At 37.5% G+C, this 57,671-nt stretch carries 45 protein-coding genes; 41 read left to right on the top strand and 4 right to left on the bottom strand.

The window, feature by feature from the left end; translation table 11 throughout:
* Window positions 1-27: 27 nt before the first annotated feature.
* A complete protein-coding gene (locus O3793_RS01805; protein ID WP_371445178.1) occupies window positions 28-1,407 on the top strand; it encodes an MATE family efflux transporter in 1,380 nt (459 codons plus the stop codon).
* Between the two features lie 29 nt (window positions 1,408-1,436).
* Window positions 1,437-2,819 carry a deoxyguanosinetriphosphate triphosphohydrolase gene (locus O3793_RS01800; protein ID WP_371445176.1) on the top strand — a complete coding sequence of 461 codons (1,383 nt, stop codon included), beginning with the start codon at window positions 1,437-1,439 and terminating at the stop codon, window positions 2,817-2,819.
* 98 nt (window positions 2,820-2,917) lie between these two features.
* On the opposite strand, the gene O3793_RS01795 is transcribed toward O3793_RS01800, so the two are convergent.
* Window positions 2,918-3,217 (bottom strand): DUF1827 family protein, encoded by a 300-nt coding sequence (locus O3793_RS01795; RefSeq protein WP_371445174.1) that lies wholly within the window; start codon window positions 3,215-3,217, stop codon window positions 2,918-2,920.
* Between the two features lie 296 nt (window positions 3,218-3,513).
* Between O3793_RS01795 and O3793_RS01790 the strand changes: the two genes are divergently transcribed.
* The 18 genes from O3793_RS01790 to O3793_RS01705 all read left to right on the top strand — a co-directional run bounded on the left by O3793_RS01790 (window position 3,514) and on the right by O3793_RS01705 (window position 24,398).
* The gene (locus tag O3793_RS01790; RefSeq protein WP_039849104.1) at window positions 3,514-3,780 is read left to right on the top strand and encodes a phosphocarrier protein HPr; all 267 of its coding nucleotides are present in this window, start codon (window positions 3,514-3,516) and stop codon (window positions 3,778-3,780) included.
* 1 nt (window position 3,781) lies between these two features.
* Complete coding sequence (ptsP, locus tag O3793_RS01785; RefSeq protein WP_371445172.1) at window positions 3,782-5,509, top strand: phosphoenolpyruvate--protein phosphotransferase; 1,728 nt, start codon at window positions 3,782-3,784, stop codon at window positions 5,507-5,509.
* Between the two features lie 161 nt (window positions 5,510-5,670).
* Complete coding sequence (dltD, locus tag O3793_RS01780) at window positions 5,671-6,843, top strand: D-alanyl-lipoteichoic acid biosynthesis protein DltD (RefSeq protein WP_371445170.1); 1,173 nt, start codon at window positions 5,671-5,673, stop codon at window positions 6,841-6,843.
* A gap of 224 nt (window positions 6,844-7,067) precedes the next feature.
* On the top strand, window positions 7,068-7,655 hold the full coding sequence (locus O3793_RS01775; protein WP_371445167.1) for an ECF transporter S component: 588 nt from the start codon (window positions 7,068-7,070) through the stop codon (window positions 7,653-7,655).
* A gap of 3 nt (window positions 7,656-7,658) precedes the next feature.
* Window positions 7,659-8,876: a bifunctional phosphopantothenoylcysteine decarboxylase/phosphopantothenate--cysteine ligase CoaBC gene (gene coaBC, locus O3793_RS01770; protein WP_371445165.1), complete on the top strand. Its 1,218-nt coding sequence runs from the start codon at window positions 7,659-7,661 to the stop codon at window positions 8,874-8,876.
* Between the two features lie 165 nt (window positions 8,877-9,041).
* Window positions 9,042-9,734 (top strand): sugar transferase, encoded by a 693-nt coding sequence (locus O3793_RS01765; RefSeq protein ID WP_371445163.1) that lies wholly within the window; start codon window positions 9,042-9,044, stop codon window positions 9,732-9,734.
* Between the two features lie 15 nt (window positions 9,735-9,749).
* Window positions 9,750-10,967, top strand: a complete 1,218-nt coding sequence (locus tag O3793_RS01760; protein WP_371445161.1) for a DegT/DnrJ/EryC1/StrS family aminotransferase — start codon at window positions 9,750-9,752, stop codon at window positions 10,965-10,967.
* 18 nt (window positions 10,968-10,985) lie between these two features.
* Entirely contained in the window at window positions 10,986-12,791 is a 1,806-nt protein-coding gene (locus O3793_RS01755) for a polysaccharide biosynthesis protein (protein WP_371445159.1), read from the top strand.
* Between the two features lie 59 nt (window positions 12,792-12,850).
* Window positions 12,851-13,867, top strand: a complete 1,017-nt coding sequence (locus O3793_RS01750) for a glycosyltransferase (protein WP_371445158.1) — start codon at window positions 12,851-12,853, stop codon at window positions 13,865-13,867.
* Window positions 13,868-13,944: 77 nt separating this feature from the next.
* Window positions 13,945-15,282, top strand: a complete 1,338-nt coding sequence (locus tag O3793_RS01745) for an LCP family protein (RefSeq protein WP_371445156.1) — start codon at window positions 13,945-13,947, stop codon at window positions 15,280-15,282.
* 18 nt (window positions 15,283-15,300) lie between these two features.
* Window positions 15,301-16,341 (top strand): LCP family protein, encoded by a 1,041-nt coding sequence (locus O3793_RS01740; protein WP_371445154.1) that lies wholly within the window; start codon window positions 15,301-15,303, stop codon window positions 16,339-16,341.
* Window positions 16,342-16,365: 24 nt separating this feature from the next.
* Complete coding sequence (locus O3793_RS01735) at window positions 16,366-17,073, top strand: 2-C-methyl-D-erythritol 4-phosphate cytidylyltransferase (protein WP_048714024.1); 708 nt, start codon at window positions 16,366-16,368, stop codon at window positions 17,071-17,073.
* Window position 17,074: 1 nt separating this feature from the next.
* A complete protein-coding gene (locus tag O3793_RS01730; protein WP_371445153.1) occupies window positions 17,075-18,103 on the top strand; it encodes a zinc-binding dehydrogenase in 1,029 nt (342 codons plus the stop codon).
* A 14-nt stretch (window positions 18,104-18,117) separates the two neighbouring features.
* Entirely contained in the window at window positions 18,118-18,957 is an 840-nt protein-coding gene (locus O3793_RS01725; protein WP_371445151.1) for a phosphorylcholine transferase LicD, read from the top strand.
* On the top strand, window positions 18,938-19,909 hold the full coding sequence (locus O3793_RS01720; protein ID WP_371445395.1) for a glycosyltransferase family 2 protein: 972 nt from the start codon (window positions 18,938-18,940) through the stop codon (window positions 19,907-19,909). Before O3793_RS01725 ends, O3793_RS01720 begins: the two co-directional genes overlap by 20 nt.
* An 18-nt stretch (window positions 19,910-19,927) precedes the next feature.
* Window positions 19,928-22,084 (top strand): LicD family protein, encoded by a 2,157-nt coding sequence (locus O3793_RS01715; RefSeq protein WP_371445149.1) that lies wholly within the window; start codon window positions 19,928-19,930, stop codon window positions 22,082-22,084.
* 14 nt (window positions 22,085-22,098) lie between these two features.
* Window positions 22,099-23,583, top strand: coding sequence for an oligosaccharide flippase family protein (locus O3793_RS01710; protein WP_371445147.1), 1,485 nt, complete (start codon window positions 22,099-22,101; stop codon window positions 23,581-23,583).
* Complete coding sequence (locus tag O3793_RS01705; protein WP_371445145.1) at window positions 23,580-24,398, top strand: phosphorylcholine transferase LicD; 819 nt, start codon at window positions 23,580-23,582, stop codon at window positions 24,396-24,398. The genes O3793_RS01710 and O3793_RS01705 overlap by 4 nt, the downstream gene beginning before the upstream one ends.
* 70 nt (window positions 24,399-24,468) lie before the next feature.
* Here O3793_RS01705 and O3793_RS01700 read toward each other — a convergent pair whose 3' ends face one another.
* A complete protein-coding gene (locus O3793_RS01700; protein ID WP_160312863.1) occupies window positions 24,469-24,597 on the bottom strand; it encodes a DUF4044 domain-containing protein in 129 nt (42 codons plus the stop codon).
* Window positions 24,598-24,805: 208 nt separating this feature from the next.
* Between O3793_RS01700 and gndA the strand changes: the two genes are divergently transcribed.
* The 7 genes from gndA to O3793_RS01665 all read left to right on the top strand — a co-directional run bounded on the left by gndA (window position 24,806) and on the right by O3793_RS01665 (window position 35,616).
* Window positions 24,806-26,239 (top strand): NADP-dependent phosphogluconate dehydrogenase, encoded by a 1,434-nt coding sequence (gene gndA, locus O3793_RS01695; RefSeq protein WP_048783103.1) that lies wholly within the window; start codon window positions 24,806-24,808, stop codon window positions 26,237-26,239.
* A 122-nt stretch (window positions 26,240-26,361) separates the two neighbouring features.
* Complete coding sequence (locus O3793_RS01690) at window positions 26,362-27,567, top strand: excalibur calcium-binding domain-containing protein (RefSeq protein WP_371445143.1); 1,206 nt, start codon at window positions 26,362-26,364, stop codon at window positions 27,565-27,567.
* 197 nt (window positions 27,568-27,764) lie between these two features.
* Window positions 27,765-28,460, top strand: a complete 696-nt coding sequence (locus tag O3793_RS01685) for a response regulator transcription factor (RefSeq protein WP_371445141.1) — start codon at window positions 27,765-27,767, stop codon at window positions 28,458-28,460.
* A gap of 61 nt (window positions 28,461-28,521) precedes the next feature.
* A complete protein-coding gene (locus tag O3793_RS01680) occupies window positions 28,522-29,919 on the top strand; it encodes an ATP-binding protein (protein ID WP_371445139.1) in 1,398 nt (465 codons plus the stop codon).
* Between the two features lie 103 nt (window positions 29,920-30,022).
* Window positions 30,023-32,572 carry an MBL fold metallo-hydrolase gene (locus O3793_RS01675; protein WP_371445137.1) on the top strand — a complete coding sequence of 850 codons (2,550 nt, stop codon included), beginning with the start codon at window positions 30,023-30,025 and terminating at the stop codon, window positions 32,570-32,572.
* Between the two features lie 173 nt (window positions 32,573-32,745).
* Complete coding sequence (gene zwf, locus O3793_RS01670) at window positions 32,746-34,206, top strand: glucose-6-phosphate dehydrogenase (RefSeq protein WP_371445135.1); 1,461 nt, start codon at window positions 32,746-32,748, stop codon at window positions 34,204-34,206.
* A gap of 618 nt (window positions 34,207-34,824) precedes the next feature.
* Window positions 34,825-35,616, top strand: coding sequence for a DUF1189 family protein (locus tag O3793_RS01665; RefSeq protein WP_371445133.1), 792 nt, complete (start codon window positions 34,825-34,827; stop codon window positions 35,614-35,616).
* A gap of 431 nt (window positions 35,617-36,047) precedes the next feature.
* On the opposite strand, the gene O3793_RS01660 is transcribed toward O3793_RS01665, so the two are convergent.
* A complete protein-coding gene (locus O3793_RS01660; protein ID WP_371445131.1) occupies window positions 36,048-37,352 on the bottom strand; it encodes a DEAD/DEAH box helicase in 1,305 nt (434 codons plus the stop codon).
* 174 nt (window positions 37,353-37,526) lie between these two features.
* On the opposite strand from O3793_RS01660, the gene O3793_RS01655 reads away from it, so the two are divergent.
* A complete protein-coding gene (locus tag O3793_RS01655; RefSeq protein WP_048713210.1) occupies window positions 37,527-38,135 on the top strand; it encodes a superoxide dismutase in 609 nt (202 codons plus the stop codon).
* Window positions 38,136-38,162: 27 nt separating this feature from the next.
* Here O3793_RS01655 and O3793_RS01650 read toward each other — a convergent pair whose 3' ends face one another.
* On the bottom strand, window positions 38,163-40,751 hold the full coding sequence (locus tag O3793_RS01650; RefSeq protein ID WP_371445128.1) for a YfhO family protein: 2,589 nt from the start codon (window positions 40,749-40,751) through the stop codon (window positions 38,163-38,165).
* A gap of 177 nt (window positions 40,752-40,928) precedes the next feature.
* On the opposite strand from O3793_RS01650, the gene O3793_RS01645 reads away from it, so the two are divergent.
* From O3793_RS01645 to O3793_RS01585, 13 genes are all read left to right on the top strand, one after another.
* Window positions 40,929-43,061 carry a peptidoglycan D,D-transpeptidase FtsI family protein gene (locus O3793_RS01645; protein WP_371445126.1) on the top strand — a complete coding sequence of 711 codons (2,133 nt, stop codon included), beginning with the start codon at window positions 40,929-40,931 and terminating at the stop codon, window positions 43,059-43,061.
* Between the two features lie 112 nt (window positions 43,062-43,173).
* A complete protein-coding gene (locus O3793_RS01640) occupies window positions 43,174-43,716 on the top strand; it encodes an NUDIX hydrolase (RefSeq protein WP_175814825.1) in 543 nt (180 codons plus the stop codon).
* A gap of 3 nt (window positions 43,717-43,719) precedes the next feature.
* Window positions 43,720-44,001 (top strand): hypothetical protein, encoded by a 282-nt coding sequence (locus O3793_RS01635; RefSeq protein WP_371445124.1) that lies wholly within the window; start codon window positions 43,720-43,722, stop codon window positions 43,999-44,001.
* 59 nt (window positions 44,002-44,060) lie between these two features.
* On the top strand, window positions 44,061-45,650 hold the full coding sequence (locus tag O3793_RS01630) for a hypothetical protein (protein WP_371445122.1): 1,590 nt from the start codon (window positions 44,061-44,063) through the stop codon (window positions 45,648-45,650).
* Between the two features lie 10 nt (window positions 45,651-45,660).
* Complete coding sequence (locus tag O3793_RS01625) at window positions 45,661-46,695, top strand: acyltransferase family protein (protein WP_371445120.1); 1,035 nt, start codon at window positions 45,661-45,663, stop codon at window positions 46,693-46,695.
* Window positions 46,682-47,647: a glycosyltransferase family 2 protein gene (locus O3793_RS01620; protein WP_371445118.1), complete on the top strand. Its 966-nt coding sequence runs from the start codon at window positions 46,682-46,684 to the stop codon at window positions 47,645-47,647. The genes O3793_RS01625 and O3793_RS01620 overlap by 14 nt, the downstream gene beginning before the upstream one ends.
* Before the next feature lie 310 nt (window positions 47,648-47,957).
* Window positions 47,958-49,013, top strand: coding sequence for a phenylalanine--tRNA ligase subunit alpha (gene pheS / locus O3793_RS01615; RefSeq protein ID WP_371445116.1), 1,056 nt, complete (start codon window positions 47,958-47,960; stop codon window positions 49,011-49,013).
* Between the two features lie 13 nt (window positions 49,014-49,026).
* Complete coding sequence (gene pheT / locus O3793_RS01610; protein WP_371445114.1) at window positions 49,027-51,447, top strand: phenylalanine--tRNA ligase subunit beta; 2,421 nt, start codon at window positions 49,027-49,029, stop codon at window positions 51,445-51,447.
* Between the two features lie 701 nt (window positions 51,448-52,148).
* Window positions 52,149-52,985 (top strand): ABC transporter permease, encoded by an 837-nt coding sequence (locus O3793_RS01605; protein WP_371445113.1) that lies wholly within the window; start codon window positions 52,149-52,151, stop codon window positions 52,983-52,985.
* Window positions 52,978-53,757, top strand: a complete 780-nt coding sequence (locus O3793_RS01600; protein ID WP_371445111.1) for an ABC transporter permease — start codon at window positions 52,978-52,980, stop codon at window positions 53,755-53,757. Before O3793_RS01605 ends, O3793_RS01600 begins: the two co-directional genes overlap by 8 nt.
* Before the next feature lie 10 nt (window positions 53,758-53,767).
* Window positions 53,768-54,790: an ABC transporter ATP-binding protein gene (locus O3793_RS01595; RefSeq protein WP_371445109.1), complete on the top strand. Its 1,023-nt coding sequence runs from the start codon at window positions 53,768-53,770 to the stop codon at window positions 54,788-54,790.
* Between the two features lie 27 nt (window positions 54,791-54,817).
* Window positions 54,818-55,903, top strand: a complete 1,086-nt coding sequence (locus O3793_RS01590; RefSeq protein ID WP_371445107.1) for a polyamine ABC transporter substrate-binding protein — start codon at window positions 54,818-54,820, stop codon at window positions 55,901-55,903.
* A gap of 158 nt (window positions 55,904-56,061) precedes the next feature.
* Window positions 56,062-57,396 carry an amidohydrolase gene (locus O3793_RS01585; RefSeq protein WP_371445106.1) on the top strand — a complete coding sequence of 445 codons (1,335 nt, stop codon included), beginning with the start codon at window positions 56,062-56,064 and terminating at the stop codon, window positions 57,394-57,396.
* Window positions 57,397-57,671: the final 275 nt, after the last annotated feature.

Genomic DNA, 57,671 nt, shown 5'->3' with positions numbered 1-57,671 from the left:
TATAATTTATTGAGAAGGAGCGTTTAAATGATAGTTGAAGAAAAACAAAATCCATTAGGTATAGAAAAGATTGGAACTCTTCTTAGAAAGATGGCGATTCCTGCTATTATCGCTAATGTGGTGAACGCACTCTATAATATCGTTGACCAAATTTTTATTGGACAAGGGGTAGGGTATCTTGGGAATGCAGCTACAAATATTGCTTTTCCAATTACAACCATCTGTATGGCGATTGGTTTAATGGTAGGAATTGGTGCCGCGTCAAACTTTAACTTGGCGCTGGGCCGAAAAGAGGACAAGCATGCTCGTGAAGTTGCTGGGACTGCAGTGGTGTTGTTGGTGACAGCTGGGTTAATGATTATGAGTGTGGTTCTATTGTTCTTACAACCATTATTGAACTTATTTGGTGCTACTGATCAGATTTTAGGGTACGCCAGTGAGTATGCAGGAATTACAGCTTTTGGGATTCCGTTCTTCATGATTTCGATTGGTTTTAATCCATTAGTTCGTGCAGATGGTAGGGCCACTTACTCGATGATGGCCATTATTGTGGGAGCTTTACTCAACACAATCCTAGATCCATTATTTATCTTTGGGTTTAATATGGGGATTGCAGGAGCTGCGTGGGCAACAGTGATTAGTCAAATTGTTTCAGCAATCGTATTACTCGCGTATATACCAAGATTTAAATCCGTTCGCTTTGAGCGTAGCGACTTTAAGTTGTCGTTTGAAGATGTAAAAGTGATTGCATCTCTTGGGTTAACATCGTTCATTTTCCAAATTTCTGCGACTATCGTGCAAATTACATCGAATAACTTGCTTCGTACATACGGAGCACAATCCATTTACGGTAGTGATATCCCGATTGCGGTTGGGGGAGTCGTGAGCAAAATCTTCGTTATATTCATTGCAGTTGTAATTGGATTGAATCAAGGAGCACAACCGATTTTAGGGTTTAACTATGGCGCGAAGAAATATTCACGTGTGCATGAAACGATGAATTTACTACTGAAAGTAACCCTCATCTTATCGACGGTTTTATGGATTCTATTTGAAGGCTTTCCGCTTCAACTCATTCAAGTGTTTGGAAGTGGGGATGCTCTTTATTATGAATTTGGAGTGAGATATGCAAGAGCATTCTTATTCTTTACGTTTATTAATGGGACTACCATAATTGTGACAACCTTCTTCCCAGCAATCGGGAAAGCAAAATTAGGAGCGATTCTTTCTTTAACGCGACAAATATTTGTTTTGTTGCCAGTGATGATTCTTCTTGCAACCAGTTTTGGAGTAGACGGATTGATTTTCGCAGGTCCAATTTCCGACTTTATCTGCTTTATCATTTGTATTACTGTTTATATCCGTCAAATGCGCAAAATTCCAAAGACGGACGAACTTCTGGTATAATAGTTTGAAATACGGAAGGGGTAGGATTTATGGAATGGTCTAAATTACTTTCAACAAAACGTCTTTCTGGTAAAGAAGCAACACATCGCAACGAGTTCGACGACGATTACAAACGAATTGTGACAAGTCCTTCGTTTCGAAGATTACAGGATAAGACACAAGTGTTTCCTCTGGAACGTCTTGATTTTATTCATACGCGACTAACGCACTCGTTAGAAGTGGCGATGGTGGCACGTTCTCTAGCGAAGGAAATTGTTATTTTATTGCAAGAGGAAGTACAGAAGAGCCCGGACAGCAGTAAACAAGAGATGATTGACCGTCAAGAAGATGTATTGAAAATTGTTGAATGTGCCAGTCTCGTTCATGACCTTGGGAACCCTCCTTATGGCCATTTTGGGGAAGACATCATTCGACAATGGTTTAAGAAAAATCTGCCAAGCCTCTTGAAAGAGAGAAGTGATGTGGCAGAAGAATTTCTAGCGAGTCCTTATGTCTATGATTTTTATCGCTTTGAAGGAAATGCACAATCACTTCGTATTGTATCGAAGTTGCATGATTTCAAAGGTGAATTTGATGGGCTAGATTTAACTGCCGCAACGCTGAATACGATTCTAAAATATACGTATCCTTCTTCTCATAAGAAAACAGAAGAGATTGCTTCTAAAAAAGTAGGGTATTTCTTTGCCGAAGAAAAAGCTTTTAAAACAGTAACGGAAATTACAGGAGCTGGAACGAGTCGTCATCCATTGACTTACATCCTAGAAGCTGCAGACGATATTGCGTATCTAGTGGCGGATATGGAAGATGCGATTGGAAAGGGCGTGATTTCGTTTAGAGATGTGCGAGAGTTCTTACTAGAGAATTTGAGTACGGATGCCTATAATGCTCCGCATTCCGTTCATACACGAGAAGTGTTAACAACCATCGACGAGAAAGTCTTCAGTGTTAACCGTTTCTTTGTGGATCTACGTGATAAATTAATCGATGGCGCACGTCATACTTTTGTGAATAACTATGATGAGATTATGGCAGGAACATTTAACCAAGACTTGTTCCAAAATTCTTGGGCAGAAGATTTATATGTGATTCTTCGTAAATTGTCAGAGGAACGCATTTATGACAATAAAGGAATCTTGAGATTAGAAATCGCCGGATACACAACGCTCACTTATTTATTAGATAGCTTTGTGCCATCTCTCGTGTCGTATGATACGAATCGTCAATTAGACTATGTAGAGTTGAAGAAGATTGGCATTATTTCTGAAAGCCAAAAACGTTCTTATCATTATTTTGCAGAAGGAAAGAGTGAAGTTGAAAAATTATACTTACGCCTTCTATTAGCGACGGACTTCATATCAGGGATGACGGATAGTTATTCGCACCGACTCTATTTAGATATGGTAGGAATTTAATTCAAAGTAGAAAATTATCATATATGATAATTTTCTACTTTCTTAATTAAAAAGACCGCCAACGAAATTTATTCGTTGGCGGTTTCAATTTATCTATATTAATTGAACGTAGGTCGTTTCTTCTCAACAGGAATACTGATTTCAACAAAGTTATCAGCATGAATAATATCTAGACCTTCTGGTTCCATATGGAATAGGCGATGAACGACGAATTCAATTTCAACATCTTTAATACGTCTTTTTCTGTTTAAGATTACAATATCACGGTGAGTGGCAGCGTCAGCATAGAAAACAGTTGTTTGACCAAGTGAATATACCTTGATGAAGTACGCATCTGTATTTGCTAACTGTTCATTGACAAGTTGCGAGTGAGAATTAGTAATATCGATAAGTTTCATAGACACAGCCTCCTTCTGAAAAAATTCCTTGAAACCATTATACATTTTTTTTGCTTCATTTTCACCTACAAATTTAAGAAAAGTTATTAAATTTTAAAGAATTTTCATTCCAGAGATTTTTTTGTAAGTGTGATAGGGATTGTGATGAAAGTGCTTTTAAAAAATGTATTTAAATAGTTGTTAAATCTCTCAAAAAATGGTAATCTTATTAATTGAAAGGGTTGTATTTTTGAGGCTTACATGCTCTCGAACGTACATTTCTTAACAAAAATTTACTTTCAAAGGAGACTTTCAATATGGAAAAGAAAGAATATCATGTAATCGCAGAAACAGGGATCCACGCTCGCCCAGCAACTTTATTAGTTCAAACAGCAAGCAAATATAGTTCAGATATCCAATTAGAATACAAAGGAAAATCTGTTAACTTAAAATCAATCATGGGCGTTATGTCATTAGGTGTTGGCCAAGGTGCTGACGTAGTGATCACTGCTGAAGGTGCTGACGAAGCAGAAGCATTAGCAGGAATTGACGAAACAATGAAAAAAGAAGGATTAGCTGAATAATATGAAACCAACATTACAAGGGATTGCTGCTAGTGATGGCATCGCAATTGCCAAAGTATATACTTTGACTGAACCAGATTTAACAGTCACAAAAGTAACTGTTGAAGATTCAGAAAAAGAAGTTTCACGCTTGGATGATGCATTAGCAGCGTCAATAAAAGATGTCGAATTAATCAAAGAGACTGCTTTGAAAAACTTAGGTGAAGAAGAAGCGCAAGTATTCGATGCTCACTTAATGGTTTTAAGCGATCCAGAATTAATTGGACAAGTAAAAGATAGCATTACATCTAACAAAGTGAATGCGGAATCTGCATTAAAAGAAGTAACAGATATGTTTATTTCTATTTTTGCAGGAATGGAAGATAACCCTTATATGCAAGAACGTGCTGCGGATATTCGTGACGTATCAAAACGTATCTTAGCACATCTTTTAGGCGTTAAAATTCCTAGCCCAGCAACTATCAAAGATGAAGTGATTATCGTAGCTGCCGATTTAACACCGAGTGATACAGCTCAATTAAATCGCCAATACGTAAAAGCTTTCGTTACTGATATTGGTGGACGTACTTCTCACTCAGCTATTATGGCTCGTTCTTTAGAAATTCCAGCAATCGTTGGTACTAAAGAAGTGACTTCAATTGCTAAAGACGGAGATATCATTATCGTTGATGGTTTGACAGGGGATGTATTCCTTAACCCATCTGAAGAAGTGATTGCTGAATACCGTGCTAAAGCAGAAGCATTTGCAGCTCAACAAGCTGAATGGGAAAAATTAAAAGACTCAAAAACTTACACTAAAGATGGCCATCAAGTTGAATTGGCTGCAAACATTGGTACACCTAAAGACCTAGAAGGTGTTGTAAACAATGGTGCAGAAGGTGTTGGTTTATACCGTACAGAATTCTTATACATGGATTCTCACGAAATGCCAACAGAAGAAGATCAATTTGAAGCTTACAAAGCTGTTCTAGAAGGCATGAATGGAAAACCTGTTGTCGTTCGTACAATGGATATCGGTGGGGATAAAGAGTTACCATACTTACCATTACCACACGAAATGAACCCATTCTTAGGATATCGTGCAATTCGTATCTCATTAAACGAACCTGAAATGTTCCGTACACAATTACGTGCGTTATTACGTGCTTCTGTATATGGTAAATTACGTATCATGTTCCCAATGATTGCGACATTAAATGATTTCCGTGGCGCTAAAGCATTATTAGAAGAAGAAAAAGCTAAATTAATCGCAGAAGGTGTTGCAGTCAGCGACGATATCCAAGTAGGTATCATGATTGAAATTCCTGCAGCGGCAGTTTTAGCTCACCAATTCGCTAAAGAAGTGGACTTCTTCAGTATCGGAACAAACGACTTAATCCAATACACAATGGCTGCTGACCGTATGAACGAACGCGTTTCATACTTATACCAACCATATAACCCATCAATCTTAACGTTAATCAAACACGTGATTGATTCAGCACACAAAGAAGGCAAATGGGCTGGAATGTGTGGGGAAATGGCTGGGGATCAAACAGCTGTACCTCTATTAGTAGGTCTTGGATTAGACGAGTTCTCAATGTCTGCATCAAGTGTTCTAAAAACACGTAGCTTAATTGCCAAATTAACATTAAGCGATATGCAAGCATTAGCAGATAAAGCAATTAACGAATGTGCAACTGTTCAAGAAGTTGAAGCATTAGTTGAAGAAGCTGTATCTAAAATCTAAACAATAGATAGTCTGAGCACCTGAGGGAAACCTTGGGTGTTTTTTTCACGCTCAAAATTCTAAAAAAGTATTAAATCATCGAATTATATGAATTTCAGTATGTTCACATTGTAAGGACTGTGGTATACTCTGTTGGTAGATTATTTTGAGAGGTTTAAGTATTGAAAAAGATAAAAGGTTTCTTTATTGGATTAATATTAGCGATTATAACAGTCGTTATTTTTGTTCCTATTCAAGTTCAAAAAATTAATCAATATTATAAGGTGAATGATAATAGTGTTCGTTATAATACAAGTTATAACAAGCATAAAAGTAGAGAGATTTTAAAAGCAAACTATGATGAAAACACGCATTTATTATTAGGGTCTTCTGAATTGAGTGTTGCGAATAAGAAAGAATTCCATCCAACTCAAATGTTTAACTATGATGATTTTCATTTGATGGAAGTTGGAGGTGGATTCTTCCAAAATGTGATTCAAGCATCAACATTGGCTTCATTAGAGCCGATTATGACACAGAAGAAAGTGGCTATTATAGAGAGTTTAACTTGGTTCGACCAAAAAGGGATGAGACAAGATGCCTTTGAAAGTCGAATTTCAAAAGAGCATGTGTATTACACGTTGGTGAATCCAAAACTTTCAAAAGAAACTAAACTTAAATTTATTAATCGTGTGCTAGAACTGTCAGCAAAAAATGATTCATTAGTTAGTACGTTTGAAAGATATAAACGTGTGCTTGTTGAAGGTGAAGGTTCTCAAATTGATCAGTTTATGATTCAAATGGAATTGGCTAAATTCTCCGTAAATGTTGTACAAGCATTTTATGATGAACATTCATTAGAAAGCTTCCCATCCAAAGGAAGTACAATGCCTGATTATAACTGGGATGAAGTGCTGGCTAAGAATGAGGAACAAGCTAAAAAGGATACTCAATCGAATGAGTATCATTTTGACGATTGGTATTATAAAAAACGTATTGAAGGTAATCTAGAATCGTTTAAAGATTCCGCGTCCACTTTCAAGTATACGGATTCTCCAGAGTACGAAGATTTTAAGTTGTTTTTACAGATTGCAAAGGAATTAGGAGTGGAGGTTCTGGTAATCACTTTCCCTGTAAATGGACCATGGTATGATTACATTGGAATTGATGCTTCGCAACGAAATGCCTTTTCAACAAAAATCAATGAAATTGTTAAGGAAGCTGGCGTGAAGCAGGTCGATTTAACGTCACATGATTACGATCCTTATTATATATGGGATGCAACTCATCCTGGATGGAAGGGGTGGCCTTTAGTTGAAAAAGAATTGGTCAAGTTTTTTAAAGAAAATGGATAATGTATTAGTATGGTCACTCGTATTTTATGTGCTTATTACTAGTGTTCTACTTTATTGTATATTTACAGATTTCACAAATGCAGCACAATTTATCTACAATGCATTCTAAGAAAATGAAGTTTATTAGCTAGGAAGGTTCCTCTTTCCTAGCTTTTTCAGTTTTTTACGTTGATTGAAATGACAAAGATTAGTATAATACAGTCATTAAGACTCGAGGTGAAGATATGAAAAGACAAAGAACTTTTCAAATGGTATTAAGTGCGATGTTTATCGCGATAATTATTTTACAAAGTTTTGTTCCATTTTTAGGGAACTTACCATTAGTGATTTTAGATATTACGATTATTCATATTACGGTTATTGTTGGTGGGATTGTGTTAGGGCCACAAGCTGGTTTCTTATTAGGATTTACGTGGGGGATGTGTTCGTTCTTCCGTGCCTTTACTTCAGGGAGCCCGATTAGCTTGTTAATTTTTACGAATCCATTGATTTCAGTACTTCCACGTTTAGTGATGGGGGGACTTGTTGCGTTATTTTATCATAAGACAACTAAACTCATTGCGTCCGACCAACTCAGAATGGCAGTGGCTGGTTTCCTTGGAAGTATTATGAATACGGTATTCGTATTAAGTTCCATTTATTTACTGATGGGAAATCAATATGCAGAATTAACAGGGAAAACTGTTGCGGAATTGCCGCTCTTCTTAATGGGCGTTGTTATGACAAACGGTATTGCGGAAGCGTTGGCTGCAACCGTGATGACACCAATTATAGCTTCAATTTTAGTTAAGATTTCTAAGAAAAGAGGATAGTGTATGTGGGAAGGTAAAAACGTAACGGTCTTTGTTACGGGTGGAATCGCCGCGTTTAAAGCAGCTACACTTGTTCGCTTGTTTGTAAAAGCAGGGGCAAATGTGGAAGTCGCGATGACAAAGAGTGCGTGCGAATTCGTTACACCACTAACGTTTCAAGTGTTAACGAAAAATAAAGTGCACACCGATACGTTTGACGAAGACGAAGCAGATCGCGTTCAACATATTCATTTAGCCGATAAAACCGATGTGGCAGTTGTCGTTCCAGCAACAGCTAATACGATTGCGAAATTGGCCAATGGAATCGCCGATAATTTCGTGACAAGTACATTGTTGGCGACAACAGCTCCGATTTATGTAGCTCCTGCGATGAATGAACATATGTGGGAAAATCCTGCAACGGTTCGTAATGTAGCACAACTTAAAGCGGACGGAAAAGTCATTATCGAACCAACGACTGGATTTTTAGCAGAAGGGTATAATGGAAAAGGCCGCTTGCCTGAACCAGAAGAAATTTTCGAGCAAGTGACTTTCTTTGAGAATAGACGGTTATACGGCTCTCCGTTAAAAGGGAAATCTGTTTTAATTACGGCTGGAGGAACGAAAGAACGTATCGATCCGGTGCGCTATATCTCCAATGACTCTTCTGGAAAGATGGGATATGCACTTGCAAAGGCTGCATCCATCTTAGGAGCTGAAGTTCAATTAGTGTCAACAACCAAACAATTGAAAGTTCCGTTTGGTGTGAATGTAACGTATGTGGAATCCGCACGTGAAATGGAAGAAGTGGTTACAGCACAATTTCCAACAACAGATGTTGCTGTGATGGTAGCGGCGGTGTCTGATTACTATGTAGCGAATCGTTCGGACCAGAAAATCAAAAAGCAACACAATGAATCAGGGTTAAAACTCGAACTAGCAGAAAATCCAGATATTCTAAAAGGGCTGGGACATTCTAAAAAAGAGGGCCAAGTTGTGATTGGTTTCGCGGCAGAGACTGAAAAAGTTCTTGAGTATGCGGCAGCTAAATTAGAAAAGAAAAAAGCTGATGCGATTATTGCAAATGATGTTTCTAGTTCAAACATTGGCTTTAATGCAGACAATCATCAAGTAACGATTCTTACTAAAGAAGGTAAACAAATTCCACTTCCAGAGAGTTCGAAAGAAGAGTTGGCGCTTGAAATTTGGCGGTCCTTATTGGACAGTAATATTATTCAATAGTAAATCTTCAAAAAGAGAGATAAACCAATCTGCCAGTAGTGTAGATTGGTTTATTTTATTGTCCTTTCTACACTAAAATAATTGCATGATTTACATAGAAATTTACCGTAATTCAAGAAAATGTGGTATAATAGGGAAGGTTATCTAGGCATGAAAGGAGATTTTATGAACGAGAATATTTCATTGCCAGAATTTATGAGAAACGAACTCGTAATTAAAACACAGAAGGAACTTCGACAGCGAAAAGGGTATCTGATTTCAAAGCGTATTTTTGATATTGTCGTTTCGTTATTACTGCTAGTTCCGTTATCAATTGTCTTTTTAGTGATTGCCATTGCAATTAAATTAGAAGATGGTGGACCTGTATTTTATAGACAGGAACGCGTTACGACAAATGGACGCAAATTTAAAATATTTAAATTCAGAACGATGGTGTTAAATGCGGATAAAGTAGGGCCGCTTGTAACACAAGACCACGATCCACGTATTACAAAAGTAGGACGTCGTGTTCGTAATTATCGTCTGGATGAAGTAGCCCAGCTACTGAATGTATTAATTGGAGATATGTCTTTTGTAGGCGCAAGACCGGAAGTAAAAAAATATGTTGATGCATATACACCAGAAATGCAGACAACCTTATTACTTCCTGCCGGAGTGACATCGATTGCAGCGATTGAATTTAGACACGAAGCAGAAAAGATTGCAGAGTGGACAAAGCAAGGCTTAACAGTGGATGAAGCTTATATCAAGCATATCTTGCCAGAAAAAATGCAATACAATATTGATTATTTAAAAAAATGTAGTTTAAAAAATGATATTGCGATCATGGTAAAAACTGTGATTGCAGTCTTAAAATAACTTGGAGGAACCAACATGAAAGTTAGAAATATTCCATTCTCACCACCAGATATTACAGAAAAGGAAATCAACAATGTTGTTGAAGTATTAAAATCTGGTTGGATTACAACAGGACCAAAAACAAAAGAATTTGAACGCCAATTAGCAGTATATATGGGCACTGAAAAAGTAGTCTGCTTAAACTCAGCAACAGCTGCTTTAGAGTTAGCATTACGTGTTTTAGGCGTTGGTCCTGGAGACGAAGTCATCGTTCCTGCTTACACATATACAGCTTCTTGTAGTGTGATTGAGCACGTTGGAGCAACACCAGTTATGGTTGATATCCAAGAAGACCATTTCGAAATGAACTATGATGCGTTAGCCGAAGCCATCACTGAAAAAACAAAAGTGGTTATTCCTGTTGAATTAGCGGGGGTACCATGTGACTATCGTCGTATTTTCGAAGTAGTAGAATCAAAACGTGGCTTATTCCAACCATCTACAAACTTACAACGTTATTTCAATCGTGTCATTGTTGTTTCTGACTGTGCACATGCAATTGGAACAACTCGCGACGGCGTTTCTGTTGCTAAATTAGCGGACTTTGCATCATTCTCATTCCATGCCGTTAAGAACTTAACAACTGCAGAAGGTGGATGTATTACATGGAATCCAGCAAACGAATTGGATTCTGAAGCAATGTATAAAGAATTCCAAGTGTACTCATTACACGGACAAACAAAAGACGCTTTAGCAAAAATTAAACCTGGTTCTTGGGAATACGATATTGTCATTCCTGGATTCAAATGCAATATGCCAGATATTATGGCTGCGATTGGTTTAGCGCAATTAGAACGTTACCCACAATTATTGGAACGTAGAAAAGAAATCGTACGTAATCTTAATAAAGGATTATCTGCGGATAAACGTATCCAAGTGTTACCTCACGAAGGTAAAGATTATGAATCTTCACGTCACTTATATATCACTCGTGTTCAAGGTGCAAGCTATGACCAACGTGGAGAAATCATTACAAAAATGGCGGAACGTGGCGTTTCATGTAACGTTCACTACAAACCACTTCCATTATTAACGGCTTACCAAAATATGGGATTCCGTATGGAAGATTATCCAAATGCTTACCGCTTCTTTGAAAATGAAGTGACTCTTCCATTGCATGGATTACTTAGTGATGAAGATGTGGACTACATTATTCAAAATTATTTAGAAGTGATTCAAGAAGTACTTGGATAGTCAGGAGAGGATATTTAAATGAATAATCGATTAAAAATTTTATTATTATTCATCGTGGACTCGCTACTTGTTGTTGGATCAGTATTTTTAGGATTTCGATTAGTAACAGAAGGGTTAATTCGTAATATTCACGGATTAACAATTACAGCGATTTTATCGTTAGTAGCCTATTATGTGTTCTCATATTTCTTCAATCTTTATTGGAGAGATTGGGAATACGCAAGTGTGTACGAAGTTATTACTGTCGTAAAATGTGTCTCAGCAACTGTTATTGTTTCAACAATTTCAGGGATAGCGTTCTTCGATACAAAAGTAACGTGGCAATTCCTAATTGTTTGCTGGTTATTACTAGTGATTTCAATCGGTGGAGTTCGTCTTTCAATGCGTGTTTTCCGTGAATTCTTTGCGGATAGTAGCGTCATGGAAAATGCAAAACCAACATTAATCGTTGGGGCTGGTGCTGCCGGAACATTATTAGTTCGTCAAATGCTTATGCATCCTGCAATGCGTATGGATCCAATTGCCTTTGTCGACGATGACCCAGAAAAACTACGTAAAGATATTTATGGAGTTCGTATTTTAGGAGCGATTAAAGATATCGAACGTATTGTAGATACAATGGGAATTACGAAAGTCGTTATTGCGATGCCATCACTTCCAATCAAGAAATTAAATGAAGTGTACGATGTGGCTCGTAAGACGGGTGCTGAATGTGTAATCTTACCAAATATTGACGATGTCATGAGCGGGAACTTACACGTACAACAACTAAGAAATGTTGAAATTGAAGACTTATTAGGTCGTGATCCAGTTCAATTGGATCAAACGATGATTGAAAAACAACTTCGTGGCAAGAAGATTCTTGTAACGGGTGCAGGTGGTTCAATTGGTTCAGAAATTTGCCGTCAAGTGGCTAAATTCAAACCAAAAGAAATCGTTATTTTAGGGCATGGTGAAAATAGTATTTATCAACTGAATATGGAATTAGTTGGGAAATATTCTCAACACTTCACGATTACACCGGTGATTGCCGATGTGCAAGACCGCAAACGTATCTTTGAAGTGATGGACAAATACCAACCAGATGTGGTTTACCATGCTGCAGCGCATAAACACGTACCTTTAATGGAATTGAATCCTCGTGAAGCAGTGAAAAACAATATTCTTGGCACAAGAAATGTTGCTGAAGCAGCAAGCCATGCACGTGTAAAAGCATTCGTAATGGTTTCAACGGATAAGGCTGTAAACCCACCAAATATTATGGGAGCTACAAAACGTTTGTGTGAAATGATTGTACAAGACATGGCCACACGTAGCGAATATACTAAATTCGTAGCGGTTCGTTTCGGGAATGTATTAGGGTCACGTGGTTCGGTTATTCCGCTCTTCAAGAAGCAAATTGCTGAAGGGGGACCAATTACAGTTACTCACCCGGATATCGTACGTTACTTTATGACGATTCCGGAAGCTGCTCAATTAGTAATCCAAGCTGGAGCTCTTGCTCGTGGCGGGGAAATCTTCGTACTCGATATGGGACAACCCGTGAAGATTGTAGACTTAGCGAAGAACTTAATTCGTCTTTCGGGATATGATGAAGGGGATATCGAGATTAAGTTTACTGGATTACGTCCTGGAGAGAAGATGTATGAAGAGTTACTGAACGAAGGAGAAGTAAATCCAAAACAAGTCTTTCCTAAGATTCATATTGGAATTGCGGACAATTCTAAAATTAATCGCGTGTATAATTTTATTGAAAACTTCGAAAGCTATACAGATCAACAATTACACGATGAATTGATTGATATTGCGAATAAAAAGAAATAAAATGAAAAGGATTGGGATAGTTATCTCAATCCTTTTATCATATATAAAGAGGTGGAAAAATGTTAGTTTCCGTAAATATTAGTGCCTATAATGAGCAAGATTACTTGCCTGAAATTTTTGAAAGTTTAAAAAATCAAACGTATCCATTAAAAAATATTGAAGTAGTACTAGTGAATGCAATGTCTACAGACAATACTCGTGCGTTAATGGATCAATTTAAAGCAGAAAATGAGCATTTATTTTATGGTGTGAAGATTCTTGATAATCCAAGAAAAACATTAAATACAGGGTTGAACTTAGGATTTAAAAACTCAGATGGTGATTGCTATTTAAAAGTAGATGCACACTCACAAATTCCTACAAACTTTATCGAAGCCAATGTCAAAGTGATTGAGTCGGGGCAAAAAGTTTGTGGGGGTAAAAGACCAACTATTGTCCAAGCAGAAGATGATTTTTCAAAAACATTACATATTGTAGAAGAGTCTGCCCTTGGAAGTAGTATCGCCAACTACAGAAAAGGAGACACAAGCCGCTATGTAGATTCTGTATTCCAAGGAATGTATCACAAAGATGTAGTCGATACGGTAGGTTATTTTGACGAAAAATTAACGCGTACAGAAGATAACGAATATCACTATCGTATTCGTAAAAACGGATTTAAAATTTGGTACGATACATCAATTGAGTCCTTCCAATATATTCGTCCAACCTTTACAAAAATGATTCAACAAAAATTTGCGAACGGCTATTGGATTGGTTTAACCTCTCATGTTTGCCGAGATTCCTTATCATTATTCCATTTCGGACCAGGTGTATTTGTGGTGACTTTACTTGTATTAATGATGTTGACGCCAATTAGTTTTGTACCATTATTTACAGTGTTTGGTCTCTATTTATTGGCAGTTTTAGGATTGTCTGTTTTTGAAATTTCTAAGCAAAAATTCAATCCAACATTACTACTAATTCCATTCATTATGATTGCCATTCACTTTGCATATGGTATTGGAACGATTAAAGGATGGATCTTTGGTTTTGAATTTAAAAAAGAGTATTTTGACTCAGAAGATAAATCTTAAAATTCCTATAAATACTCATGAATTCAAGCAAATCTATGGTATAATAAACTGATTGTATAGTTATTGGAGTGGAATGAATGAGAGTAAATGAAGAAAAAATTTCAAATAGAAGAAAACAAAGAAATAATCAAAAAATAAGGAGAGTTATTTTAACGGTCTTACTGGCTTTGGGCGCTGTAATTATCGCAGGTGCTGCTTATGCATGGAGTCGTATTTCTAAAGCGGAAGATGCGATTCATCAAAAGGTAGAAACCGTCCAATTACGTGAGAAAGAATTAACAGACGATAGCAGTTTTTCGGTTCTTCTATTAGGAATTGATAATGGAGCGTATGGTCGTGATACGGAAGTAGGTCGTTCAGATACGATGCTTCTTGTTACGGTAAATCCAAAACTAAAGAAAACCACAATGATTAGTATTCCTCGTGATTCTTATACTGAAATTATCGGATATGGTACTTTTGACAAGATTAACCATGCGTATGCGTTTGGGAAAGAACAATTCTCAATTAACAGTGTACAAAATATGCTGAACGTTCCAATTGACTACTATGTAACTGTAGATATGCATGGATTGATGGGTCTTGTTGATGCAGTGGGTGGATTAGAAATTACCCCAGCGTTAACATTTACGTATGAAGATGAGTCATTTACTGAAGGGGTTACACGTCATGTAGACGGGGAAGCCGCACTTCGTTACGCTCGTATGCGTTATGATGACCCAGAAGGAGATACAGGCCGTCAAAAACGTCAACAATATGTAATTGAAAAATTAGTTGAAAAATTATTGACTTTAGGTTCTGTAACGAAATACGAAGAAATTCTCAAAACATTAGAAAACTCTGTAAAAACAAACTTTACAGTAGAAAAATTATTCCAAATTGCTCAAACGCATAAAGAAGCTCTCCAACATTTTGAATCGGATACGATTAATGGGGATGGATCGATGATCAATGGAATTTATTACTTTGTCATTCCAGAAGCAGAAAAAATTCGTGTTTCAAATGTCATCAGAAAATCTCTTGATTTAGAAGAAATTACTGAATTGAAACATATCGAGACAAAAGAAACGCAGTCATCAGTCAATATTGAGCAAAATGCTCCACAAAATAATTCGAACGTACAAGAACAAGGGGATACTTACGTAGAACCAAATGTAACGCCAAATTATAACAATAGTTACAATAATAACAATTACAATAACAACAGTAATGATGATGACGACTATGTTGCACCGACAAATCCATCTAATAATGGTAGCGGAAGTAGTGCTGTGACACCAACAGCACCAGCAACTCAGGCATCACAAGCGACGGCTGCGCCAGAGCAACCGCAGCCTGTACAACCGACGCGATCAGCTCCTACAACCCAAGGGCCTGTTGCGCCAACACAACCTACACAAAAACAAAACCCTTAAAAGTATTGGAGTGTAAATATGAACGAATCAAATGAATGGACCCGACAAGGGAGACGTCAAGAAAAGAAAAAGAAACGTGGACGTATTGGTTTCATTTTAATTCTGTTACTAGCTATTATTGCAGTAGTGGGAACTTACTACGCAAGTCGAATTAACCATACGATTAACACGATTACTCAAGATGTCGGAAACCGTACAGAGCAAGAAGCAAACGACATTATTAAAAACGCAAAACCAATTAACATATTATTATTAGGGATTGATAATGGCGCGTATGGACGTACGGAAGAAGATGGACGTTCAGATACGATGCTACTATTAACCGTTAATCCATCAATGAAGAAATCTCAATTATTGAGTCTGCCTCGTGATACTTACACTGAAATCGTAGGAACGGGTGGTTATGATAAATTGAACCACGCTTTTGCTTATGGAAAGGCCCCAATGGTTATTAATTCAGTTGAGAAGATGTTAGATACAACGATTGACTTCTATGTGCAAATTAACATGGAAGGGTTAATGGAATTCGTCGACGCTGTCGGTGGAATTGAAGTGACAAGTCCACTTACATTTACGTACGAAGGCCGTTCTTTCGTTGAAGGAAAGACTGAACTGCTTGATGGTGAAAGTGCCTTACGTTTTGCGCGTATGCGTTATGACGATCCAGAAGGAGATACAGGACGTCAAAAACGTCAACGTATCGTTATCGAGGAACTCGTTAAGAAATTGATGACATTTAATTCTGTTACAAACTTCGAGCAATTATTGAATGCGGTAAGTAAAAACGTGAAAACGGACTTGCCAATTGGACAAGTGATGGCCCTTAAAAACACATATGGTCCTGCCATCGCAGGAAATAATTTATCACAAACATTTATCGAAGAAAGACAGTTATTATTAACAAACAATGCAGGAGAGCAAATTTATTACTCTTATGCAACGGATGAAGTGTTACTTGGAGTAAGTAATTCGATTCGTAAATTAATGGGACAACCAACTGTTCAAACATATCCATTACTACAACAAAGAGAAGATTTATATTATTTAACAACTCCTTAATAGGGGAAATAAGAGGTGTATAAAATGATTTATGCTGGGATTTTAGCCGGTGGAACCGGAACTCGTATGGGAATCCAAGAAATGCCAAAGCAATTTCTACCATTAGGAAACAAACCAATTATTATTCACACAGTGGAAAAGTTCTTGTTTGTTCCAGACGTAGATGTTGTCTATGTAGCTGTCCATCCAAACTGGGTGAGCTACTTCAATGATTTATTAGACAAACACATTTTGACGAATAAAGATAAAATCCGTGTCGTTAGCGGTGGTGGAAATCGTAATGATAGCATCTTAAGTATTATTGCGGACATCAAAAATAGCGGATCGTTTTCACCTGAAGATGTATTGATTACACATGATGCGGTTCGTCCGTTCGTTTCTTATCGTATGATTGTCGATAATATTGAAGCGATGAAGAACTATGACGTTGCGGATACTGTAGTGATGGCCAATGATACAATTGTAGAATCGGTTGATGGAAAAGTGATTTCTTCGATTCCAAACAGAACGCATATGTATCAAGGACAAACACCTCAAACATTTAAGATTCAAGCATTTACAGACTTGTATGATAGCCTTACAGATGATGTCAAAGAAATCTTGACAGATGCATGTAAAGTATTCGTGGTTAACGATGTGAAAGTAGCTCTTGTCGAGGGTGAATACTCAAATATTAAAATTACGACAGTAACAGATTTGAAAATTGCGCAAGCGATGTTAGGAGAGATTTAAAATGATTAATCGAGTGTATCAACTCATTCGTCCATCGTTTTTCTCAATTAAATATGAAGATGTGTCATTTTATGAAGAAGATACTGTGGTGGTTCGACCAAACTACTTAGCTTTGTGTCACGCCGACCAACGTTACTTCCAAGGAACACGTCCTGCTAAAATTTTGCAGAAGAAATTACCAATGGCATTGATTCATGAATGTTGTGGGATTGTTGTTGCGGACCCAACAGGAACCTATCAACCAGGCGATCATGTGGTGATGATTCCAAACCAACCACCACGTGACTTTGACCATAACACTGAATTTTACGAAAACTACGTGAATGGAACATACTTCCGTTCAAGTGGTCATGATGGATTCATGCGCGAATTTGTGACGATTCCAATCGACCGTGTAGTGAAATACGAAGATGTGCCAGATAAAGTCGCTGCCATTTCTGAATTTGTGTCAGTCGGTGTTCATGGACTTCGTCGTTTTGATAAAGTAGCGCATAGCCGTCGTAACCGTATCGTCGTATGGGGTTCAGGAAGCTTAGCTTATGTTGTAGCAACGATTGCAAAAGCAAAATTCCCAGACTCTACGATTATCATTGTGGGTAAAGATCCTGAGAAGTTACGTCTATTTTCATTTGTAGATGAAGTATATGATGTGAGCAATCTTCCAGAAGACTTTACATTCGACCACGCCATTGAATGTGTGGGAGGCAGCGGAACTCAAGATGCATACCGTGAAATTATCCGTCATATTCAACCTCAAGGTACCGTTGTCATGATGGGAGTTAGCGAGTTTGAAGTACCATTAAACACACGTGACATTCTTGAAAAAGGATTAACATGGGTCGGAAGCTCTCGTTCAGGTCGTAAGGACTTCGAAGAGGCTGTTCAATTTATGGCAGATCCAAAAGTACATGCACGTTTGAATTTAATTATTTTTGAATCAAATCCAATCCAAGAGATGAAAGATATTTATCATTTCTTCGAGGAAGACAAACTAACGCCATTTAAAACAGTGGCTAAATGGGATATTTAGAAAGTGAGGAAAACATGGAACCATTACAAGAGAAATGTTTAGAAATGGCTGAATACTTTGTGTCATTTTGTAAGCAACATGAATTATTATGTTATTTATGCGGTGGTGGGGCCATTGGAGCACTTCGCCATAAAGGATTTATCCCTTGGGATGATGATTTAGATTTCTTTATGCCACGAAAAGATTATGAAAAACTCATCGAATTGTGGCCAAAAGAAGCAGACGCGCGTTATGTGATGTCAAACAGTGACGAACATTACTTAGACCGTAATTTGTTTGTGACGATTCGTGATAAAGAAACGACATGTGTGAAGCCATATCAAGCAGATTTGGATATTCCGCATGGTTTAGCAATTGATATCCTGCCGCTAGATTATTATCCAAAAACAGAATCAGCACGTAAGAAACAAGTTCGTTGGGCATTGATTTACTCATTGTTCCGTGCGCAAACAATTCCTGAAAAACATGGTGGATTGATGAAATGGGGAAGCTTATTCTTATTAGGATTAGTCCCAACGCGTTCATTACGCTATAAAATTTGGAGCAAGGCGCAGCGCGAGATGACAAAGTACACGCGTGAAGAAAGTGATGGAATCACTGAACTTTGTGCAGGTCCTGGATATATGAAGAATAAATATCCAATCGAAAGCTTTGAATCAGCGTTATTTGTACCATTTGAACACACAGAAATGCCAATTCCAGTTGGATATGATGCTTACTTAAAAACAGCATTTGGTGATTATATGACACCACCTCCAGCAGATAAACAAGTTGCACATCATGATGCATTATTTGTCGATCTTGAAAATGGATACGAGAAGTATAAAGGGGAGTATTATGGAACCAAAAATTAGTATCATTGTTCCGGTATACAACGTTGAAAAATATCTAGAACGCTGTGTGGAATCAATTTTAAAACAGACAATGACTAATTTTGAATTGATTCTTATTAATGATGGTTCTAGTGATAACAGTGGACAAGTATGTGATGAGTTATCACGTAAAGATACTCGTATTCGAGTGCTTCATATTCCAAATGGAGGAGTCTCTAATGCAAGAAATTTAGGAATCCAGTCATCGAGAGGTGAGTGGATTTCGTTTATCGATAGTGATGATTTTGTTACGGAAGATTATTTAGAAACTCTACTGCAAACCGTTGAAACAGATGAAACAATCGGTTTTTCCATTGGTAAATTACATCATATCCAAAATGGAGTTGTGACAGCATTACCTGAAACAAGTAGTGAATTAAATGTTTGGAATACAGAACAGACACTTAAAGAGCTATTAACGACAGAAAAAACATCATTTTTCCCTGTCGCAAAACTATTTCGTAAGAGTCTAATTCAAGACCATCAATTTAATACGAAATATCATCTTGCAGAAGATGCATTATTCTTAACAGAATTATTAATTCAATCAAAATGTAATACAGTTTTTGTTGATAAACCTATTTACTTTTACGATCATCGTGAGGGAAGTGCAACAACATCAGTCAATCAGTATGTTTTTGATACAGTTACTGTGTACCAGGAAATTATTCGTATGGTTAAGAAAGAATTTCCAAGATTGCAACCGGAATTGAATAATCGTGAATATTGGTCTTATATTACTGTATACGATAAGTTGATTTTCGCGAATAATAAGCAGTTTACTGAGAAAGAAAAAGAATACAGAAGATGGATTCTAAAGCATAAAAAAGAAATAATGAAAGATCAATATTTTACGAAATTTAGAAAAATTGCTATTGTATTCTTAAGTATTTCGCCAATTCTTTATAAAAAAATTGTTGAGTTGAAAAAGTAGTAAATAAAGGAGTTAAAAATGAGTTTTTCAAAAATTAATGATTACTTGGAAAAGTATAAAGTGGGGGTAGCCTATTCATTTATCCTCGTTTCTATTTTAAGTATGAGTTCTCTTATTTATAAAGTGGCAAATCCAATTTATAAAGGGTTATCTGCTTTAGTTTTCGTATTCATTTTAGTTTCCCTTTTAGGTGGCTTTAAGAAAATCAAGGCGGACGTAAAATTTTTAATATTATTTGGATTAGTTGCTGGGAGTCATTTGTTGTCAGCATTAGTGAATCGTTCAGGTAATTTTCTTGGAAATATCACGGAAGTTATTTTTATGGTTACTTATATTTTGTTATTTGTTATGTTAGAAGCAAAACAATTGCAGAAAGTATTTCAAATGACAGCTATTACAGTTCAAGTTATATCTTTTTTATCTGCCCTATTTGCATTAATTTTATTTTTTGCAAGAGTATTAATCTTATTTAAAGTAGGAGACCGTTCTTATTCATATGGTGTTTTGAACGGAAGAGTTTGGGGTATTGTTAACCCTAATGCTAGTGCTATTTTTACCTACATTAGTATTGTTTTAGCACTTTATTTAATACATCAAGGACATAAATATTCGGTGTATTTCAAAATTAACAACATCATTCAAGTAATTTATTTTGCTTTGATGCAAAGTCGTGGAGCACTATTATCATTACTATTAATGATTGGACTATATTTTGCTTTTGTTGCTAGAGGCAATATCGTTAAAAGATTAATTTCTTTTCTAACAGTAGCAATTTTAGTATTTGGTACAAATGTAGGGATTAGTTTTGCTGCTTCAAAATATATAACTTCTAGTCGAGCAACTGTTTTTAATTTTGATAAAACGACAAAAATCTCGGATAATGCATCTTCATCTTCAGAAGTTGCTAATGAATTGCATTTAATTGAGACAACACCAAGTGGTAGAACAAATATTTGGAAAAATGCACTGAAAATGGGAAGTGTAAAACCTGTATTCGGATATGGTGTTCGAAATGTACCGAATTACTACTCTCAGTACTTTAGTAAATATGAAATCCAAAATTCTTTAATCGGTGGGAACTTCCATAATATCTTTATTACTGTTTTTGTAAGCTCTGGTATTGTTGGTTTAGTTGTCTTTATGATGCTATTAGGATATATCATTCAACGTTTCGTACGATATCTATTTATTTCGAAGAAAAATTCAGATAAATTAGTGATGATCCTATTCTTCGGAATGTTGTTAGGGCAATTGTTCGAAAGCCAAATTATGTATTCAACAAACTTCATTAACATTATGTTTTGGTTTGTTGCAGGTTATGGATTGATGATTTGTAACCGAGATGAGAAAATCCGCTATCAAGAAGTAACGGATGTTCGTGAGATTCAACAAATGGAACTAGGCATTATGGAATACATCCATGAAGTTTGCAATAAAATTGGAGTGAAGTACTTCTTAGCGTATGGAAGTTTGATTGGTGCAGTTCGCCATCAAGGATTTATTCCATGGGATGATGATATGGATATTTGTATGTTAAGAGATGACTATGAAAAACTCCAAGATTATTTAATTGCAAATCCTTCTGAACGTTATCAAGTGATGTCATATAAGAACAATCGTAATTATGTTTATCCATTTATGAAAGTGATGGACAATCAAACATATCTAATTGAAGAAGATGTTCGTATCGATTCAAATATGGGGATTTACGTTGATATTTTCCCAGTGGATGGATATGAAGATAATCAAGCGTTTAAAGATAAAATGACAACGATTATTAAAAAACGTCAATTAAGTTGTTATACATTCAAAGGAATTACGAATAAGAAAAGCTTTATCAATTCCCTTATTCGATACGCTTCTGTAATCGCATTTTATTTCACAGATACAAATAAATATGTGAAGCAAATTGACGAATTGGCTAAATCAAGAAAAGTTGAGGATTATGAGCTCGTTGATTATCTGATTTACAAAGATATGAATAAGCCAGTATGGAAGCGCGAATGGTTGAAAGATGTAACGTTTGGTCATTTTGAAGGAAGGGATTTTCTAATTCCTGTAAACTTCCATGAACTCCTAACTTCGGACTACGGTAATTATATGCAATTACCTCCAGTTGAACAGCAAGTTTCTCATCATGATTTTAGATTGTGGAAAATAGTGGAAGAAAAATAAAAAAAGAGGTTTATATGAAAAATATTAAGCTGAACGCATTAACGAATATGCTTGTGCGAATACTGAATATTGTCTTTCCTCTAATCACGGGACCGTATATTTCGCGTGTGCTGAGTAAGGAGGATTTTGGTAATTTTAACGTTGCCAATACAATATTAAATTTATTTATTCCGTTCGCTACGCTTGGAATTTACAATTACGGGATGCGTGAGATTAGTAAAGTAAAGAATGATCGAGACAAGATTAATAAAGTATTCAGTCAGCTCTTTTATATTTCACTAATCTGTACGATTGCGACTACAATAATTTATTATATTTATGTTAGTTTCACAATTGAAACGCCGGATTTGAGATATTTATACTACATTTTAGGGGTTCAATTATTCTCTCAATTATTTTATATTGAGTGGTTAAACGAGGCTTTTGAAAACTATAAATTTATTTTTTATAAGACTTTAGTGATTCGTATCCTAATGCTAGTGGCGGTCTTCATGTTCGTTAAGAAAGCAGAGGACATCATTCCGTATACGATTGTCATGTCTGTAATTACGTTAATAAATTTCCTTGCAAGTTTTGTATGGATCAAACGAGAAGTCAAATTTGTTAGGGTTCATGCAAAAGACATGATGAAAATGATGAGTCCATTATTTGCAGTATTATTAATTGCAAATGCGAATATGTTGTATACGTATTTGGACCAAATTTTCTTATCTAAAATCGGTATTGTAGAAAATGTTACTTACTATGTTACGGGATATAATATTGCAACCCTTTTGGCAAGAGTCGTTAGTGGAGCCGTGAGTGTGAGTGTTCCAAGGCTTGGCTACTATCTTGGAATAGGGGATAGAAAAGCTTATCAAGATTTGGTAAATAAAGGAAGTCAAGCCTTTTTCTTCTTCCTTGTTCCTATCTGTGTTGGGTTAGCGTCCGTCGGAATACCAGTAACTTTATTATACGGTGGAGAAAAATACTTTTTTGCTGGAATGTGTACAGTGCTCTTTGCCATTCGTACAATCGGTTGGGCATTAGAAATTATTTTCGGAACACAAGTTATTCTTGTAAATGGTTATGAGGAGAGATTAACCATTCTTTATTTCGTCGGTGGTGGAATTAACTTGTTGCTAAATAGTGTCTTATTCTTTACGGGAGTTACAGCTCCAGAGTATTACATTATTACGACAATGGCAGCAGAAATTGTTTTATTACTGCTAGAATATGTGTTTATTCGAAATATGGAATTGGTCCGAGTAAAACCGATTCTGCATATGCTTAAGAGATATATTGTTTTATCATTAGGTTTTGTCCCAATTGCATTTGTTGTAAATCATTTTGTTCCTTATGGACAAGTAGTGGATAAACAATTATTACTAAACATTGGTTTGACGGTCATTAGTTCAGTAATTTATTATCTAATTGCTTTGGCGATTGCAAAAGATGATTTATATCAATCAATTTTAAAAGGTGTTTTATCAAAATTAAAAATAGGAGCTAAATCATGACAAAAGAAAGAGTAATGAGTTTAGATGAAATTAAAGAGGTAGAATTGAATATCTTAAAATATTTACATGAACTTTGCGAAAAACATGATATTAAATATTTTATAGATTTTGGTTCGTTGTTAGGGGCTGTTCGTCATGGTGGATTTATTCCATGGGATGATGATACAGATATTTCATTAGCACGTGATGAATTTGAACGTTTATACGAAGTCCTTGTAAAAGAACAACATCCATATTATCGTTTGATTTCATTTAGAGAAACACCAGGATATCCATTTAGCTATATGAGAGTTTATGATATTCGTACTCGTCGTGACGCTGAGCTAATTGATAAGAGTGTTGTGTTAGGCACTTGTGTGGATATTTTCCCATATGATGGGGTAGTCACAGAAGAAGCTGACCGTAAAAAAATGAAACAGTACAAAAACTTCTTACGACTTTCATCTTTAAATTTCAAAGGAATTGAAATTACGAATGGTGGTTTAAAAAATATTCCGCGATATATTGCATCGGCTATTTTCAGATTTACTTCTCCTCAAATGTGGAATTTTAAGATTGAGGAATTGGCAAAAAAATATAGCGGAGATAATTCTTCTGATTTTGCATGTACAGTATATGATTCTTACTATCCGAAAGGAATCAAGAAAGAATGGTTGTATGATACAATTGATATGGCGTATGAAGATACAGTTCTAAAAGTTCCAAGAAAGTATCATGAAATTCTCGTTTATGAATTCGGAGAAGATTATATGACACCACCTCCAGCAACGCAGCAAGTAGCGGGTGAAGCTAAGAACTATTGGATTGGTGAATAAGATTAAAAATCATCACAAGAAACCATATAATATAAGAAATACCGATTGGAGATTCCAATCGGTATTTCGTTTATTTATAGTTCATTGCAGTTAAGGCTACTTGTAAGATGATAGCGCCGAGTGTACCGATTAACATTAATACGGCTACAACACGTGTAATTTTTTCAACTGTTGAAAGATTACGTTTTTTCTTTGCCAACAAAATCGCTCCTTTTTTCTTTGCTCGGTAATAGTTTACCGTAAATCGATGTGAATTACTAGAGTTAAATGTTAAAAGGTTTTCTAAGAGTGAAAATGAGTGAAATGAAAAAGAGCTTTAGTAAAAGAAAAGCATTCAAATGCCTTTCAAAAAAGCGTGATTTTTGATAACATAGATGTGTTAAATAAAACAAATTGGAGGAAGTTTCATGTCAAAACAACAAATTGGTGTCGTGGGTATGGCTGTTATGGGACGTAACTTGGCTTTAAACATCGAAAGCCGTGGCTATAGCGTTTCAATCTACAACCGTACAACTTCAAAAACAGACGAAGTGATTGCTCTACATCCAGATAAAAAATTAGTTCCAACATACTCTGTTGAAGAATTTGTAGAGTCTCTAGAAAAACCAAGAAGAATTTTATTAATGGTTAAAGCTGGGGAAGCAACAGATAAGACAATTCAAAGTTTACTTCCACACTTAGATAAAGGCGATATTTTAATTGATGGAGGAAATACATTCTTCCGTGATACAATGCGTCGTAATGAAGAACTTGCAAACTCAGGAATCAACTTCATCGGTACTGGTGTATCTGGTGGGGAAGAAGGAGCCCTAAAAGGACCTTCAATCATGCCTGGTGGACAAAAAGATGCATATGACTTAGTAGCACCAATCTTAGAAGAAATCTCTGCTAAAGCAGACGATGGCGCTCCATGTGTAACTTACATCGGACCAAACGGAGCAGGCCACTATGTAAAAATGGTTCACAACGGAATCGAATATGGTGATATGCAATTAATCGCTGAAAGTTACGATATCCTACGTCGTGTAGGTGGATTATCTGTAGAAGAATGCGCTGAAGTATTCAAAGAATGGAACCAAGGCGAATTAGATAGCTACTTAATCGAAATCACAGCGGACATTTTAACGAAGAAAGATCCTGAAACAGGTCGTCCAATGGTTGACGTAATCATGGATACTGCTGGAAATAAAGGTACTGGTAAATGGGCTTCACAAAGCGCATTAGACTTAGGTGTGCCACTTCCGTTAATTACTGAATCTGTATTTGCGCGTTTCGTTTCAACATTGAAAGAAGAACGTGTTGCAGCAAGTAAAGAATTAGCAGCAACTAAAATTCCTGAATTAACAAATTCAGAACGTCAAGCTTTAATCGAACAAGTTCGTAAAGGATTATACTTCTCTAAAATTATGAGTTACGCGCAAGGATTTGCTCAAATGCGTGTAGCAAGCGAAGAGTTCAATTGGGACTTAAACTACGGAGAAATCGCAAAAATCTTCCGTGCTGGATGTATCATCCGTGCGCAATTCTTACAAAAGATTACAGATGCGTTCGAACGTGATCCTCAATTGAAAAACTTATTATTAGATAAGTATTTCTTATATGTAACGGAATCTTACCAAGATGCAGTTCGTGATGTTGTTGTAACGGCTGTTCGTGCTGGTATCCCAGTACCAACATTCTCAAGTGCGTTAGCATACTATGATTCATACCGTTCAGAAACATTACCTGCAAACTTAATTCAAGCTCAACGTGACTACTTCGGTGCACATACTTACAACCGTGTAGACAAACCAGGAACATTCCACTTCGAATGGGCTCAAGAAAAAGAGATTGAACAATAATTACAAATGACGAAGTCCTAGCCAATTTGGCTAGGGCTTTTTTGATGAACTTACAATATTCGATTGAATAGGATAACGGTTTCATTTATAATGAAGTTATCACTTTGAAAAGGAGTTTAGGTATGAAATTAAAAAAAGTAATTATTTGTTTTTTTGCAGTTTTAGTATCTTTTATCTTACCGATAGAAAATACTGTTCATGCAGATACAGTTCATTTTAGAAATTGTTCAGAAGCATGGGCTGCAGGTTATGGGGATATTTTAGTTGGGGAACCGGGATATGCGGGGCATCTTGATCGTGATAAAGATGGAACAGCCTGTGAGATTTTTAAATCGGGTGGCCAATATCGCTCGCGTAGAGAAGACGGGAAACCATTAAACAAAGTAAAAGCTACTGGTTGGGAACAAGTTGATAGTAAATGGTATTATTACGAAAATTATGTCATGGTGACTGGATGGAAGAAAATCAGTGGTATTTGGTATTATTTTAATAGCTCAGGTGTAATGCAAACTGGGTGGCAACAATTAAGTGGTACTTGGTACTATTTCAATTCAGCAGGAGCAATGGAAACAGGCTGGCAACAGATTAGTAATGTCTGGTATTACTTTGATAACAATGGGTATATGCAGACAGGATGGAAATATTTGAGTGGTTCTTGGTACTATTTAAATAGTTCTGGTGGAATGGTTACAGGCTGGCAAACAATTGGAAACAATCGTTACCTCTTTAGTTCATCAGGAACCCTTCAAACAGGCTGGCAACAATCTGGTGGTGTCTGGTATTACTTTGATTCAAATGGGTATTTACAAACAGGATGGAAACAAATTAGTGGTGTTTGGTATTTCTTAAATGGATCAGGAGCAATGGAAACAGGCCTAAAAGAAATTGGTGGAACTAAGTATTACTTTACGGATAGTGGTGCAATGCAAACAGGCTGGAAATGGATAGCTGATGGTTATTACTATTTCAAGAGTAGTGGTGCAATGCAGACTGGATGGTATCAAGAAAATAATAAGTGGTACTATTTAGCTGAAAATGGAAAAATGGTAACAGGTTTGTACCAAGTTTATCACACAACGTATTATTTTGACGGCAGCGGTGTAATGAAGACAGATTGGATCAAATTAGGTGATGGCTGGCATTACTTTGACAAGTCAGGTGCGATGCTAAGAAATACAGTAACTCCAGACGGTTACTATGTTGATCAAGAGGGGATTTGGAAAGAGTTACCGAAAGTGTCTACTACAACAGAACTAATTCCTATTGAAAAAGCTGAAGCAGTACCTGAAACAACAGTACAAACGACTACTGAAGAACAAGTTCAATAAATGGAACGGATATTATATATATTAAAGAACTAATCTGCTCTGTAGATTAGTTCTTTTTTATTCAAGATTAACTTATAAGTTAATCTTGAATATTGAATTGAAGATAATTGACAGAAAATTTCATTAAATTCTGTTAAGAATCTTATGAATATGATATGATAAACGTGTTAGGAAAGAATAGAGAAGGGAGTCTTATAATGCCAGCGAATCAACGTATTTTAATTATTGAAGATGAACGAAATTTAAGTCGCTTTGTCGAATTAGAATTAAAGCATGAAGGCTATGAAACAAAAGTATGCTCAGATGGCCGCAGCGGTTTACAAGCAGCAATTGATGAGCAGTGGGATGCTATTTTATTAGATTTAATGTTACCAGAAATGAATGGATTAGAAGTCGTTCGTCGTCTTCGCCAGGTAAAACAAACGCCAGTCATCATTATGACAGCGCGCGATTCAGTGATGGACCGTGTTGCAGGGCTTGATCAAGGGGCAGATGACTATGTCGTGAAACCATTCGAAATCGAAGAAATCCTTGCAAGATTACGTGCACTCTTTAGACGCTTGCAAATGGAAGAACAATCTCGAGTTGTGAAACAAACAAGAGTGGAATATCGCGACCTTGTGGTGGAAGTGGAAAACCGCGTCGTTCGTCGTGCAGGGGAAGTCATTGATTTAACGAAGAAAGAATATGAATTACTCTTATTACTGATGGAAAACATTGATATTGTTCTTTCACGTGAAGTGTTATTAAAAGAAGTATGGGGCTATAAGAACGAAGTCGAGACAAATGTGATTGACGTATACGTTCGTTATATCCGTAATAAAATTGATGTACCAGGACGAGAAAGTTATATTCAAACCGTTCGTGGAACTGGATATGTAATGAGAAGCTGAGGAGCTACATATGAAGGACCAAAACCAACATAAATCGGTAGCAAAAAAATGGTGGTGGGTGATGTCGGCCACCATTTTTGCGTTATTAGCTGTATTGACTGCGATTTTGATTGAGGGTCAGATCATTGGCCTTCGTGAGAATGAAAAAAAACAGACCGTGGTGTATGCTCAAGTTATCGCGGATTTGTTATCAGAAAAAACGGAGAAGTTAACAAGTGAAGATATTCTTAGTGTTCTAAACAAAGCAGAGCAATATGAATTGAGTCAAAACCAAGTGTATAAAAAGAATAGTAGTTTTTATCCAATGAATGAAGAACTGAATATTCGTGTCTTTGATACGGGTAAGGAACTATTATTCCAAACGCAACAATGGCAAGACCGTCCACAAGTATCGAGTAAGCTTGAGGCTCAATATGTGACGCTATCGACCGGGGAAGAAAGTGTGCAAGTGATGATGCCGATTCTTTCCAGAAATACTCGTGTCTTAATTGGCCACCTACAAGTAACCAACCGAATGATGAAACTGGCGGAATTAAAAAAACAATTGCGCTTTTTATTCCTTCAGCTAATTGTGATGGAAGGCCTTGTCTCCATTGGGCTTGCGTATTTCATTTCGCGACTTATTTCCAAACCAATTGAAGAAATTCATGATATTATCGCTTCAATCAATGAAGAAAATATCGAAACGAAACGTCTGATTATTCCAAAGAAAAATGACGAGTTTGCGATTGTGTCCCAACAATTCAACGAGCTACTAGATAAGATTAGTTTCTATATTGCACAGCAAAAGCATTTCGTAGAAGATGTGTCTCACGAATTACGTACGCCTGTCGCGATTGTAGAAGGGCACCTGAAGCTTTTAAACCGTTGGGGGAAAGATGACCCAGAAGTGCTGGAAGAGTCGCTCACGGCCTCTCTAGCGGAAATCAAGCGCATGAAGACACTCGTTCAAGAGATGCTTGATTTATCGCGTGCGCCTCAAGTAAGAGAGCAATATAAAGATGCCAAAACGGAAGTCGTTGCGACTTTAGAACAGATTGTAACGAACTTCAAAATACTCTATCCAGACTTTACGTTTATCGCAGATATCGATACGAAGAAGGAGATTATCTCTCCAATCTATCGCAATCACTTCGAACAAGTCATTATCATCTTACTCGATAATGCCGTGAAATATTCAACAGATCGAAAAGAGATTATTGTTAGTCTATCTCCAACGACGGAAGCGGTCGAAATCGGCATTCAGGATTTCGGGATGGGATTAACAGAAGAAGATAAGAAAAAAGTATTCTCACGATTCTACCGCGTCGATAAAGCTCGCTCAAGAGAACGTGGAGGAAATGGTTTGGGGCTTTCGATTGCCAAGGAATTAATCGAAGGATATAACGGTAAAATTAGCCTGACTTCACGACTCAATCATGGGTCATTATTCAAGGTGAAATTACCAATTGCAAAATAATGAAGAAAAGATACAAAAAGTTTAATTTTTTTGTATCTTTTTTTATTTTTTTTCTGTATAATTAAAAAGTATGATATTTAACAAGTTATATGGGGGCTTTATAATGAAAAAAGCGAAAACGGCAGTAGCCTTGGGAGCATTTATTGCGCTCGGTCTGGGTGCAAAAGTTGAAGCAGAAACTGTTCCACAAACTGGTGTGAACAGAATTCACTTTATTAATACGAAAGCAAATACCGGAAGTGATGCCATTCTTCTAGAAAGTAATGGTCATTTTGCATTAATTGATATGGGAGAAGATTTTGATTTTCCAGACGGAAGTAATCCGTTATATCCAATGCGAGCTGGGATTGCTATTCGTAACTATCAAGTATTGGAAGATCGCTTGTTCCGTCATTTATCAAATGTAGGTGTTCAAAAATTAGACTTTATTTTAGGGACTCATGTGCATAGTGACCATATTGGTGGTGCGGATGAAGTACTAAATAGACTTCCAGTAGATACTTTTTATTTGAAAAAGTATTCCGATCAGAGAATTAAAGCTTCTTGGGGACTTTGGGATAATTTATATAATTATGACAATGCACTAAAAGCTGCCAAAGAAAAGGGAGTAAAACTTGTACAAGATATTTCTGATAAAGACAGTCACTTTAAACTAGGAGACATGGATATTCAGTTATATAACTACAAAAATGAATATGGTCCAGATGGACAATTGAAGAAAGTATTAGATGATAATTCGAATTCTATTGTCGCGGTTATTACAGTTAATGGACAAAAAATTTATCTTGGAGGAGACCTTGATAACGCTGAAGGCGGTGAAGACAAGTTAGGTCCTCAGATTGGGAAAGTCGATTTGATGAAATGGAATCATCACTATGATGCCAAAATATCTAACTCTATCAACTTTATTAATAATCTTTCACCGACAATGATTGTACAAACAACAGGTGCGGATATTAATGTTTCTTCTACGAAAGATTATATTCAGAAAAAAGGGATTCAAATCATTCATAGTTCAAGTAAAACTCAAAATGCAACAGTATTTGATATCTCTAATAATGGCTTCAAGAATATTTCTGATGCATTTCCAAATATTCCAACAGTAAAAGCTCAGTGGTATCAAGAAGATGGTTTCTGGAAATATCGCTTAGCAGATGATCAAATGGCGATTGGTTGGCATGAAATTAATGGCAAGTTCTATTTCTTCAACGGAAAAGGACAAATGCAAACAAGTCGATGGATTTATACGAATGATAGTTGGAATCCGCAAAAGGGAGGAGAATACTATTATGTTCATGCAGATGGTTCACGACAATCTGCTGGATGGTTCTGGCATGAAGGTGCTTGGTATTATATTCAGTCTGATGGTACGAGAAGACAGAATGAATTAGCCTTTAGCGGAAACAATCAATATCTATTTGATAAAGACGGAAAGATGCTTACAGGTTGGCAAACCTTTAATGGCAAGAAAATGCTGTTTGCTTCAAGTGGAGAACTGCTAGTTGAGAATGATCAAGCTTCTGCATGGAAGAAGGTCAATGGTAAATGGTATTACTTCGATAACAATAATGTTGCAGTAACTGGATTAAAAGAAATTGATGGAAAAACGTATTTCTTCGATGAATCTGGAGTGATGCAAACTGGATGGAAAGAAGTCGATGGAGTCCGTCGCTATTTTGCAAGTTCAGGTGCAATGGCAACTGGTTGGTTGAAAGACGGTGATTCATGGTATCTCTTAAGTAAAGAGGGCAAGAAACTAACCGGAGATCAAGAAGTAGATGGTGAAAAATACTACTTGAACGAAGAAGGAATCATGCAAACTGGTTGGAAATGGATTGACGGAAAATATCGTTATTACGCTAAGAGCGGAGCCTTGAAGAAAGGTTGGCTGAAAGATGGAAATAAATGGTATTACTTAAATCCTGAAAACGGAGAAATGGTCACTGGGGAGAAAGAAATCGATAAAGTGAATTACTACTTCGTTGATTCTGGTGCTATGGCTGTAGGCTGGAAATGGCATGATGAAGCGTATTATTACTATCAAGCAAGCGGTGCAATGCTAAAAGGCTGGTATAAAGAATCTGGTAAGTGGTATTACTTAAATCCGGAAACAGGGAAAATGGTTACCGGACAACAAGAAGTTTCTGGTAAATATTATTACTTTAACGACTCTGGAGCAATGCAAACTGGCTGGAAATGGCATGATGGTGCTTATCACTATTATCAAGCAAGCGGTGCAATGCTAAAAGGCTGGTATAAAGAAGCTGGTAAATGGTACTTCTTACTTCCGACAACTGGATCAATGCTTACAGGAATCCAGGAAATTTCTGGAGATGATTATTACTTCGATAATTCTGGAGCAATGAAAGTTGGTTGGATTCAAGAAAAAGGTGAATGGTATTACTTCAAAGCAAGTGGTGCAATGCTTCGCAATGGAACAACTCCTGATGGCTATAAAGTCGATGGGGAAGGTAGATGGTTACCTAATGGTGTAACGACAACAACTACAACCACAACGACAACTACTTCTACAACAGAAACAACAACTGCTGAGGAAACGACTCAAGAGAAGACAACACAGAAAACAACCGTTGAATCAACAACGGCAGAGCCTACAACAGAACAAAAGACGATTCCAATCAATTCCAGATAAGACATCTGAAATTACAGATGCAAATGAGATTGGCTAAAAAAACGACGCTCCTTTTCTTTGGAAAGGGAGCGTTTTATAGTTTACATTTCTACACTTATAACTTACACTAGAAAAGTAGTATTTTATTAATTGCAGGCGATTTGCTTGCGTATTTTATTCAAGGAGGACAACTCATGCGCGAACAAAATGTACTCATTACACTGTTCGGAGCAACAGGCGATTTAGCTCATCGTAAGCTTTATCCAGCGTTATTCCGTCTATTTCAAAAAGGATTTATCAAAAATCATTTCGCAGTGATTGGGACAGCACGTAGAGAGTGGACTAACGAGTATTTCAGAGATGTTGTAAAACAATCTGTTCAGTCATTAGTGAAGTCAGAAGAAGAATTAAATCAATTCCTTTCTCATTTCTACTATCAACCTCATAACGTTACTGACACACATCATTATGTCGTATTAAAAGAACTTTCAGAAGAATTAGATGCCAAGTATCAAATCGAAGGCAATCGTGTCTTCTATTTAGCAATGGCACCGACTTTCTTTGGAACGATCACAGAGCATTTAAAAGCAGAAGGTTTAATCACTGAGAACGGCTATAACCGACTGATCATCGAGAAACCATTCGGGAAAGATTACGCTTCTGCAGAAGAATTAAACAATCAACTTCGTCAATCATTCGAGGAAAAACAAATCTATCGTATCGACCACTATTTAGGAAAAGAAATGATTCAAAACATTTCTGCGGTCCGTTTTGCGAACCGAGTATTCGAAGCATTATGGAACAAAGAGAATATCGACCATATTCAAATCTCACTGTTAGAACAAGTGAGCGTGGAAGAACGTGGGGGCTACTACGATACAAGTGGTGCTTTACGTGATATGGTGCAAAATCATATTCTACAAATTCTAGCCCTAGTGGCGATGGAACCACCAGTTTCATTTGGAGATGTTCGTAAAAACAAGATCAAAGTGTTAGAACAACTTCGCCCTTATACAACTGCCGAAGAAGTGAACAAAAACTTTGTCCGTGGGCAATATGGACCTTCTGTAGATGGGTTAAAACCTGGCTACCGTGAAGATGCCAATGTGGCAGATGATTCCAATATGGAAACATATGTTGCTGGTAAAGTATTTATCGATAATGAACGTTGGGAAGGCGTTCCGTTCTACGTTCGTACAGGTAAGAGTCTTCATTCAAAGGAAACAATCATTGATGTTGTCTTCAAAGAAGCAAGCTCTCCATTGTTCTGTGGTATTGATGGTTGTCCATCAAACCGTATTTCAATTCACATCACTCCACGTGAAGGATTCTGTTTCGTGATTAATTCGAAAGCCGTTGGAAATACCATCGCGCTCCAAACAAGTCACTTGGAGAAAATCTTTGATGAGAACTTCGCGATGAGCAGTCCTGAAGCGTATGAGCGCTTAATTCTTGACTGTATCGAAGGTGACATGACAAACTTCACGCATTGGGAAGAAGTAGCTGCTTCTTGGAAATATGTGGATAGTATTCGCCAAACATGGGATAGCGAAATTGCAGCTGATTTTCCAAACTACGCTGCTGGAAGCAAAGGACCACAATCAGGTTACGATTTAATCGAACGTGATGGACGCAAGTGGGTTGACCGCGACTAATGACATACAGCTAAGACTAGGTGAAACCTAGTCTTTTTTTGTTCTAAGAAAAGTGAAGAAAGCACAATTTTCCCTTCATAAAAAGCGAAGAAAAGATTTTAAAGGAATTCCTAAAAAGCCGAGGATTCTTATAGTAGCAGTAACGTGAAAAACATCGAAAGTGAAATATGCGGAGTAGGGATTTATCCCGTACTCCGCATTTGAATCTTCGAAGGAGAGAGACGAAACGGCTCGAACCGGTGTAACGTTACCGCCACTATGAAAGAATTCTCTAAGATATTGTAGACAGCACAATTATCTCCTTTTTAAAAGCGAAGAGAATGATGTAAAGCCATTCCTAAAAAGCCGAGGATTTCTTATAGTAGCAGTAACGTGAAAAACATCGAAAGAGAATTATGCGGAGTAGGGATTTATCCTGTACTCCGCATTTGAATCTTCGAAGGAGAGAGACAGAAAGGCTCGAACCGGTGTAACGTTACTGCAACTATAAAAGAAATCCGTAAGGATTTTTAGGGGTAATTATTTTATTCATTCTATTAATCATTTCCTTCGCGCGACCCCGTTTTCTTGAAAAGGTCGTTCTTTTTCTGTAAACTGTTCTCTATATAGGAGGCGCACATGACGATTAGAGACTTTATTCAATTAAGTATTTTAAAACCAAATAAAATTTGGACGATTTTACAAAATCCACTGAAAAAAATAAAAGGAATCTTTTTCCTACTCGTATTACTCGTTTCAATTCCTGGCTTTATTCGTGCCGGAAAAGATATCGCAAGCATGAATACGAACTTAGGCATCGTTGCAAAACAGTTCCCTGATCTCTCGATTCAAGATGGAAAGTTGTCGGCTGGAGACAATACGGGATTTGTTTACCGTTCGGATGTATTTAATATCGTCTTCGACCCTAGTGGAAAGTCAACGGACAATGATGTGACGTCTGAATCTAGTCAAGGGATTCCATCCATCGGGATTTTACAAGACCATATTGTTGTAGACACCATCATTAATACCTCAAAATTTTCTTATGAAGGCTTAAATGGATTCAGTAAAGAAAATGTGCAACAATTTATTAAAGAATTCCAGTCGAAGCTGTGGTTAGTATTTATCGGGGTACTAGTATTTGGCTTCATTTATAATACTTTAATGATGTATGTATTGATGATTCTAATTAGTTTTATCGTACGATTATTAACAGCCTTATTTATGAGAGCCTATATTCAAATGCATCCAACTGTATCGAAACAGTTAACGATTGCTGCAATGTTCCTACCAGCAACCATCTATATGGTGATTGGCGTGTTAGGCATCGGCGGAGGAGTAGGGATGTTTATGTACCTACTAGTAACATCGACCTTCAACTGGCTTCTTGGAATGCGAGAATTCATCGCTCAGCAAAACAAAAACCAATAAAAAATAACTCTTAGAAACCACGAACAAGTCGTTTCTAAGAGTTTTTCTTTAGCCAAAATCCACAAAAAATAAATAGCAGAGATTAAATTTCTAAACTGAGATTACGAAGAAATATACGAATTCTATAGTAATAGTGACGGGAAGTTGCATTAAAACGAGGGAGAAAGACAGAAATGGCCAAAATAGAAGACTCTATTTTGGCCATTTCGTTTTCTTTCCCCCACAAAGTTGAATAGGAACGAGTGAGTTACATGTAGCGAAGCTCGTTCCATTCAACCACTGTGCAAAGGGGACGTAGGAATATAATTCCATACGTCCCCTTTGAGGATTTAAAGGCGAGAGACCTTAGGCTCGAGCTGGTGCCTCGTCACTATTACTATGAAGATATCCGTAAGGATTCGAAGTAATCTGAAATAATGAAGATGTCTCTATTATTTATTTTTTGTACGATTTTGTCTGCGTTGTTTTTGACGGATCTCCTGCCCAAGTTTTTTCTTGTAGCCAGGTTTTACTTTTTTCTTCGCTTTCTTAATCATGCCTTTGAGGCGAGGATCTAAGTCTTTAGATTGCGTGTTTTTACGTTTTTCACGACGAGAGCGGTCATAACTTTCTACAAGCTCGCCATTTTTCAATTCAACTGTTTCAAAAGAAATGCCTTTTCCTTCTAATGTTTGAATGGCTTGTTCTTGATCTGGTGTGTAGAAGGTGATGGCTGTTCCTTCAAGACCATTACGTCCAGTACGACCGACACGGTGAATGAAGAATTCTAATTCGCCAGGAATTTCTAAGTTGATGACATGAGAAACTCCTTCGATATCAATTCCACGTGCAGCAAGGTCTGTTGCGACAACGAATTGATAATCTATTTGTTGAATTTGTTTCATCACACGACGACGTTCTCTTGAAGGGATATCTCCGTGAATCGTTGCCACTTTGAAGTTATGGCTGCGGAGGTCTTTTGTCACTTCGTCTGCTTTTTGTTTCGTATTTACGAAAATAAGAACGAGGTAAGGGTGACCCATTACAAGTAACTGACGAAGAACGTCCATTGGATTTTGTGCCTTTGTGACTAGTAATTGATTTTTAATCGTTGGTGAAACGAGTTGTGTGTTCTCAATCTGAATCACCTTTGGATTGCCCAAGTATTTCTTCAAGAATGGTTTAATTTTATCTGGGATCGTTGCAGAGAAAACAGACATTTGTAAGTTTTCTGGCATACGAGATGCGATTTCATCGACAGTTTCTAAGAACCCTAAGTCAAATGTCATATCCGCTTCATCGACGACCATCATTTGAACGGTTTGAACGAAGAGCGTATTCTCTTGCATTAAATCGAAAATACGACCAGGAGTCCCAATCACGATATGTGGTTGTGTTTGCGTTAGTTTAGCCACTTGACGTTTTTTGTCGGTGCCACCGATACATTTTTCTAATAAGATTTCTGTATCACTAAATGAAATGAGTTGTGAAGCAACTGCGGTTAATTGTTCTGCGAGTTCACGGCTTGGAACAGTAATCACTAATTGCAACTCTTGACGGTTAGGATCAATTTTGTTGATAAGTGGTAATAGGAAACTATGGCTCTTTCCGCTCCCGGTTTGCGATTGACCAATCACAGATTCTCCTTTTAATAAAAGAGGAATAATGCGTTCTTGAATAGGTGTTGGTTGTGTAAATTTTAAGTCAGCCAATGCTTTTTGCAAGTATGGCTGTAATGCGTAATCTGTAAATTTCATGTTTTCATCTCTTTTCTTTCTCTATGTAGCGGGATTATTATATCATAAATTCATGCTAAGGGTGGAGCCATGAGGGTGGGCATAATTTTTGCGTATCGTGTTTGTTGGGTGGTATGATGATTAAAGAAAGAAACAGTTTTCATAACTGTATTTAATTTTAGGAGGAATTTAGTAATGACTTATGAATTACCAAAATTAGAATACGCGTTTGACGCATTAGAACCACATTTTGATGCACGTACAATGGAAATCCACCATGACAAACATCACAATGCATATGTTACAAATTTAAACGCAGCGGTAGAAAAACACCCTGAATTATTCGAAAAAACAGTTGAAGAATTAATTAGCGATTTAAACGCTGTTCCTGAAGATATCCGTGTAGCTGTTCGCAACAACGGTGGCGGACATGCAAACCACAGCTTATTCTGGACTCAATTATCTCTTGATGGTGCAAAAGCTCCAGAAGGTGCTTTATTAGCAGCCATCAACGAAGCATTCGGAAGCTTCGACGAATTCAAAGCAGCATTCGCACAAGCAGCAGCAACTCGCTTTGGTTCAGGTTGGGCATGGTTAGTACTTTCTAATGGAAAATTAGAAGTTGTTTCTACTCCAAACCAAGACAGCCCTCTATCAGAAGGTAAAACTCCATTATTAGGATTAGATGTATGGGAACATGCATACTACCTAAACTACCAAAACCGTCGTCCAGACTACATTTCAGCATTCTGGAATGTTGTAAACTGGGATGAAGTAGCTCGTCGTTTTGAAGCTGCTAAATAATCAGTAAATAACGAAGACCGATGTTTCCTAAGAAGCATCGGTCTTTTTGCGTTTATATAGAATGAGGCTGAGTAACAGAAGAGAAGCAAGGCTCACAAGGCTGCCTTCCAGTAAGAATGGAGTCGTATAACGATATTCGATTCGGTGAGGTCCTTTGGAAATTGTAAATCCAAGAAGGCTATCCAAAATCTTGTATGTTTCTACTTTTTGACCGTCTACCCATACTTTCCATCCAGTTGAATATGGTATCGTTGTGAGAACAGTCGAGTCTTCGAAGACCTCCATTGTTCCTACAAAATGAGTAGCAGAGAAAGTTTCCAGTTTTAGCTCTTGTGCTTTTGTCTTCTCTAATCGCTCGTTTAATAGAGTAGTGTTTAATGAATATAGATTGAGTTTAGAAAACTCAAAGCCATCATCTTTAACGGTAATGCGAAGGGTTTGTGGTTGTCCTTTTTGGTTCTTGGCGACGCTAAGAAGCACGGGTTTTGATTGAACCGGATAAAAGGCATATGGTTCACCGTTTAGCATCATCTCCAAATCTTCTTCACCCATCGTTCCCGCCATTTCTAAGTAAATCGGATCGTTGGTTTCAGGAGTAAAGGTCAGTGTAATTGTTCCAACTTGAGTGTTGTCCTTAAGTTGAATTCGTTGATACACGACAGGTGAGTCACTAATATTTTTGAAAGTCGTCTCGTAAGAAACTCTTGTAAAAATATTTTTTGGGCTCGTTGTTCCACTAAGCGCGTTTGCCAATTGGTTTTGCATCGTAATCGGATGGTTTGTTGGCACCTTCATCGATTTCAGGATTGCTTTCATCGGATAAGCAATCGAGAGGGCGTTTGGATTTGTGACAATGTGTCCTTCGTCAAAGTTCGCGATTGTTGAGAAATCTTCCAAGTCTTTTCGTTCCCAGCGTTCGTTGTAAGTGGCATCTGTGGTTTCGATAAAGGTATTCTTGATTCCCAGTAAGGCATCCGTCAGAAGGGTACCATTGCTGTAATTGACATAGGCGGTTCCTTGACGAACTCCAATCGCATCAAAGAACTTTTCTGTTTCCTTTTCAAAGGTGGATGAAAAATGGGATACGCCGTACGTTGGAACTTGAAGACTATCATTTTTCGAACGAAGCATCGTTTTCTCGCTGCGATAAAATTCATTTTCCGCAGGGCGTAATACGGTAGACCAGTCTGCTAATGACGATTGATAAGCCGTGAATTCAGAATTCATGACATACCCCAGTCTGGATAAGGTGACGATACTGTTTAAGAGCAGTTCAATCACTACAAATGAAATTAGGAATTTTTGGTGCGCTCTTTTTCCGCGTCCGATTAAAATCAGACCATACAAGATTCCCATTGAGAGCCCGAACCCAAGCGCGATTTGCCAGCCTTGTAGGTAGTCTTGAGGGAAGAGAATAAAACCAATGCTTGTTGCTAATACAAGGAAGAAATACACAAATGTCTCATGAATCCCAACAGCTGTTTTCTTCAGTGCCCATTGGTAGCCTAGAAAGACCATCCAGAAGCTAAAGAGGAATGAGAAGCGATATGAATACCAATTTGGTAGTTGCCCGGCATGCCACAGTTTATCAAACATCTCAATGTTAAAGCTAATAAGGATGACAATTGTAATGAATAGCGCGTAAAGACGTTGGAATAGTGCAATCTTTTTCTCTTTGAAGTAGCAAAGGAAACTAAACATTGCCAGGCTGCCAACGAAAATATTTGGATAGCCTTTTTGCATTTCATGGAAGTCGAAACTACCGATAAAGAGCTTGGAAGCCATGAGCAGTGGATTATATTCAGACTTTAGACTCCAAGCGATGGTAGTCGCTGTCCCTTTACTTCCAAGTAGGCTATAAAATGTTGGAAGTAGAATGACTGTAATGAGTCCAACGGAAAGGACACTATAAAAGATAAAGCGTCCAAACTGTTTTATAAAATTCTTCCATGAGAAGGAATCATTTATCATTAAATAGGCATACGGGAAATAGAGACCTAAGAATAGGCAAATCATATATCCAGTATAGTAATTACTCAAAATAGTGAGTGATAAAGGAAGTACATAATATAATGGATTTCGTTTTTGTAAGAGTGCATCCACGCCAAGGACGATGAGTGGAAGGCCAATGAGGGCATCTAACCACATCACATTAAATTGATTGGCTGAAAGATAACTCATAAATCCGTATGAGAGTGCAAAGAGAAGCGTCGTCCAATTTCTTTGTTTGAATTTCACATCTAGCAATACTGAAAAGCTAACCGTACAAGAAACGAGTTTCAAGAAAATAAGAAGAGAGACACCCATGGCGATGGCCGAGCGAGGAATGAGTAAAAAGAGAAGATTAAACAGACTCAACAAATAGTACGCCCATAAACTTACCATTTCTCCGCCAATAGACTTCGAGAAGCTATAGAAGAATTGCTCTGGATGATGCAAGAGAGTGTCTTGGTAGTAACTAAAGAAGTCGACATATTGCTGCCCAAGGTCGATGGTTAGCCATGTTCGATTTCCAAATGGGGTGATTGTAAAGAGTAGAAAAATCGCTAAAATCATCACAGCTGGAATCAAAATGCTGAGCGTATAGTATCTCTTCTTGGTCATCGTCTTTTCCATGGTAGTCCTCCTTTCTAGTCGTTACTGTTAGCATAGCATGGAAACGCGGAGCCTGCACGAAAAATTAGTCTTGAACGCAAAAAAAACTTAACCACTTTCTAACCCCTTTTTTATACAGATTAGGGCGAGATTTATGGTATACTGTTATGAGTTACTAGATGTTATATGGAGTGTATTATGCTTACTAAAAGAAAATTAAAGAAGAAAAAGAAAAAATCACATATTCCATTTCGCTTGAATTTATTATTTTTAATTGTATTCTTTTCATTTATTGCCTTAATTAGCCGTTTGGCGTATATCCAATTAGTCAAAGGAGACGAGTTTGTTGCGCTCGTACAACGTACAGAGACAACCACTGCTAAAAAATCAGTTCCGCGTGGATCGATTTACGATAGCCAAGGACGTATTTTAGTGGGAAATAAACCAAAACTCGCTATTAACTATACAAGACCTGCAGATGTTAAAGCGTCAACGATGTTAGAAACCGCTAAGAAATTAACAACATTGATTTCTGTGGATGCTTCCGAGTTAAAAGAACGTGACTTGAAAGACTATTGGGTAGCGACAAACCCTGACAAAGTCGATAGCCTTCTAACAGCAGAAGAGAAGAAGAGAATCGCGAAAGAGAATCTCTCGACGAGTAAAACGTATGAAATGCAATTGGAACATATTCCTGCCGACGAATTAAATTATAGCGATGCCGAAAAACAAGTGATTGCTATTTTCACGAAAATGAATAGTGCGTATGCCTTATCAACAGTGACACTGAAAAATGAAGGCGTCACAGAACAAGAGGTCGCTAAAATCAGTGAACGCCTTGGAGAGCTTCGCGGGGTCGACGTTGATTCTGACTGGGATCGTGAATATCCAATGGGCGATATGTTGAAGACAATTCTTGGAACGGTATCGTCCGAAAAGACGGGGCTTCCTTCGGATAAAGTGAAGTCACTTCTAGCGCAAGGCTACTCACTCAATGACCGTGTTGGAACAAGCTATTTAGAAGAACAATATGAAACAGTGCTTAGCGGAACGAAGACAGTTGTAAAATCACAAACCAATACAAAAGGTGAAGTGGTGAATACGACTGAAACGTATCCAGGTAAAGGCGGGTCAAACCTTGTCTTAACGATTGATACTGAATTCCAAAAGAAAATTGAAGAGATTGCAAAGAAGTCTGTTGAAGAGATGACGGATCCTGCTGCGGACCGTGTGTATATCGTTGTAATGAATCCAAAAAATGGAGACATTCTTGGAATTACAGGGAAGAAAAAGAAATTTGATGAAAACTTTCATTCAACGGGTGTCGAAGACGATGCTCTTGGTGCCATCAATAACTCATTTGGAATGGGGTCTGTTGTAAAACCAGCAACCGTCCTATCAGGGTATATGGATGGAGCAATCACGCTTGAGGATAATACGATTGTCGATGAACCAATTGAATTCGAAGCGTCTAAACCAAAGAGTTCATGGTTTAACCGTAATGGTAAAATGGAATTAACAGACTTAGATGCCTTAGAACGTTCATCAAACGTTTATATGATTAAACTGGCGATGAAGATGGGTGGACAAACAACGTACGAAAAAGGCGGACGTTTAAATATTAATCTAAGCCTATTTGACAAACTCCGTGAGTATTACGCGCAGTTCGGACTTGGTGTTCGTACAGGGATTGACCTTCCAAATGAAGGAAAGGGGTATAATGGTGGTACAGCCAATGCCTTCTCAGCACTTGACTTTGCGTTCGGTCAGTTTGACTTATATACACCGCTGCAATTAGCACAATATATGTCTACCATTGCTAATGGTGGTACACGTATTGCCCCACGTTTAGTAAAAGAAATTCATGAAACAAGTCCAAGTGGTGGCATTGGTAATTTAGAAGATGTCGTTCCAACGAAGATTATGAATTCGATTCAAGTAAGTAAAGAAATCTTGGATCATATTAAAGAAGGGCTATACCGTGTAACGCATGGTGAAAACGGAACGTCTGCTACGACATTCAGAACGTATTCTCCACAAGTCGCTGGTAAAACAGGGACTACCGAAGCGTTCTATTCGGGACCAAATCCAGCATATACTAATGAAGCCGTTGAAAATTCAACCTTCATCTCGTATGCACCATACGATAATCCAGAAATCGTAGTAGCTGTTGTTGCTCCGTACTTCAAAGATGGATACCCATCTGACTATGCTGCCAAAGTGGCTAAACAAGTTTATGATGCGTACTTCGCAAAAACAAATAGTTCTTCACAAACGAATGAAGCGACTGTAAACTCACAAATTCGACAACAACAAAATAACCGACGTTAAAAAGGAACTGAGTGGTCGTTGTGCCGCTCAGTTTTTTGTCATTAAAGTTTAGTAAAATCAATTGTTGAAATGCTTAAAACCAATTATAATAAAGCAAAATGGAGGCGAAATTATGGACTTTACAGAAAAAACAATTCAACGAGATGTTAAATATTCAGGACGCATTTTTACGGTGACACAAGATATCGTGGAACTACCAAATGGGAAAACTTCTACGAGGGACCTCGTATTCCATACAGGAGCAGTAGCAGTGCTTGTCATTCGTGACGGAAAGATGTTGCTTGTTCGTCAATATAGAAAGCCATTAGAAATGCATTTCTTAGAAATTCCAGCGGGGAAATTAGACTCGAAGGAAGAAGTGCCTCTAGAAGCCGCAAAACGTGAATTAGAAGAAGAAACAAATCTTGTTGCAAAGGAATGGGTGAAGATGATGGAAATGGTCTCAACCCCTGGATTTTGCGATGAGAAAATCACATTATTCCAAGCAAAAAATGTGACGGTCAAAGAAGATGCAAAACCTGCAGACGAAGATGAATTTGTTGAAATCTTATGGATGCCACTAGAAGAAGTGATGCAAAAAATCCAAGCAGGCGAAATTGCGGATGCGAAGACGATTATTGCAGCACAATATGCTTGGATGCATAAAGGAGAATAATCAATGCCAAATGAACCTTTATTAACGAGAAAATCGTATAAAGAACAATTAGAAAAACAGAATCGAGAGTTAGAAGAACTAGACGAGCAGAGAGAGCGAAGGGACAGTCGTTTGTCGTCTTTTGAAGGAGAAGAAGGTTTTCATTCTGAACGTGAGGAAGAAAGTGTACAAGTACACCGTACTCCAAAATCAGGCCTTCGAAAATACAATCATTTCTTAAATGTGTGGCTAGTTTCAGTGGTGGTTCTTTTAATCATTATACTTGCGATTCAAATGTTCTTTTAAACATGGTTTTAAAACATAAAAAATGATATAGTTAATATGTATATAAAGAGGATTAGTAAATGAAACTAAATAAAGGAATTAGAATAGCATTATGGCTTATTCCATTTGTGTTATTTTATGCGTATATTTGGGAAAAAGGTTTTGAGTATCCTGTCGTAGATGACATCATGATTAATCAAACGATTTTGTCGCATGAAAATATGCTATTGCCATATGTTGGGATTGGATTGTCAACTTTACTTGTTGCTTTACAAAAGATTTTTCAAGGTTGGAATATCTACTTTATTTTTCTAGTATTATCATATTGTGGAAGTATCAGTATATTTAACGACTTCTTCTATAAGAAAAAATTATATGTTTTGATACCATTAACACTACTTATGCAATGTGTGCTCATTAAGTATTTTTCATTTTCTGTCATTTCATATTTAGTAGCTGCTGCAGGGATTTTACTTTTGTTTAACCAGTCTCTAGTAATGGGAATAGTGACAGTAGCAGTAGGGGTCTCAATAAGACCACAAATTGCCTCAAGTTTAATCGTGTTAGTCTTACCATTCTTAATTTACGAGATTCTAAAGAACAAGAAATGGAAAGAAATGCTGATTCTTATAGGAATAGTATTATCTATTAATGTATCAAACAAAGTGTATTCGATGACTCAACCAGATGTACAAGAATATCTTAAGTGGAATGAATTAAGTACTAATTTAAGAGATTTTCCAGAAATTAACTATGAAAAGCATCGTGAAGAATTTGAAAAGCTCGGAATTAGTGAAAATGACTTATTAACATCTACTTATTGGCTTTTTGCTGAGAAGAAGGCTTTAAATAATGAAATGCTGGAAAAAATCCAGTCAGTTCGCTCGATTACTGAGAAGTATTCTTTTAATATTCCTCAGTTTATCAATGATTATTTTCAAAATATTATTTTAGTAGCGTATCTCATCTTGTTTGTTGGGTGGCTAATTATTTTTAAACCGAAAAATATCTGGGCTTGGTTATTACCAGTAACTCCATTCATCTTAATAGGTGCACTTTTTGTTCGACAAAGGGTAGTAGAGAGAGTGTACTTACCATTGATGGTCTCATTCTTAATGTTCTTTTTAATTTATGCACCTGTCTTTTATGAAAAGAGACAATGGTTCAAAAAGAAAGTCGTATTTTTATGTGCCCAAGTAATTTTACTAATGGTAGGCTATAAATGGCTAGAATTTATGAATCAAGAATGGTATTGGTTCCCAACAATTAATGACTCCGTGAATGTGACATATCATGAAGTTGTCGAAGAGCATCCAGATCAACTTATTATTTTTGGTGGGTATGGAATGCTTGTAAATGCACAACCATCGCTATCCACGTTCAGAATTCGTACGAATCAAGTTGTTTCTAATACAACGACGCTTGGTAATTGGCAAACATTTTCGCCACAGTACACAAACTTACTAAAAAGATATGAAATTGAAGATACAAATAATTTATTATCTTCAGCGGTTAATAATAATATTATTATTTTCTTCTGGTATAAAGACTCTGGAAGTATGAATCGTATTATTACAATTTTTAAAGAACATTATCAAAAAAACGTGCACTTTGAAGAAATTGAAACAGTTAATTCTGAAATAAGTATCTATAAACTTAAAGCAGATTAAGGAGAGGTATATGAAAAAGCGAATTGGCTATATTGATATGGCGAAAGGATTAGCCATTATTTTAGTAATTATTGGGCATATATCCTTTACGCCTGGAGCGGGGAAAACTATTCTTTATTTATTTCATATTCCTTTGTTTTTCTTCTTGTCTGGTTTTACATTTTCAATTGATAAGTATACGAACTTTACAAGTTTTTTCTGGAATAAATTTAAAGGGATTGTTGTTCCATTCTTTCTCATGAATGTATTTGTGTTTTTAGTGCAACTCTTTATTTTATATCCTGATCAAGTTCTAAGTTTTAATCTGATTCAATTTGCAAAACAATTGATATTATCGGATAGATTGCATATTTATTTCCAATTATGGTTTTTAAATGTATTGTTTTTATCTGAAATTGTATGTTATTTTGTTTTAAAATATGCTCGGAATAAAAATTTGCAAATAGGTGTTGCGATTACCTTACTGTTCCTTGTATTTGTAGGACAAAAAGCGTATGAGTCTAACTGGTATTTAATCTGGAATTGGGACTTAGTTCCAGTAGCAACTATTTTTATTTTGTTAGGAGTCCTTACAAGGAAACATTTAACAGAGGTAGAAAAGTACCTAACTCTTAAGTTTTTACCGATTGCTACTGTCATCAGTATTGCAGTAGGGTTACTAAACTATAAACTAAGTGGCTTCAGAGTTGATTTATACTACCAACAAATTGGAAATCATTTGTTATTTTATATTTCTGCAATAGCAGGAATCTGGGCTACAATTACTTTGTTCAAAGTGATTCCAGAAGCAGAGTGGTTTAAATCAATTGGGAAAAAGACCTTAATTTATTATGGTGTACATTCACCAATTGTTCTTGTACTTGCTGAAAAATTAGTAGCTCAATTAGCAGCTAAATATACGGGCATATTTGTTAATGGATATGTTTCAGCGGCCCTCACAACAGTCTTAGCTGTTTTGGGATGTGAAATCATTGTACAAATTTTCAGAGGGACCAATTTTCCTTTTGGTTTAAAAATGATAGGAGAGAAGAATGAACAGAAATAATCCAATTTTATATATTGTTATTCCTTGTTATAACGAAGAAAAAGTATTACCTCATACGAATCCAATGTTTATTGAGAAGATTGAATCTTTAATCAATAGTGGACAAGTGCATCCAAACAGTAAAGTGATGTATGTCAATGATGGTAGTAAAGATAAAACATGGGAATTGATTCAACAATATGCAAAAGAGAATAGTCATGTTGTTGGGATTGCACAAAGCAGAAACCGTGGGCACCAAAGTAGTGTCTTAGCAGGGATGGATGAAGCTGCGAAATTTGCAGATATCGTTATTACGATTGATGCGGATGGCCAGGATGATATCAACTGTATGGATAAAATGGTGGCTGAATATAAAGATGGTTCAGAGATTGTATACGGTGTTCGTGACAATCGTGAAACTGATTCTGCATTTAAGAGAATTACGGCTGAAGGATTCTATAAAGTGATGCATCTGTTTGGTGCGGACGTTGTCTTCAATCATGCGGACTATCGTCTCGTCTCTAAACGTTTTATTCAAGAATTAAAGAAATTCAAAGAGGTGAACTTATTCCTTCGTGGGATTATGCCACTTGTAGGCTTTAAGTATTCCTATGTGACTTACAAACGTCATGAACGAATTGCTGGAGAAAGTCACTATCCATTGTCAAAAATGCTTGGATTAGCGATTGATGGAATTACAAGTTTATCCATTAAACCAATTCGAATTATTACTGCGATTGGTGTATTGACGTCGTTCTTCAGTTTTGCTCTTATCATTTGGGTGCTTTGGGCTAAATTCTCAAATAACTCTGTTGCTGGTTGGGCAAGTACATATGCCATTGTAAGTCTACTTGGTGGTGTACAATTAATCAGTCTTGGTGTTATCGGGGAATACATCGGTAAGATTTATTTAGAAGCCAAAGAGCGTCCTCGATATATTATTGGGGAACGTACCTATGATGAAAATGAATAATTTTCCTTTTCATTTTCACGGCATTATGATAGGATAAAGCATATATAGAAAACACATTGATGGAAAAGGGTTTTTAACAAAGCTTTTCAGGGAGGAAGATCCTGACTGCAAGTCTTCCAAGTCACGTTTCAAACTTTTCACTTCCGGAGTGACCATTGGGATTCACTGATGAATAATGGTTCGGGTCGCCCCCGTTAACAGCGTCCAAGTGTCTTGAGCAGGTCTCAAGGAACAAGGGTGGTACCGCGAAATTTCGTCCCTTATAGTCTTATGGCTATAAGGGATTTTTATTTTTATAAGGAGGAATACAATGAATTTAGAAGAAATGAAAGTACAGTTTGATGCGATTCGTAAAGATGTGCTTGCTTCATTAGAAGAAGTAACAAACTTAAAAGAGCTTGATCAAATTCGTGTACAACAATTAGGGAAAAAAGGACCAATCACAGAAGTTCTTAAAAACATTAAAAACTTAGCCAACGAAGAGAAACCAAAAGTGGGAGCTCTTGCCAATGAATTACGTTCTGTCTTAGAAGAAAAAATCGCTTCTGTTAAAGAAGTGCTTGAAGCAAAAGCGTTAGAAGAAACTTTACAATCTGAAACAATTGACATCACAATGCCAGGACGTCCAATCGAACGTGGAACTGCGCACGTATTAGCGCACGTTCAAGACCAAGTAGAAGATTTCTTCATCGGCCTTGGATACCAAGTAGTAGAAGGGCCAGAAGTGGAATCAGACCACTATAACTTTGAGATGATGAACTTGCCAAAAGATCACCCAGCGCGTGATATGCAAGATACATTTTACATCACTCCTGAGTACTTACTTCGTACACAAACTTCTCCAGTACAAGCTCGTACAATGGAAAAACATGACTTTACAAAAGGTCCATTGAAGATGTTAAGTCCGGGTCGTGTATTCCGTCGTGATAACGATGATGCGACTCACTCACATCAGTTCTATCAAATCGAAGGTCTTGTTATCGATAAACATATTACGATGTCAGACTTAAAAGGAACTCTTTCGGCATTTGCCAAAGAAATGTTCGGGGAAGACCGTGAAGTGCGTCTTCGTCCAAGTTACTTCCCATTCACTGAACCATCTCTAGAAGTGGATATTAGCTGCTTCAAATGTGGTGGCGAAGGCTGTTCTGTATGTAAAGGAACAGGTTGGATTGAAGTGTTAGGTAGTGGGATGGTACATCCAAACGTCCTTGAAGCTGCCGGTGTGGATTCAACTGTCTACGGTGGATTTGCCTTCGGGTTAGGTCAAGACCGTATTGCCATGTTGAAATATGGGATTGATGATATTCGTTCATTATATACAAACGATGTGCGTTTCTTAAGCCAATTTACGAAAGAATCATAAGAGGAGGAAGAACATGAAATTATCATACGAATGGTTAAATGAATATATTGATTTATCACAAATTACTCCTCAAGAATTAGGAGAAAAAATGTCTCGTACGGGGATCGAAGTCGATAGCGTAACGGTTCCAGGCGAGGGCTTAAAAGGACTAGTGGTTGGTTTAGCAACCAAAGTCGTTGACCATCCAGATTCAGATCACTTACACGTTGTAACTGTTGAAGTAGGAGCTGACGAGCCGCTTCAAATCGTGTGTGGCGCTCCAAACATTGCAGCAGGCCAAAAGATTATCGTGGCGACTCACGGTGCACGCATTGCTGGCGGTCATAAAATTAAACGTGGAAAATTACGTGGCGTAGAATCTCAAGGGATGATTTGTTCATTGCAAGAAATCGGTGTGCCAAGTAACTTAGTACCAAAAGAATACGAAGATGGGATTTACGTCTTCACAGATGATAGCATCGAAGTGGGAAGCGACGCAGTTCATGTATTAGCGCTTGATTCAACAATCGTGGAACTTGATATCACTGCTAACCGTTCTGACGCGTTAAGCATGCGCGGTTCTGTTCACGAAATCGGTGCGATTTACAACTTGAAGAACAATTTAGAACCAGATGCATTCGAAAAAGGAACTTCTTCTAAAATTCCAGGCGTTGTCAAAGTTTCTGTAGAAAACGAAGCAGACGCTCCTGCATACCACGCATTCTTAATCAAAGGCGTTAAAGTGGCTCCAAGTCCACAATGGTTGCAAAACCGTTTAATCGCAGCAGGCGTTCGACCAATCAATAATTTAGTAGACGTAACAAACTACATTTTAATGGAATACGGTCAACCGCTTCATGCATTTGACTACAATAAATTACCTGAAAAAGAAATCCATGTTCGTCGCGCAACAGAAGGCGAAACATTAGTGACTTTAGATGGTGAAGAACGTACATTAGAAAACGAAATCGTGATTACTTCAGGCGGCCAACCAGTCGCATTAGCTGGGGTCATGGGTGGTTTAGACACTGAAATCTCTGACGAGACAACAACAGTCTTATTAGAAGCAGCCTTATTCGATCCTAAAGCGGTTCGTCTAGCATCACAAAAACATAACTTACGTAGCGAGTCTAGTGCTCGTTTTGAAAAGGGCATTAACAAAGCGACAATCGTTCAAGCTGGAAAACGAGCTGCAGCATTGATTGCTGAACTTGGCGGCGGAACAGTGAAAGAGGCCTTTGCTTCTGCACAAAGCTATGATTTAGAATTACCAGTTGTGAGCATCACTCTAGAACGCTTAAATCACGTTTTAGGAACAAGCTTAACTCTAGATGAAGTGAAACAAGTATTTGCGCAATTAGAATATCCAACAACTGTAGAAGGAACACGTTTCGACGTGACAATCCCTGCATGGAGATTTGATATTTCTATCGAAGCAGACTTAGTAGAAGAAGTGGGTCGTATTTACGGATACGATAAGATTCCTGCAACATTACCAACAACTGAAAGTACAGTGGGTGGCTTAACAGATAAACAACGCTTCATCCGTTACACTCGTCAATTCATGCAAGGGGCTGGACTTTCACAAGCGTACACTTACGCATTAACAACTCCAGAGAAAGCAAAATGGTTTACGAAGAAAGATGCAACAAGCGTGCGTTTAAGCTGGCCAATGAGTGAAGATCGTAGCGAATTACGTCAATCACTATTACCAAGTTTATTAGAAGCCGTTCAATACAATGTAGCTCGTTCACAAAACAACGTGAAATTATTCGAAGTAGGCCGTGTATTCAAACTAGGTGCTGCTGGCAATGAAGATTTCATTGAGAACGAAGTCATTGCAGGTATTTTAACTGGAGATGTGACAAGTGCGAACTGGAACCATAAAGCAGAGAAAGTTGATTTCTATGTGGTAAAAGGAATTCTAGAAGAGTACTTCGCGCAACTTGACTGCTTAGATCGCGTCCGCTTCGAACCTTTAACAGACATCGAAGAATTACACCCAGGACAAACAGCGCGCATTCTTTTAGACGGCGAAGCGATTGGTTTAATCGGTAAAGTTCATCCAACCGTTCAAAAAGCATTAGACTTACAAGACACATTCGTCTTCGAGTTAGATGTGGAACCATTACTTGCAGCTAACTTACAAGAAGCGGTGATTCAATCTGTTGCGAAATATCCAAGCATGACACGCGATATCGCCAGCTTAGCACCAACTTCATTAACACATGCTGAGTTAGTAGATATCATCCGTGCAAATGCGGGTGAGTTCTTATCGAAAGTAACGTTATTCGACGTTTATAAAGGGGAACACGTGCCAGAAGGATTCCAATCATTAGCGTATTCATTATTGTTTGTGAACCGCAATGCGACGTTGGAAGAGGATGTTATTAAGTCCACCATGACTCGCGTAGAAGAAGCATTAGTTGCTTTAGAAAACGTATCTATTCGATAAAATAAAGTCAGTACGAAGATTATTTTATGTAGTACTATAAAAACTTAGATTACCTTTGGTTATCTTCATAATAACGACAATAGCTGTACCGGATTGAGCCTTGCGTCTCAGTTCCTACCGAGCCTCAAAGATTCTCTAGAAAATAAATTTTCAAGAGAATCTAATTCGCATCGGTTACTAGTCGCTATTGTTGTTATTATAGAAACCGAGGTAATCTTTGTTTTTATACATTAGATAGATAATCTTCGTACTTTTTATTGTATTAGTTTATTAAGTGCTAATACTTCTTCTGCGCTCGTAAAATAAGAAGAACAAAGGACACCGGCTCGAGCCGGTGTCTCTCGCCTTTGAAGCCTCAAAGCTGGAATAGGAAATAAATTCCTTACTCCAGCTTATTCGTTTCAATCCTTTTCCCACTATTCTTTCAATAAACTGATTCTTTTTTGTAATCCTTGAACTTTGGTCAGTTAGCTTATTAAAAGGCACTCATGTTGTTCTACGCTCGTTGAGATGGAAGGAGAGAAGAGGACATTACCAAATATGGTAATTACCATATTTGGTAATTGCGGGTTGAAAAGGGATTTAAACACGAATTAAATAGAGGGTATATAAAAATTTGTTTGGAAATTTTGAAAACTGTATTGAAAAACTTTAAAATTAGACGTATAATATAAGTCTAAAAACGAACAAGGAGATGTATTATGAAAAAGAACGTTCGATATACGTTGCTGTTTCCTGGGATTGTTCTATTGTGCTTTTTCTTAGTCCTTCCGTTGCTAAGTAGCTTGATTCCAACAGTTTTCCCAGAAAGTAGTTTTTCTTTGCAACTGTATATTGATTTTTTCAAAGATTCCTATTTTATGGCGGTGTTAGGACGTACGCTTAGTATTTCCTTGATCGTTACTATTTTTTGTGCTGTTTTAGGATTGCCTGCAGCATACGTCATTTCTGGCGTATCGAAGAAATGGAGAGGGATTCTGATTGCATTAACGCTATTCCCACTATTAACAAACTCTGTTATTCGAAGCTTTGCATGGATTACGATTCTTGGTAAAAACGGAGTAATCAATAATTTACTAACGATGTTCGGTGTGATTAATGAGCCAATGTCACTCTTATATACTGACTTCTCGATTATTATCGGTTCGGTTTATTTATTCTTACCGACGATGATTATGACACTGGTGGGTGTTTTAGAAAATATTGATGATGACTTGCTAGAAGCAGCGGCAACGCTTGGGCTTAGTCCTTTAAAAGGCTTCTTCAAGATTATCTTGCCATTGTCGCTACCAGGGATGATTGTCGGAAGTATTCTCGTGTTTACAGGGACACTTACCGCATACACAACTCCACAATTATTAGGTGGAAATAAAAAGATGATGTTAGCGACATTACTTTACCAACGCGCGACAACGCTTGGTGATTGGACTAGTGCGAGTGTGATTGCGCTTGTCATGATTGTGATTACATTTGCCGTGATGAAGGCATTGAATCTCTTAGCGAAATCGATGGATAAGCGAGGTGGAGACATTGCGTAAAAATAAACTACTAACGATGATTGCGACTGTTGTCTTCTTATTCCTATTCTTACCACTCGTGATTATCGTGATTACTTCCTTTGGGACAGAAGCGATTATCACCTTCCCGATTAAAGGATTTACCATCGACTGGTACATTATGGCGCTTACGTCAAAAGCCTTTATGTCGAGCTTACAACTCAGCTTATTAGTGGGCGTTGTGGCAACACTTCTTGCTTTAGTCATTGGGGTGCCAGCTGCTTATGTATTATCCAGAGACCACTTTAAAGGGAAGAAGTTAATAAAGGATTTCTTCTTATCGCCAACGATGATTCCTGGGATTGTCGTAGGGTATTCCCTCTATCAAATGATTGTTGTGGGTTTTAAATTCCCAATTCTACCGGGATTACTCATTGGCCACTTCCTCATTAGTATTCCATATGTGATTCGTGTTGTTGGCTCTAGTATGGAACAAGTTGATGTTTCGATGGAAGAGGCTGCTTGGACGCTTGGATGTACGAAGAAGAGAGCTTTTGCGACGGTGCTCTTACCAAATATCACTTCAGGAATTTTCGCGGCGTTCATGCTAGCGTTCGTGAACTCATTCAATAACGTTCCTGTTTCGATGTTCTTATCAGGTCCAGGAGTGACCATGCTTCCAACGACTTTATTAAGTTACATGGAATTCAACTACGATCCATCTGTTTCGGCATTATCGGTGATTTTAATGTTTGTAACGATGGGGATTATGATTGCGATTGAAAAAACGTTGGGCTTAGCTTCCATTTCATAAGGAGAAAGATATGTCATTTGTAAAATTAACAGATGTAAATATGATCTATGATAATAAGCATCATATTTTAAAAGATTTGAATTTATCGATTGAAAAAGGGGAATTAGTTTCCTTGCTCGGCCCGAGTGGTTGTGGGAAAACGACGACGCTTCGAATTGTAGCGGGACTCCTTAATCAAAATAGCGGTACCTTTGAATTAGACGGTGAGGATATGACAAAAGTCCCTGTGCACCATCGTCAATTCGGGATGGTATTTCAAAGCTACGCATTATTCCCGCATTTAACAGTGGCTGAAAATGTAGCGTTCGGATTGAAAGTGAGAAAAGAAAGTAAAACAGTGATGGACCAGAAAGTCGCTAAAATGCTTGAGGTGTGTGGCTTAGCAGAACTTGGCGACCGCTATCCAAAACAACTGTCAGGAGGGCAAAGACAACGTGTAGCCCTTGCCAGAGCACTTGTTATTGAACCAAAACTCTTATTACTCGACGAACCGTTAAGTAACTTGGATGCCAAACTTAGACTGCAAATGCGTCTAGAAATCAAACGCATCCAGCAACAATTCAAGATTACGACTTTATTCGTAACGCACGACCAAGAGGAATGTTTTTCAATCTCGGATAAGGTGGCCGTTATGAATAATGGGATTATCGAACAATACGGGACTCCTGAAGAAATTTATCAACATCCAACCACTGAGTTTGTCGCTCGTTTTATTGGATTTGAAAACTTCATTAAAGGAACAGTGCAAGACCGAAATTCAGTTCAATTGTCGAATGGACTTGCTCTTGAAACGTTGGAACATGCTAAAGAAGGCGATGTGACGGTAACGATTCGTCCAGACCATATCGAACTCTTGAATGAGGGCGATGGTGTTCTTCCAGGCGAAATTTTAGTAAGAACCTTTATTGGAAAAGCGTATCAGTATGAAGTAAAAACGGAAGTGGGCGTGCTTCTTGTGAACAACCCAGCCGTTTTAGAAGTTGGAACGAAAGTCTCTCTAGCGTTCCCTAAAGATCATGTCATTGTGTTATAAAATAAAAAAATTAAGGAGTGTACACACATGAAAAAATCAATTGCAGGTATTGCAGTAGCGTCGTTATTAGTCTTAGCAGGTTGCGGAAATAGCCAAGCGAATTTACCAAAAAATGATGCCACAACAGCAGGTGGAGATGCTTCAAAGGGCGCTTCAACTGAATTAGTCGTATCCACATTCGGATTAAGCCAAGATATCGTTGAGCGCGACATCATCAATCCATTTGCCGAAGCGAATGGCGTTAAAGTGACATTAGAAGTTGGGAATGCTTCAGAACGTTTAACAAAAGTTCAAAGCGGCGGAAGCAACATCGACGTTATCGAATTATCACAATCAGGTTCTACGAAAGGAACAACTGAAGGATTATTTGAAACAGTCACTGAAAAAGAAATTCCAAACCTTGCGTTATTAACAGATGGCGCTAAAGAAGTGTTCCAAAACGGCGGAGGAATTCCATTCTCTATTAACAGTATTGCGATTGTTTACGATAAAGAAAAATTAGGTCGTGAAATTAAAGACTGGAGCGACTTATGGTCAGAAGATTTGAAAGGTAAAGTGGCAATTCCTGATATCACAACAACAGGTGGTCCATTATTCTTATCTGTAGCGGCTGATAAAGGCGGAAAAGCTCTTAAAGACGATAAAGGGGCAGCAGCCTTCAAAGCACTTGAAGAATTAAAACCAAATATCGTTAAAACATATTCTAAATCAAGTGACTTAGCAAATATGTTCCAAGCAGGCGAAGTGCAAGTGGCAGTCGTTGTAGACTTTGCAATTCCAACTGTACAAAAAGCAAATAGCAATGTCGTTTCTGTTGTTCCTGAATCTGGAACTTATGCAAACTACAATACAGTAAACATCGTTAAAGATGCGAAAAACAAAGAAAATGCGTACAAATATGTTAACTTCCGTATCGGCGCTGAAAACCAAGCTGTAAAAGCAAAATCATTGAGTGAAGCTCCTGTTAATAAAGATGTAAAATTAGCAGACAACGAAGTGAAAACAATGACTTATGGGGACGTTGCAAAACGTGCGAAAACAGTTGATTTCAAACTTGTAAACGAAAACCTTAAATCTTGGATTGATCAATGGAATAAAATCTTAAACCAATAGGATTTTTGAATTCTATTTAAGGACAGATCAGAATAAAGAGTAGACGAAGCCGCTAGATAGTTGTTAGACTGGCGGCTTTGTTCTTCTAATGCGAGTTTTGATTGTTCTTATAATGGAATTCAATTAGAATAAAGAAGACAGGAAAGGGAGTGGCAGTAATGAGAATCGGTTATAAAAATGCATGGATTTTAACGATGGATGATGCCTTTACAGAGTACCGAAGTGGGTACTTAGTGATCGAGGAGCACGCGATTGTTGACGTTGGTGCGATGGATCAATTTGAGGAGAGTAAGGCAGATCAGTGGATAGATGCGCATGGTGGAATCCTGCTTCCTGGGTTCGTGAACGCTCATACGCATTGCGGGATGATTCCTTTCCGCTCATTAGGAGACGATTGCCCAGACCGCCTCAGACGCTTCCTATTTCCGCTAGAACAAGAAGTGGTCGATGAACCGTTAATCGCCAAGAGCACGGCCTATGCGATTGCAGAGATGCAGCTGGCGGGGGTGACTGCGATGTGTGATATGTATTATTTTGAAGACGCCGTTGCGAGAGTCGCCAAAGACATGAAGATGCGTTCTCTTGTAGGCGAAACGATTATCGATATGAAGACACCCGATAGTAAAAATACAGATGAATCTTTAGCGTATACCCAAACGTTTGTTGATAAATGGAAAGGGGATGAACTTGTACATCCATTAATTGCCCCTCATGCGCCGAATACAAATACGGAAGAAGTGATGAGAGCGATTCTTGAGTTTGCTAAAGAAAACCAAGTTCCTATTACGCTCCATGTTTCTGAGATGACTTACGAGATGGATTATTTCCGTAAAACCTATAACCAAACACCAATCGAATTTTTAGAGTCACTTGGATTTTTTGAAGTGCCGGTTATCCTGGCGCACGGAATACTAATGACGGAATCCGATGTCGAGATTCTAGCTAAGTATCCAAAAGTCAGCGTGGTTCATTGTATTGGTGCTAATACGAAGTCTGCCAAAGGAGTCGCACCGATTCGAAGTTTACTAGACCATGGAGTGACCGTTGGATTAGGAACGGACGGCCCAAGTAGTGGTAATACGCTAGATTTATTTACACAAATGCGAATGGTAGCTAATTTCCATAAAACGCATCTGAAGGACCGTAGCACGTTCCCTGCCAAAGAAATCGTGGCTTTGGCAACAAGAGGCGGGGCAAAAGCGTTAGGGCTCGATGAGGAAGTTGGCACGCTTGAAGCAGGCAAGAAAGCAGATATCGTTCTTGTTGAAACCTCTTCTGTGAATATGTTCCCTGTGCATGATGCATATGCGGCCTTGGTGTATTCAGCCAATGCCTCTAATGTTCAAAATGTGTGGATTAATGGAGAAAGAGTTGTGGAAGGCAAGAAGCTAGAGAACGGTTCGCTAGAAGGGCTGCAAAGAGCGTTGAAAGAGGAGATGGGGGCCTTTGAAGCGCGCGCGGTAGAACTATCCGCCCAATTGGCATTCGAATAAGGAACTCAAGGATTACTTTAAAGAATCAGTTTTATATTGAAAGAGTAATAGTGGGGCACCGGCTCGAGCCGGTGTCTCTCACCTTTGAAACGAATAAGACGGAGTAGGGAATAAATTCCTTACTCCGTCTTATTCGTTTCAATGCTATTCCCACTATTCTTTCAATAAACTGAATCTTTTTGTAATCCTTGAACTTGATATTCTCATTATTTTAAGTGCTAATACTTCTTCTACGCTCGCTAGAGAAGGAGAGACGATGAAATTATCATATATGA

The organism is Granulicatella sp. 20925_1_28, from assembly GCF_041433575.1.
Lineage (GTDB): Bacteria > Bacillota > Bacilli > Lactobacillales > Aerococcaceae > Granulicatella.
The sequence above is the reverse complement of the archived record's forward strand: the minus strand, read 5'-3'. Positions and strand labels throughout refer to the sequence as shown.

Coding starts and splice junctions, on each gene's coding strand:
- O3793_RS01730 (WP_371445153.1), top strand. CDS start 17,075: ATGATTAATCGAGTGTATCAACTCATTCGTCCATCGTTTTTCTCAATT.
- O3793_RS01800 (WP_371445176.1), top strand. CDS start 1,437: ATGGAATGGTCTAAATTACTTTCAACAAAACGTCTTTCTGGTAAAGAA.
- O3793_RS01635 (WP_371445124.1), top strand. CDS start 43,720: ATGCCAAATGAACCTTTATTAACGAGAAAATCGTATAAAGAACAATTA.
- O3793_RS01660 (WP_371445131.1), bottom strand. CDS start 37,352: ATGAAATTTACAGATTACGCATTACAGCCATACTTGCAAAAAGCATTG.
- O3793_RS01620 (WP_371445118.1), top strand. CDS start 46,682: ATGAACAGAAATAATCCAATTTTATATATTGTTATTCCTTGTTATAAC.
- O3793_RS01705 (WP_371445145.1), top strand. CDS start 23,580: ATGACAAAAGAAAGAGTAATGAGTTTAGATGAAATTAAAGAGGTAGAA.
- O3793_RS01775 (WP_371445167.1), top strand. CDS start 7,068: ATGAAAAGACAAAGAACTTTTCAAATGGTATTAAGTGCGATGTTTATC.
- zwf (WP_371445135.1), top strand. CDS start 32,746: ATGCGCGAACAAAATGTACTCATTACACTGTTCGGAGCAACAGGCGAT.
- O3793_RS01625 (WP_371445120.1), top strand. CDS start 45,661: ATGAAAAAGCGAATTGGCTATATTGATATGGCGAAAGGATTAGCCATT.
- pheT (WP_371445114.1), top strand. CDS start 49,027: ATGAAATTATCATACGAATGGTTAAATGAATATATTGATTTATCACAA.
- O3793_RS01715 (WP_371445149.1), top strand. CDS start 19,928: ATGAGTTTTTCAAAAATTAATGATTACTTGGAAAAGTATAAAGTGGGG.
- O3793_RS01750 (WP_371445158.1), top strand. CDS start 12,851: ATGTTAGTTTCCGTAAATATTAGTGCCTATAATGAGCAAGATTACTTG.
- O3793_RS01645 (WP_371445126.1), top strand. CDS start 40,929: ATGCTTACTAAAAGAAAATTAAAGAAGAAAAAGAAAAAATCACATATT.
- O3793_RS01745 (WP_371445156.1), top strand. CDS start 13,945: ATGAGAGTAAATGAAGAAAAAATTTCAAATAGAAGAAAACAAAGAAAT.
- O3793_RS01605 (WP_371445113.1), top strand. CDS start 52,149: ATGAAAAAGAACGTTCGATATACGTTGCTGTTTCCTGGGATTGTTCTA.
- O3793_RS01740 (WP_371445154.1), top strand. CDS start 15,301: ATGAACGAATCAAATGAATGGACCCGACAAGGGAGACGTCAAGAAAAG.
- O3793_RS01665 (WP_371445133.1), top strand. CDS start 34,825: ATGACGATTAGAGACTTTATTCAATTAAGTATTTTAAAACCAAATAAA.
- O3793_RS01680 (WP_371445139.1), top strand. CDS start 28,522: ATGTCGGCCACCATTTTTGCGTTATTAGCTGTATTGACTGCGATTTTG.
- O3793_RS01585 (WP_371445106.1), top strand. CDS start 56,062: ATGAGAATCGGTTATAAAAATGCATGGATTTTAACGATGGATGATGCC.
- O3793_RS01590 (WP_371445107.1), top strand. CDS start 54,818: ATGAAAAAATCAATTGCAGGTATTGCAGTAGCGTCGTTATTAGTCTTA.
- O3793_RS01690 (WP_371445143.1), top strand. CDS start 26,362: ATGAAATTAAAAAAAGTAATTATTTGTTTTTTTGCAGTTTTAGTATCT.
- O3793_RS01765 (WP_371445163.1), top strand. CDS start 9,042: ATGAACGAGAATATTTCATTGCCAGAATTTATGAGAAACGAACTCGTA.
- O3793_RS01805 (WP_371445178.1), top strand. CDS start 28: ATGATAGTTGAAGAAAAACAAAATCCATTAGGTATAGAAAAGATTGGA.
- O3793_RS01725 (WP_371445151.1), top strand. CDS start 18,118: ATGGAACCATTACAAGAGAAATGTTTAGAAATGGCTGAATACTTTGTG.
- O3793_RS01685 (WP_371445141.1), top strand. CDS start 27,765: ATGCCAGCGAATCAACGTATTTTAATTATTGAAGATGAACGAAATTTA.
- pheS (WP_371445116.1), top strand. CDS start 47,958: ATGAATTTAGAAGAAATGAAAGTACAGTTTGATGCGATTCGTAAAGAT.
- O3793_RS01675 (WP_371445137.1), top strand. CDS start 30,023: ATGAAAAAAGCGAAAACGGCAGTAGCCTTGGGAGCATTTATTGCGCTC.
- coaBC (WP_371445165.1), top strand. CDS start 7,659: ATGTGGGAAGGTAAAAACGTAACGGTCTTTGTTACGGGTGGAATCGCC.
- O3793_RS01790 (WP_039849104.1), top strand. CDS start 3,514: ATGGAAAAGAAAGAATATCATGTAATCGCAGAAACAGGGATCCACGCT.
- O3793_RS01595 (WP_371445109.1), top strand. CDS start 53,768: ATGTCATTTGTAAAATTAACAGATGTAAATATGATCTATGATAATAAG.
- ptsP (WP_371445172.1), top strand. CDS start 3,782: ATGAAACCAACATTACAAGGGATTGCTGCTAGTGATGGCATCGCAATT.
- O3793_RS01640 (WP_175814825.1), top strand. CDS start 43,174: ATGGACTTTACAGAAAAAACAATTCAACGAGATGTTAAATATTCAGGA.
- O3793_RS01655 (WP_048713210.1), top strand. CDS start 37,527: ATGACTTATGAATTACCAAAATTAGAATACGCGTTTGACGCATTAGAA.
- O3793_RS01760 (WP_371445161.1), top strand. CDS start 9,750: ATGAAAGTTAGAAATATTCCATTCTCACCACCAGATATTACAGAAAAG.
- O3793_RS01755 (WP_371445159.1), top strand. CDS start 10,986: ATGAATAATCGATTAAAAATTTTATTATTATTCATCGTGGACTCGCTA.
- O3793_RS01710 (WP_371445147.1), top strand. CDS start 22,099: ATGAAAAATATTAAGCTGAACGCATTAACGAATATGCTTGTGCGAATA.
- O3793_RS01650 (WP_371445128.1), bottom strand. CDS start 40,751: ATGGAAAAGACGATGACCAAGAAGAGATACTATACGCTCAGCATTTTG.
- gndA (WP_048783103.1), top strand. CDS start 24,806: ATGTCAAAACAACAAATTGGTGTCGTGGGTATGGCTGTTATGGGACGT.
- O3793_RS01735 (WP_048714024.1), top strand. CDS start 16,366: ATGATTTATGCTGGGATTTTAGCCGGTGGAACCGGAACTCGTATGGGA.
- O3793_RS01795 (WP_371445174.1), bottom strand. CDS start 3,217: ATGAAACTTATCGATATTACTAATTCTCACTCGCAACTTGTCAATGAA.
- O3793_RS01630 (WP_371445122.1), top strand. CDS start 44,061: ATGAAACTAAATAAAGGAATTAGAATAGCATTATGGCTTATTCCATTT.